This window comes from Ruminococcoides sp., assembly GCF_057037865.1.
On sequence record NZ_DBLZMS010000009.1, the window covers coordinates 1 to 57,671 of the forward strand.

A 57,671-nucleotide genomic window follows, 5' to 3' on the forward strand; every position below is an offset into this window, starting at 1 on the left:
AGCCACATAGCTTAAATGCTGTGTGGCTTTTTTTATATATAATAAACCCAACCTTTTATAAGGTTAAAAGACGGCAGTAATGTCGCCGAGAAAAGAGTATGTTACCGGTGGGAAAACCCTTAATCTTCACGACCGGTGGAAAAGGAGAAAATTATGTCAGTATTTAGTGAAATCGACACAATGAAGAACATTGATGTTGAAGAAGAGGAAAATGTTATGGTATTACCGAGAAGTGATAATAGTGTTTCTACAAATGAACCATTAACACCTGAAGTATTATCAGAACCTTCAAAAGAGGAAAAGGTGAAAACAACTGAAGTTTCCTCGGAAGAAAAAGATGAAGAAAAAGTGCAAATGCCTGAAATCAAGGTAGAGGATGTGCCAAACATCAATTACGATGATTTTAAGCCGATTATCAGTTTCGATAATGTTTCAGAAGATGAAATTATTGATACTGCATTAAATCGCCTTGCTCAGGACACTTATTTCGGAATTAACGGCTTGCCTTTAATTGCTTGCTTTTTGCACATTTATAACCGTGCAAAAACAGATATCAATTTCAGCAAACAGGTATTGATTAAGAGTAAAAACTTTTCCAAAGCTTTCGATTATTTGACAAAGCAGGTAAAGTCAATGTCTGTTGGTAACGGAATCGGTTTGGATCATCGCCAGATTTTTGCAATTCTTGATGATTATTATGACCTTGATGATGCCGTTATCGCTGAAAAAGAGGCTGAAGCTAAAGCAAAAGTCAAGGCTAAATCTAAAGCCAAAAAGACAAATGAAGGAACAACAAAGAAAGTTACTAAGAATGGCAGTACAAAAAAGAGTGCTGCTAAGCCTGATAAGAAAGTTGAGAAAGAGGAAGAAAAACCTCTTGATTTGTTTTCATTGTTGGGAGGTAGTAACTAATGTTGCCTTCTAAAAAGTCAATACGAAAAATGAGAACCCAGCCGTTTCCCGGTTGGGTTTTGTCATTCGTCAAAAATGCTGATGATTATTGCGGAAGCTTGATTATGTTTTCTATTAAGATAATCGAACATAAGAAATATCTCGTTGGCAAAGGAATCAATGCGGATGGAAAGTTTTTGTCTGTTATCAGCAAAGAGGGCGATATTCTAACTTTGCTCGAAAATGGCAGATGGTCTGTTGCGTGCATAAATCAGTACATTTCTTCTAATGCTACGGTATTTAACGGAGCTTGTGTTTATAAGTTTTTTAACGACGATGATAAAGACGGTAGAAGTGCCTATAACACACTTTGTTCCCATATATTATCTCGGAAAGAAAAACTGAAAATTATGCATATGGCAGAAAATCAGAAAGCCAAAAACGAAATGTGGGAATGTGTACCTAAAGCATCTCGTGAGTTTATATCATTTTGTTATGACGATTACGGCTATAAAGTTGTATTCTCCACAAATGACAGAAAAACAGGGTTTTGCGGAAAGTGTTTTAAAAAAATCGCTTTTCAAAAAAATCTTGTATCAAGGCATAACTACAAATGCCCGTACTGTCATAAGAATCTGACAGCTGTATCATATAAGCAATTATCAAGCAGATACAAATTTAAGTGCTATTCGATGCTTGATATATACGATGACGATAGACTTATGGTAAGACATTTCGATGTATCTGAAGTGATTAGAGCAAAAGTTGAGTCAGGCTATATTCAAGAAATAAAAGCTGACCGCAGTATAGATGAATATGAAAGAGATTTGTTTGACCTAAACAGAACTTCATTCAGTTATCATATACGCAAATATGATTACACAACCGGTGTCTTGTTCTGGCAAAATTCTAAACCGAGTGAGGGTTATCACTTGGTTGGAATGTTACCCAACAGATACTATGAATCTGAAAAGATATATAAAGGAAATCTTAATAGTATTACTCAGAAGATTTCCGGTATATCTGATGTGATAGACTCAATCTCGCATTGTATTTCCAATGGTGTAGTTGATTCTCAAAGACTTGAAGAACTTATTCTTGGCAGTAAAAATACAATACTTGCTGAAAAGCTCGAAAAAATTGGTTTGATAAATTTGTCATCTCATGTAATTTTTCAATCCATAAGAAGCTTTTGTTATGACGCAAAATTCAATGAATATCTTCCGTATACAGTAAAAGAATTCATTAAGTGCAATAAGCGTTTTCTTAAATTTGCTGTTGAGAATAATATTGACTATCTAACATTGCGTTGTATGCAACACTTCAACGAAAAGTTTACCGATAAATTTGAGGATTTTATGCTTGCCTATAACTACTGTAAAAGTAAGAAGGGTGAAAATGTTCCAAATTCAGTCAATCGTATTGTTGATTTTTGCGTAACATACAAAGTGACGGTTAGACAGGTTGTGTCTTATCTTGAGAAGCAGTCAGGAAGCATAATCGAATTACAAGATTATGTGAGTATGTATCTTGAGGCATATAGCTTGAGTCACAATACAACATATTCGGTTCTTGAGTACAGCAAACATTTTCTGTTTCCGCAGGACCTTATGCAATCTCACGATGATGCACTTAATTGGCTTAACAGAGAGAAAGATAAGCGAGAAAAAAAGAAAATTATTAAAAAGAACAAGATGCTGTTATCTATTATTGAACCGTTACATGAATTGGACGGCAAAGATATTGGTAATTTCAAGTTTTCTTTTCCTCACAGCAAGTCAGATTTTGTACATCAAGGAGATTTGATGCACATTTGTGTAGGTAAATTCAATTATTTTGACAAGATGTGTGAGGGAAAAAATTATATTTGTTTTGTTGCAAAGGCAAACAAGCCTTATGCAACGGTAGAATTTAAGAAAGAAGAAAACAATCAGCTTTCTCTCGTACAAGCGAGAGCGTATGGGAATGGGAATGTTACCTCGGACTGTACAGAGCAAATTAACAAATTTAAAAATTTGCTTGAAGCTACTGTTTTATCAAATTTATTAAAGAAATAAAAGGAGTATTATTATGAAAAAAATGAGTTTTACAATTACAACAACACTTAAAGATAAACTTGCTCTTATGAGTAAAATTTATATGAGCAACAGAAAATCAGGAATATATCCTATGGCTGTTATGGCAGACCGCAAAGGTTTCTTTCATTGTTGCAGTATAGCAGACACGCTTTCATACAAATTAGGTTCAGATGAACTCGGTATGATTCCTGAGCTTCCTGATGAGGCAATCATATTTCCAGACGGCGTAGTACGACTCATATTGTCAATGCCTGCCGGAACAACTCTTGATATTGAAAGCGAAGGTAATTGCGTATCTGTAAAAACACGCGGTAAAAAATCATCTTGCAAATTCAATGTCGAAAGTAAGGATTTTCCTACAATTGAGGAAATCAATCCTACCGAATTGAATTTTGCTATGATTGAAAGCAGTTTCATTCGTACTGCACTTGAAAATTGTGCGTTTGCGATGAGTACCAACAATTCAAAGCCCATATTTACAGGGCTGAATTTCGTGTGCAAAAACGGAATGCTTGAAGCTTATGCAATTGATGGTTTCAAGATTGCAAGAAGCAGAATCAAGTCGGAAGGTGAGTTTACATTTACGATTACAAAAGACGCGGTATCCATATTGATGTGTTGCCTGAAAAGTGCTAACAGTAAAATCAATATCGGCATTAACAAATCAGGAAACAAGGCAGTCTTTATCGTTGATAACCAAACCGTGTTGAGAACATCATTGCTGACCGGCACTTTAATGGAAGTTGATACTTTTTTTGTTGAACATGAAAAATCTGTAAAAGTAGATACAGCCTTACTTTTGGGCGTGCTTAAACAGATAACTACTGTTGCCACAAAAGACGAGGTATTGGTCGTTATGACGATAAGTGATGACAATATGAGCTTATCTTATAATGGCAAAACAGCTACATATGTTGACACGGTTCCGATCGAGACTCAGGGTATTACTTCTGAATCTCCTGAAAGAATCGGAATCAATGTAGGTTACTTAACTGATTGTGTTAAAGCAGTTAATGATGATAATGTTTCATTATCAATCAAAAATGCTTTAAATCCAATTATTATCAAAGGCAAAACAGAAACTGAAACTGTTTTGGTTCCAATGCGTATAGCAGAAAAGTAATTAATGAAATGTGAGGTGCTTAATTTAAGCACCTCACAATTTTATAAAAGGAGAAACAAATATGTTATTATACACAACCATTGACAGATGGTATCTCAATCATAATTCCGCTGAAATTGTTGATTTATATTATAATCCCGATTCAAACGCCGGAGGACAGTATGTCGAAAATCATATTTCATATGACTTGATTAAAGAGTCATATATAAACTCAGAAGGTGACACAGATGTATTTTTTGATCTGCTTGATTCACAATGTCTTCAGTATTGTATCGACAAAGGTACCGATATATATGATTGGTTTGACGATATTATGAGGCATCTCGATAACGGAACATCAGAAGATATTGTATATGTTGAATCAAATTCAGACGATGACGCATATTATCTGACAAAGCCTGTACTGTTTGACCGTGACGAAGAAGTCATGAATAGACTTGTAGTTATTGCAACTGTTCCAACTATGGACAATCCCTGCGGTATTCCTTCAAATGCAATGACCGAAGATGAATACTTAGGTTTTAAAGGTTGTAGTTCACCTGTCAGCGGCTATGTTTTTGACAAGCTCAGATGCAATAGACAGTTGAAATCTGAACAAGGAAAACGCAAATTTGAGAAGGAATGTAAAATTGCTGCTGATAAGTATCGTATTATCAGAGAAAATGAAAAGCAAAATTATGACTTCCTTTTAAGTTGTGATATTCTTCGTGACAAAACACCCACTGAAAAGTTGTTGACAAAAGCTCATGGTCATTCCGATAATTCCTCTGTGCAAGCTGCAAGACGTATGCTTGCAAAACGAGGCTATGATTGGAAATCAGGCAAAATTTTGGAGGCTTAATTATGTATAAAACAATAACAGAAACTTTTCCTGAAGAGCTTATTGAAATGCTTGAAGAGGAAGATTTTGAATTTATAAGTGAAGAAATAAATAACGGAATTGCTACATTGCATTTTTACAGTCCGGCAGATCAAGAATGTCTTTATGATATTGATATTTCCTATTTCATTGAACAGGAAATCCCAATTAACTGGTCTGAATTGGCTTGCGATGCATTGTCAAATCATTTGAATTTTGATGTGTCAGAACACGCTGTAATTTGGCTTGACGAGTCCGGTCACGGAGTAAATGGTGCTCCGTATGACATGAAGGATGTATATGAAGATTTCGAGTGGGTTAAGAATCGTATTCTTACACTTGTTGAAATTTTTAATCGTTATAACAAAATCGCAATTAATGATGTATGGCAGTTAAGTTGTACTTAACTGGTGTACAAAAAATAATAAGAGGTTTCATTATGAGTAAAATATATTCACTTGAAGATGCAAAAAAACTTATTTCAGACTTTGTTGAGGAAGAATATGGTAATGAAAAAGTTGATTTCTCAGATTTATCATCCATTGATGTTGCTTACACAACTACAGATGATGAATTGTACGATGTACAAACAAAAATAAATCTTGAAAACTTCTCTATCAACTACTTTCTTGACGGCAATATCATCAAGACAGAAGGTTATGGTTCTTTACAAGAATTGTGTGTCTTGGCATTATCCTGCCTTTCTTTTGACTGGCTGATTGAGCCTGCAATTGATTATTGGTATGATGAATGTGTTAAAGGAGATATGTAATTATGATTGAATCTCATTCTGAACAAAAAATTGTTGAGTGTTGCATTGATTTGATGCAAGAATTAGTCAATGAGTTTGAAAAATACATAGACTATATCGACATTGATTTAAAAGAACTCCCTGATGATGAACATTTTAAGGTTTGTTACACAAATGCTGAAATTGTGAACAGATTGTTGCTTTCGACAACCACACATTCAGGTGGTACAAGCACACGCCAAAAATGTAAAGAATTAGGGCTAGATTCTTCAAAATCTATCGAATTTAGCTTTTCTACGGAGGAATAAAAATGACAGATAACGAAGTATTCAGAGCGTTATGCAAACGGTCGGTTTGTGCTTGTCCTCATTGCGATGTGACGAGTATTCCGACTTTAGTTAATATTCTTAATGCAAGTTATTATTCTGTGAGAAAATGCATTAAAAGCCTTGAAACAAAAGGTTTGGTTGTTCTTGCTTTTGACGGTGGAATAGACGACGAAGGATATGTTCGTTGTTATAAGGGCTACCAAGTAACAGAAAAAGGCACCGACACCGATATTTTTCAAGAAGAATATCGTAAAGAAATCAATTATATTAACAAACTGTTGAGTAATTAAGGAGTGTTAATAATGGCAGAAATAAAAAAAGACAAAATCAATGAAACAGTTGAGGAACAAGGTGCAATGTATGTTGTTATTTGTTCGTTCAATCGTGACATTTATGTGTTGGAAAATCCGAAAACAAAGAACAATTTGTTTTACAACAAAGAAGATGCTCATGATGCAATGCTTGATGACATGATATCTACAAGCAGGAATGTATTAGAAGAAGATATAACAATTGAAGTGCTGGAAAAGTTACTTAAAAAAGAATACAGTGATATCGACTACAATGATGATTATGTTGTAGGTGATATGTATCCTGACTCAGCATGGATAAATTTTCAAAGCTATGATACATATGATGTTAGCATTGTAAAAGTTAAGGGTTAAAATTTACTGCCACATATCACTCAGTAAGGATATGTGGCAGATTAGACTTGTTTCTAAGGAGATTTATATAATGAAACTAAAAGTTGAATCAGTTAGGTCAGAGTTCTATTCTGTATCATATGAGAACAATAATGATAATGCAATGTTTTATTTTGATTTGACAAATTACACTCTCATTGTTGTATCAAACAGAGGAAATTTCATTGGCAAGTGGCACAATAACGATGATAAGTCGTTTCTTGAGCTTATTTGTGATACAGACAAATCGCAGTTTTTATCTCACATTGCTGTCAAAGACTCCTATAACAAAGTGATAACTTGGGAAAACATAAAGAAGTATTTGTTCGATACTCTTGATGGAAAAACTCCTGATTTTTCTTTGGCAGATATTGAGGATGCCTGTTATGATTGTCTTACCGAATCTACCTTGTGTAGTGAAATATACGGTATTTTGAGATGTTCTCACTTCTATTTTTTAGATTCAGCTGCAGAAGAAAACATAGCAATGGCTATAGAGCCTGATTACAGCGTTGAAGCTTATATGATAGCTAATGTTTTTGATGAGCAAATCAAACCGTATATTAAGTTGTGTATTGAAAAAACCTCAGACAGTGCGAACGAAACAAGCTGGCTTGATAAAGAAATTGAAGTTGATGGAATCACATGCTATGCAATTGTATGTCCTCATTGTATGACATTTTACAATGAGGCAATGATGACCTACGGAAATTATTGTCCACAATGTGGAGCAAGAATGATTCATACAACCAAGTAATACCAAATCTTACCAAAAGATATTGACCACACAAGAGCGAATCAGTTCTTGTGTGGTCTTTTTTATTGCACGACTGTTAAAAAAATCATAGAGCAACAAAATCAATAATTTTTAATAAATCAGTATGCTATACTGATTATGAACTCTGAAAGAGGTGAATAATGAACAAAACTGAAAAAAGCACAAATAAAAAAGGTAAGGTGGTTGTAGAGAATTATTACAAAACAACAGATAAAGAAGCTCAGAAGATGCTTTTTAACGAGCAGTATGCTCGAATGATCAATGCAAAAAATGCTAAGTTATAATGCTAAATTTGATAATTATTAATGCGTGCGATATTTACAAAGTGCAGAAGATATGATATAATGTGCACGATTTACAAGAAAGGTATCGTATCATTGTATGCACCTGTGATTCACGCTAGGAGCATTTTATGATCGAACAAATTAAAGCAGCACTATATGTGCGACTGTCGCAAGAGGACAGAAATAAACTTCATCCCGAAGATAATAGTGAAAGCATAAATAACCAAATTATGTTATTAAAATCTCGCTGTGAAAAAGAGGGATGGATAATATACGACATATATAATGACGATGATTTTTCAGGATCCGACCGACAACGACCGGAATTCAACAGAATGATTGAGGATGCACGGTTACATAAGTTTGATGTTTTGCTATGTAAAACACAATCACGATTTTGCCGTGATCTGGAACTTGTAGAGCATTACCTAAACTATATGTTTCCGGTGTGGAACATTCGCTTTTTGAGTATTATTGACAATGCGGATACTTCTAATCGACAGAACCGAAAAGCACGACAAATCAATGGACTCATAGACCAATGGTACCTTGAGGATATATCTGAAAATGTTAAAGCAGTTTTGTCTGCAAAGCGTAAAAAGGGAGAATGGGTAGGTAGTCAAGCTCCTTACGGCTATGCCAAATCACCTGAAGATAAGCATAAACTTATTATAGATGAACCTGCAGCAAAGATTGTACGATACATTTACAGATTATACATCAATGGCTTAGGTTATGCGTCAATAGTACGCAGACTTAATGACGAACAAATACCGCCTCCTGCAAAGTATAAGAATCTTAAAGAAGTATCCTCGCATAAAAAAACAGCTACGAGAGGATTATGGTGCTATTATACTATTCAGAAGATATTAAGCAGTCAGGTGTATATCGGTAATACTGTTCAAGGCAAGAGTGAAAAATTATCTTATAAAGGTGAAGAACGGCGATATAAACCTCAAAGCGAGTGGGATATTGTCGAAAATACTCACGATGCAATTGTTAGTTATGATACTTGGCATAAGGCACAGATAATACGCTCAACAAGAAGTACTCCCTATAAACAGGATATGAAAAATACGGTGTTCTCGCGAATGTGTAAATGTGTGTATTGTGGTGCTACACTCAATAAACATACTTATCATAATTCACCAATGCTTGAATGTCCTACTAAACACATTAAAACGGGAATATGTCCCGGATGTGTCATAACCGTAAAAAGACTTGAAGAAATTGTGATTGATGAAATCAAGGACCATTGTCAAAGGTTAATGGATGTTTCTGCTGTCAAAAGTAAGATTGATTCTAATGTTGAAATAAATAATCGTCGTCAGGAAATTTTAAAATCAATTGAATCCGCAATAAAAAAGCAAAAATTATTAAAAAATAGACTAACTTCCTTATATATGGATAAAGCTGATGGAATAATATCTATTAATGACTATTATCAATTTAAAAATGCAATAGATGCGGATTCCGTAGAAATTGATACCACTATTAAATTGCTTGAATCAAAGTTATTGAGTATAGATGATGAGATTAAGGCACTTGAAAGCAATCATACAATAGTGACTCAATACAGTAATATTGAAAAATTGACACATAATGAACTTATGTTTTTGGTTGACTATATCGAAGTCGGCGGAACAAGAGATAACAGAATAGTCCGAATTCATTGGAAATTCTGAGGAATGTTTTGATGTATCCTTTTATACAACACACGGCAACCCGTGATCACAAGAGATAACGTTACAATGCAGATTGACACGGTTGTGTATTTTGAAATTACCGATCCAAAGCTTTATACTTACGGTGTAGAAAGACCGCTCAGCGCTATTGAAAATCTTACTGCAACAACATTGCGTAATATCATCGGTGATCTTGAGCTTGATAACACTCTCACATCCCGTGATACAATCAACGGTAAAATCAGAGTGATTCTTGACGAGGCAACCGACGCATGGGGCATTAAGGTAATCCGTGTCGAGCTTAAAAACATTCTTCCGCCCCGTGAAATTCAGGATGCGATGGAAAAGCAGATGAAGGCAGAGCGTGAGCGCCGTGCAAGAATTCTTGATGCAGAGGGTGAAAAACGCAGTCAGATTCTCGTTGCAGAGGGTATGAAGGAATCTGCAATTCTTAAAGCCGACGCTGTTAAGGAGCAGAAAATCCGTGAGGCACAGGGTGAAGCTGAGGCTATTCTCACAGTCCAGAAAGCTAATGCCGACGCACTTAAAATGCTCAATGAGGCTTCTCCTACCGATAGAATTATTCAGCTTAAATCACTTGAGGCATTCGGTAAAGCCGCTGACGGCAAGGCTACAAAGATTATCATTCCTTCAGATATTCAGGGACTTGCGGGTAGTGTTACCGCAATTAAAGAACTCTGGAAAGATGATGTGCCAAAGGCATAAAGAATGTGAAATTTACGGCAATTTTTCGGGCACAGAATTCTGTGTCCGATTTGTTGCATAAAATTGTGGGGGATAGGAAATGCAATTTTTACTCGACCTGTTGTGGTACTTCGTAATTTTCTCGTTTTTTGGCTGGGTGGCGAGTAGTTTTCGTTCGCTTCTTCTTGAGAAAAAATTCAGTAATAACGGTTTTTTGACATCGCCGTTTTGCCCTATGTATGGATTTTCGGCGGTTATTTGTTATACGGCACTAAAACCGTTTGAAAACAGCAAGCTGATTTTATTCATCGGTTCAACTCTGATATTATCTGCACTTATGGTTGTGGTCGGTGTGCTTGTAGAAAAAACTCTCAAATTCAAGCCATGGGATTTTTCTTCCTCGAAATTCAGCATAGGCAATTATATAACTTTTCCTTATGCACTTTTTCTCGGATTGCTCGGTATGCTACTTGTCGGATTGATAATCCCGGTGCTTCGCACAGCCGTTGAAGCAATTCCTTTCTGGGTAAGTCTTATTCTTGTTCTTTGCTTCTGCGGAATTATTGTAATTGATTACGTTTTTTCAATGATAACAACAATCCGTCTGCTCAGAAGAATTGCAAAGCTTAAAAATTCTTCCGAGCTTATGGATAAAGGTGCAACAGAGGTTGAAATTCAGGAACTTGAAGAAAATTACAACCGACTTTTTACAGAGAATATTTTAAGAAAAAGACTTGCACACGCTTATCCCGATCTCACTCATATGGCTTATGTAAAGCAAATTAATGCTAAAATTGAGGAGATTAAGCAGGATAATATGAAAGAATATACGCAAACCTTTGAAAGTAAAGAGGACAAGCCGTTTGCTTACGGATTCTGTTTTACGAAGCTTTTTTATCTGTTTGTGATTGGTTCTTTCATCGGCACGATTCTTGAAACAATATGGGCGTTCTGCGTTGACGGACATTTTGAAATGCGTGTCGGTATGGTTTACGGTCCGTTTATTCCTGTTTACGGCGGCGGTGCGTGTTTTCTGACAGCCGCTTTGTATAAGCTTTACAAGCTTAATGATACGCTTGTTTTTGTGATAAGTGCTTTTGTCGGAGCAGGTTTTGAGTATTTCTGTTCGTGGTTGCAGGAGCAGATGTTCGGCACGGTTTCATGGGACTACAGTGACACTCCGTTTAACCTTGACGGCAGAACTAATCTTATGTATGCCCTTATCTGGGGATTCCTCGGTCTTGTCTGGGTGCGTTATCTGTATCCGTGGACAGCAAAGCTTATTGAAAAAATCCCTAAAAGAGCAGGTGCAATTATTACAACATTTCTGATTGTATTCATGGCATTCAACGGCTTTATGTCCGTAACAGCTACGGCAAGATGGACTCAGAGAACAGAGGGAGTACCTGCGTCAAACAGCTTTGAAGAATATCTCGATGAAAAATTCGATAATGAAAAGATGGAATTTCTTTTTCCGGGTATGAAAAAGGCTGCAGAGGCGGGAGTTACAACCGAGGGCATAATTTCCAACGAAAGACCGTATCTTGATGCTACAGATCCCGATAACGGCATGAAAATCGAACAGGGAAAAGATGTTTCCAAGATTGATTAATATCTTGAAGTGGCTATGCTTTGCACAGTCACTTTTTGCTTTTTGGCGGTATTTTAAAAATAATTTCGCCTGACTATTGAATTTTAACCGATTTTTTTATATAATTAATTAGTAATGCTTTATTTATGTCGATTCAAAGCATAAATAGGCATATTTGTCCTGACTTTGTCTGCCCACGGCACGGTTTTTGCGGCAATTTATCAAGTGGGCGGAAAGGCTATGAGTAATTATGAAAAAGGTTGCAATTATTATGGGCTCCGACAGTGATTTTCCCGTAGTATCAAAGGCTGTCAGTAAACTCAAAGAATTTGGCGTAGAGTATGAGGTTCATGTAATGAGTGCACACCGTACTCCCGATGCGGCAATTAAGTTTTCGGCAGAGGCTAAAAAGAACGGTTTTGGCGTAATCATTGCCGCAGCAGGTATGGCGGCACATCTCGCAGGTGTTCTTGCGGCAAAAACAACCCTCCCTGTGATAGGAATCCCATGTAAGTCGGCTCAGCTTGACGGTATGGATGCTCTTCTTGCAACAGTTATGATGCCTACAGGAATTCCGGTTGCAACAGTAGCAGTTGACGGTGCGGCTAACGCTGCAATTCTTGCCGTTGAAATGCTCGCACTTTCCGACGATTCTCTTGCAGAGAAGCTTGAAAATATGAAAGCTGATATGGAAAAAGGCGTTGCCGAAAAAGACAAGGCAATGCAGGCTAAGGTGGCAGAGCTTTGATTAAGAACTATGTAGATATTGACACAAAACTTGACAAAGTAAATGACGAGTGCGGTGTGTTCGGTATTTACCGTAATGATGACGATATCGATGTTGTTGCCGCCGCAAATGACGCACTCTTCAGCCTTCAGCATAGGGGACAGCAGAGCGCAGGTATCACCGTGAATAAAGACGGTGAATTTACAACTGTCAAGGAACTCGGTATGGTGTCCGAGATTTTTACCCCCAAAGCACTTGAAAAACTTCCGAACGGTAAGATTGCAGTTGGTCATGTCCGTTATACTTCATCGGAATCACTCGACCGTGCATCTAACCAGCCGCTTGTTATGCGATATATTCAGGGTTCAATCGGTATTGCAAGCAACGGCTCAATTACAAACTTCAATGAAATAAGGCAGGAGCTTGAAACAGGCGGCGCTGTTTTTCAGTCCAATTCCAATGCTGAAATTATGGCTTATGTCATCGCAACCGAAAGATGTGTAACAGACACGCTTGAAGATGCTGTTCTTTCGTCAATGAGAAAGCTCAAGGGCGCTTACTCAACTGTAATTTGCGCACCGAGCCGTCTTATCGGCTTTCGTGATATGCACGGATTTCGTCCGCTCTGTATCGGCAAACTCAAAAACAGCTGGATTTTCACTTCCGAAAGCTGTGTTATCGACAGTCTCGGCGGTGAATTTGTCCGTGATGTTGAGCCGGGTGAAATGGTAGTAGTTGACGAAGAAGGCTTTCACAGCTACAAATTAAAGCTTTTGCCCGATAAAACATCTTTCTGCCTTTTTGAATATGTTTATATTGCAAGACCGGACAGCGTAATCAACGGTGTCTGCGTACATAATGCAAGATTCAAAGCCGGTGAACTTCTTTATGACGAGTTCCCGATTGAGGCAGATATGGTGTGCGGTGTTCCCGATTCGGGACTTATTGCCGCACAGGGTTACGCAAAGGCTTCGGGTATCCCGTTCAGCACAGGTTTTGTCAAGAACAAATATATCGGCAGAACAGTAGGCTCGGGTAAAGATAAAAAGAAAAGACTTCTCAGAACAAGACTTACCGCTTTGAAGGCTAATGTTAAAGGCAAGAGAGTTGTTATTATTGACGACTCAATCGTCAGAGGCGAAACATCAAAGCATATTGTTCGTCTTATGCGTGAGGCAGGAGCTGCCGAGGTGCATATGCTCATCAGCTCACCTCCGTTTGTATGTCCGTGCTACTTTGGCGTGGACATTCATGATAAAGAAAGTCTTATTGCAAACAAGTTGACAACAAGTGAAATCTGTGAATATATCGGTGCAGATTCACTTGGTTATCTCAGTATAAACAGTCTCAGAAAAATTGCTGAGGGTGCAAATATAGAATTCTGTGACGGTTGTTTCACGGGCAGCTATGACGCTGAAATTCCGAGAACAATCTTTGTAGATAAATACGCTAAAAAAATTAACAGAAAGTGACGGAGTGATTACAATGAACAACAGCTTTTCCGAAAGCTACAAAGCGGCAGGTGTTGATGTAACAGCAGGCTATAAGTCTGTAGAGCTTATGAAAAAGCATGTGGCACGCACAAAAATTGACGGTGTTATTTCAGGCATCGGCGGTTTCGGCGGACTTTTTGCCCCTGATTTCAAAGATATGGAAGAGCCTGTACTTGTCAGCGGTACTGACGGTGTAGGTACAAAAATCAAGCTTGCTTTTCTTCTTGACAAGCATGACACAATCGGTATTGACGCAGTTGCAATGTGCGTAAACGATGTAATTTGCTGTGGAGCAAAACCTCTTTTCTTCCTCGATTATATCGCAATCGGCAAGAACTATCCCGAAAAGGTAGCTGAAATTGTATCAGGTATTGCAGAAGGCTGTGTTCAGTCCGGGTGTGCTCTTATCGGCGGTGAAACTGCAGAGCATCCGGGTCTTATGCCTGTTGATGAATATGATGTTGCAGGTTTCAGCGTTGGTATTGCAGACAAGCCGAAGATGATTGACGGTTCAAAGCTTTGTGAGGGTGATGTACTTTTAGGACTCCGTTCTTCTGGTGTTCACTCAAATGGTTTTTCGCTTGTCAGAAAAATCTTTGATATCAACGAGGAAACAATCAATGCCGAGTATCCTGAGCTTGACAAAACTCTCGGTGAAACATTGCTCACTCCAACAAAAATTTATGTAAAACCTCTTCTCGCTCTTATGGATAAGGTTGATGTAAAGGCTGTATCACACATCACGGGCGGCGGTTTCTATGAAAACATTCCCCGTATGCTTACAGACGGTCTTTCAGCCAAAATCAAAAAGGACAATATTCCTGTTCTTCCTATTTTCAAGCTTATGCAGAGAGTAGGTAATATCCCCGAGCACGATATGTTCAACACATTCAATATGGGTGTAGGTATGATAATCGCCGTTGCCAAGGAAGATGCAGACAAGGCTCTTGAGGTTCTTGCGGCTAACGGTGAAGACGCTGTTGTACTCGGTGAAGTAATCAGCGGTAATGACGGAGTAGTGTTTGAATAATGAAAAATATTGCAGTTCTTGTGTCGGGTGGCGGCACAAATCTTCAGGCACTTATTGACGCTCAGAACAGGGGAGAGATTAAAAACGGAAAAATCTCTCTTGTTGTGTCCTCAAATCCAAACGCTTATGCACTTGAAAGAGCAAAAAACAATTCGATTGCAACTGAGGTTATCAGGAGAAAAGACTATGCCGAATTTGATGAGTATGATTCTGCTGTGACCGAGCTTTTGAAATCCAAGGATGTTGACCTTGTTGTTCTTGCGGGATTTATGACTATTCTCGGAAAGCAGTTTATTTCTGCTTTTGAAAACAGAATAATCAATATCCATCCGTCGCTTATTCCGTCATTCTGCGGCGAGGGCTATTACGGACTCAGAGTTCATGAGGAGGCTCTTAACAGAGGCGTCAAGGTAACGGGTGCTACCGCACATTTTGTAAACGAAGTGTGCGACGGCGGTCCCATTATCATTCAGAAAGCCGTTGAAATTCAGAACGGTGACACACCCGAAATTCTTCAGAAAAGAGTTATGGAACAGGCTGAATGGAAGATTCTTCCAAGGGCGGTTTCGCTTTTCTGCGAAGATAAAATTATAGTAAAAGACAATAAAACCGAAATTCTTGACTAACGGAGGAAAAATATGAAACCTGTATCACTTTACAATGACATTGCTTCAACTTCATATCCGGGCAGAGGCATTGTAATCGGCAAAAGTGCAGACGGCTCAAAGGCTGTTATTGCATACTTCATTATGGGCAGAAGCGAAAACAGCAGAAACAGAGTGTTTGCAGAAACCGAGGACGGCATCAAAACTCAGGCTTTTGATCCATCAAAGCTTGTTGATCCGTCACTTATCATCTATTCTCCCGTAAGAGTTCTCGGCAACAAAACTATCGTTACTAACGGTGACCAGACAGATACTGTTTATGACCTTATGAATGAAGGTCAGACATTTGAACAGTCACTCACAACAAGAGAGTTTGAGCCCGACGATCCTAACTACACTCCACGAATTTCTGGTATCGTTGAGTGTGAAAACGGCAAGATGAACTATGCAATGTCAATTCTCAAAAGTGCAGACGGCAATCCCGATTGTTGCGAAAGATACACATTTACATATGACAAGCCGATAAACGGTCTTGGCAGATTCATTCACACATATATGAGTGACGGCAATCCGCTTCCGAGCTTTGAGGGTGAACCTACACTCGTAGAAATCGGTAACGATGATATTGACACATTTGCCGAGAAAATCTGGAATTCTCTCAATGAGGATAACAAGGTTTCACTTTTTGTACGCTATATTGACATTGCTTCAAATAAGGCAGAGTCAAGAATTATCAATAAAAACAAGTAATTTATTTTTCGGAAAGGATGAATCCAATGAACGAACTTGCTTTAAAATACGGCTGTAACCCGAATCAGAAGCCTTCGAGAATTTTCATGCAGGACGGCAAAGATCTTCCTGTTGAGGTTCTCAATGGCAAACCCGGTTACATCAACTTTCTTGATGCATTTAACTCATGGCAGCTCGTAAAGGAACTCAAAGCGGCAACAGGTCTTCCTGCAGCTGCATCATTCAAGCATGTAAGTCCTGCCGGTGCGGCAGTTGCAACAGAGCTTTCTGACACACTCAAGAAAATCTACTTTGTAGATGACCTTGAACTTTCTCCGATTGCAAGCGCATATGCAATGGCAAGAGGTGCAGACAGAATGTCGTCATACGGTGACTGGGTGGCTCTTTCCGATACTTGCGATGTTCAGACTGCAATCCTCCTCAAGAGAGAGGTTTCTGACGGTATTATTGCTCCTGACTATACTCCCGAGGCTCTTGAAGTCCTCAAGTCAAAAAAGAAAGGCAACTATAATGTCGTAAAAATCGACCCGAACTATGTTCCTGCTCCTATTGAGCATAAGGATGTTTTCGGCGTTACATTTGAACAGGGCAGAAATGAACTCAAAATTGACGAAGAAATGCTCCTTCAGAACATTGTAACAGATAATAAGAATTTTACAGAGGAAGCTAAGCGTGACCTTCTTGTTGCTCTTATTACTCTTAAATATACTCAGTCTAATTCTGTTTGCTACGCAAAGGGCGGTCAGGCAATCGGTGTAGGTGCAGGTCAGCAGTCAAGAATTCACTGCACAAGACTTGCAGGCAATAAGGCTGATATCTGGTATCTCAGACAGCATCCGAAGGTTATGAACCTTCCGTTTGTTGACAACATCCGCCGTCCTGACAGAGATAACACTATTGATGTTTACATCTCTGATGATTATGAGGATGTGCTTGCTGACGGTATATGGCAGCAGTTCTTCAAAACTAAGCCCGAACCTCTTACAAAGGAAGAGAAAAAGGCTTGGCTTGCAACATTTGACGGTGTTTCACTCGGTTCTGACGCATTCTTCCCATTCGGTGACAACATTGAAAGAGCAAAGCGTTCAGGTGTTAAATTTGTTGCACAGCCTGGCGGTTCAATTCGTGATGATAATGTTATTGAAACTTGCAATAAGTACAATATGACAATGTCATTTACTGGTATTCGTCTTTTCCATCACTGATAGAGGTGCGGTTATGAAAATTTTAATGATTGGTTCGGGCGGCAGAGAGCACGCTTTAATTAAAAAGCTTCTTGAAAGTCCTAAATGCACAAAGCTTTATTGCGCTCCCGGCAACGGCGGTATTTCAAGAGATGCCGAGCTTGTTAATATCGGAGTTATGGATAAAGAAAATATGGTTAAGTTTGCAAAGGACAATGCGATTGACCTCGTTTTTGTAGCTCCTGATGATCCGCTTGCTGACGGTATGGTTGACGCTATGCAGGAGGCTGGAATCAGAGCATTCGGTCCTAATGCAAATGCCGCTATTATTGAGGCGTCAAAGGTTTTCTCAAAAAATCTCATGAAGAAATACGGCATACCTACTGCAAAGTATGAAGTATTCAATGACGCTCAGAAAGCAATTGACTATATAAAGAACGAAAATACCGCTCCCGTTGTTGTAAAGGCTGACGGTCTTGCACTCGGCAAGGGCGTAATTATTGCTCAATCTGTTGATGAGGCAATTGAAGCAGTCAAAGAAATTATGGAGGACAAGAAGTTTGGCGACTCAGGTAACAACATCGTTATCGAAGAGTTTCTTACAGGTCCCGAGGTTTCTGTTCTTGCATTTACAGACGGCAAGTGCGTAAAACCTATGGTCAGCTCAAAAGACCACAAGCGTGCTTTTGATAATGACGAAGGTCTTAACACAGGTGGCATGGGCACAATCAGCCCGAACCCATATTATACAGATGAGATTGCCAAGGAATGTATGGATACAATCTTTATCCCTACAATTGAGGCGATGAATAAAGAGGGCAGACCTTTTAAGGGTTGTCTGTACTTTGGACTTATGATTACACCGAACGGTCCAAAGGTTATTGAATACAATGCCCGTTTCGGCGATCCTGAGGCTCAGGTTGTTCTTCCAAGACTTAAAACTGACCTTGTAGATATCTGCGAGGCTGTTATTGATGAAAAGCTTTCCGATCTTGACATTGAATGGGACAACGGTGCTGCGGCTTGTGTTGTTATGGCAAGCGGCGGATATCCTGTTTCATATAAAAAGGGTATAGAGATGTTCGGTCTTAATGATAACGGCGGTGTCGATGGTGCAATCGTTTATCATGCCGGCACTAAGTACGAAAACGGAAAGTTCTATACAAACGGCGGTCGAGTTCTCGGTGTTACTGCGACAGCAGATACACTTGATGAGGCACTTGAAAAGGCATATGCAGCAGTAGAAAAAATTTCCTTTGAAGGCGCTCATTACAGACACGATATCGGCAAAACTAAATAATATATTAAGAGCCACTCATTACGAGCGGCTCTTTTTTTAGCCTGCATTTTTAATCTGCAGTCTTAATTTGTCAGAAATCATGGCAATGAATTCGCTGTTTGTGGGCTTACCTCTGTCGTTGTGAATTGTATATCCGAAATATGAGTTCAAAACATCAATGTCCCCTCGATCCCATGCAACCTCAATTGCGTGTCTTATAGCTCTTTCAACCCGTGAAGAGGTTGTTTCGTACTTTTTGGCAACCGACGGATAGAGCTGTTTAGTCACGGCATTGATAATTTCAGGATGCTCAACAGACATAATGATTGAATCACGCAGATAGTGATAGCCTTTGATGTGAGCCGGAACTCCTATTTCATGGAGAATATCGGTCACTTTCATTTCAATTCCGAAAGCGTCAATAACTCTGCCTCTGCCAAAATTGTTTTTTTTGCTCAAATCCGACAAATCGCTGATAATGGTGCTTAATTCGGAAATGTTATACGGCTTCAACACAAAATACGATGCGCCCGAATTCATAATTTCACGCTCAAGAACAGCGCTGTGGAATGACGAATACACCATAAACACAGGCACTTTCGTGCTTTCTCGTGTAATGCTTCTCATAACACCGATTGCGTCAAGCCTTGTCATAAATGAATCCATCAGTACAACATCAGGACTTTCTCTTTTAATTTTATCGCACAATTCTTCTCCGTCTTTTGCACAGAAAATAACGGAAATATTCTTACTTTGTAAGATATTAAGATTTTCCTGCGTAAATTCAGAAGCGTCATCGGTTACGATTAGTTTTATTTTGTTGTTCATTGTGATTTCCCCCAGTAATTTTTGTTGTACTAATATTACCACAAAATGGTAAAGTTGGCAATACCTTCCATAAAACTTTTTTGAAAAATTGAGAAAAAAGTTTTATATTTTGCTTTACTAAATCAAAAATGAACAAACCATCATATATTTAGTGTTGATTATTGTAGCGATTTGCCATATATTGTGCAAACACACCGTAACCCTCTTTTGGATTATTCAGAAAAACATGGGTAACAGCGCCAATAATTTTGCCGTTTTGAACTATCGGACTGCCGCTCATACCCTGTACAATACCGCCGCAATTTTCGAGCAATCTACTGTCGGTTATTTTTATGACAAAATTTTCATTTGATGTCATATCACGATTGCATATTCTTTTGATTTCAATATCATATTCCTGCGGCGTATCTCCGACAGGCGTTGTTACCATAACAGCCTTTCCTGTTTTCACCTCATCGTCATTTGCAATCAGATATTTCTTGTTTCTTTTATAATTTTCACTCGTTAAATCTCCGAAAATTCCTAAAGGGGAGTTTACGCTCAAATTACCAAACTTTACATCGGTAAAATATCCGCAGAAACTGCCGGCTTTTCCGCAGACGCTTTTTTCAATGCCGCTGATTTCAGCCCGAACAGCTTCTCCTGATTTTAACGGTAACAAAGCAGCCGTGTCACAGTCGCATATTCCATGACCGAGTGCGGCAAAATAATTATTGCTGTCATCATAATAGGTCATAGTTCCGATGCCTGCACAGCTGTCACGAACCCACGCACCGAGGAGATATACTCCCACGGTATTTTTAATCGGCAAAACGGTTTTGCTTTCGGTTTTGCCGTTTCTATCAATTTCAACAGTAATTTCATTGCCGTTTGATTTTTCAATTTCAGACTTTAATTCTTCATTTGTGCTGATTTTTGTATTATTTACTTTCTTTATAATATCGTTTACTTTAAGTCCGCCGTCTTTTGCTGGGCAAACATATTTTTCACCGTCATAGTAGCTTTCAAGCTTGATTATCATTGCTCCGTTAGCATAAAATTTAACTCCGAAAGCCTCACCGCCAATGTAAACCTCATTTTCATCATCAGCGGCATAAGGCGAAAAAGTCGAAACAGTAAATAATAATGTGAAAATCAGGGCAACTGATATAATTTCTTTAAATTTTCGCAAAAAATTCACCTTCTTTCCGTTGCCTTTATTATGATTTGCATTTATAATATAGATTAGTGCGTTGATGAAAATATTAAAAATGTTACTGGCAGAGGATTTTCCGAAAATGCGATAAACAGCCGTGCATTGTAAATTATTTTCTGAAATTATATCATTTTCTTATTATGAGGTATATATGGAAAACACAAATTCTAACCTTGTCGGTCTTACCGATTCCGAAGTTCAAAAGCGTATAGATGAAGGAAAGGTAAATATTTCAACTAATATTAAAACCAAATCAATCAAAAGAATATTTTGTGACAACATTTTTACGCTTTTCAATCTTATAAATGTAATTTTGCTTGCGGCATTGATTTTTGTGGGTTCACACAAGAATATGCTTTTTATCGGCGTTGTTATCGCAAATATAATTATAGGTATAGTTCAGGAAATTCGTTCCAAAATAAGCGTTGACAAGCTGACTATTTTGTCTGAGAAAAAAATCAATGTTCTCAGAAACGGTAAAATTGCAGAAATAAGTAAAGATGAGATTGTTCTTGACGATATTCTTGTGCTTTCAAGAGGAAGCCAGATTCCTGCCGACTGCATTGTATGCGACGGCAACTGCAGAGTCAACGAAAGTTTGCTTACAGGAGAATCAAATCTCATTGAAAAAAATGTCGGAGATGAACTGCTCTCGGGCAGTTTTATTGCGGCAGGAAAATGCTATGCTCAGGCTGTAAAGGTCGGAGCCGATTGCTATGCCGCTAAGATAAATAACGAAGCAAAATATATTAAAAAAGTAAATTCTCAGATTATGGAGTCATTCAATTTCATTATCAAAATCTGTACATTTGTACTTTTCCCGATTGGCATTGCATTTTTTATTCGACAATTCACCCTGCCCGATGCAACATTGCAGTCTGCTGTAATCAGCACTGTTGCGTCGCTTGTCGGTATGATTCCAAAGGGAATGATTCTTCTTACAAGCTCTGTTCTTGCAGTATCAATTATCAGGCTTTCATCTAAAAAGGTTCTTGTACAAGAGATGTATTGCATTGAAACACTTGCAAGAGTTGATGTGCTTTGTCTTGATAAAACGGGAACGCTTACAACAGACGAAATGACGGTAACAGGTGTCATTCCGTTTGGGGCTGATGAAAATAAAATCAAGAAAGCTCTTTCTTCAATTGTAAAAGCGTCCGATGAACTGAATGCAACTTTGTATGCACTGCGTGACTATTCGGATTCCGTTTCACCGTATGAGTGCAGTAAATTCTGCGATTTTTCGTCCGAAACAAAATGGTCGGGCGGTACATTTGAAAACGGCAAGACCTACATAGTCGGTGCGACTGAATGTATTTTAAAAAGCAGGGAAAAGTATTCCGAGGTGTATTCTGAGATTGAAAAGATAAATCAAACCGTCAGAATCCTTGTTCTTGCCGAAAGCGATAGTGAACCGGACAAAGACTCATTGCCTGATGATTTAAAACCGCTTGCACTCATTCTTATCAAGGATAAACTTCGTGATAATGTAAATGAAACGGTAAAATATTTTAAGGAACAGGGTGTCACCTTAAAGGTAATTTCAGGCGACAGCGTTAAAACTGTTAAAAATATTGCGCTTGACACAGGAATTGAGGGTGCAGAAAATGCAATCGATATGTCAACCGTAACAACAGATAAAGAGCTTGAAGATGCGGCAGAGCGTTGTAATGTGTTTGGCAGAGTAACTCCGGCTCAAAAGAAAAAGCTTGTGGTTGCCCTTAAAAAGCACGGACATTCGGTTGCTATGACAGGTGACGGCGTAAATGATGTTCTCGCACTCAAAGAGGCGGATTGCTCCGTAGCTATGGCATCGGGCAGTGATGCTGCACGAAATGTGTCACAGCTTGTACTTGTCAATAATGACTTTGGCGCAATGCCAAGCGTTGTGGCAGAGGGCAGACGAACAATCAATAACCTTGAACGAAGCTCTGCACTCTATCTTGTTAAGACGATTTATTCGGTTATACTCTCAATTTTCTTCATATTCTTCCGCACAGGATATCCCTTTGAACCGATACAGCTTACGCTTGTCGGTGCATTAACAGTTGGACTGCCATCATTTGTTCTCGCACTTCAACCGAATAAAGATATAGTAAAAGGTAATTTCACCGTAAATATAATAGCAAGATCACTCCCAACAGCTTTTTGTATTTCGGCAGATACAATATTACTCGCAATTTTAAAGTATATGACAGATATGCCGCAGGCACAGTTTTCAACTCTCTGCGTATATCTTACTGCATTTTCATGTATGCTGCTTGTAATCAGATTATCAATCCCGTTCAATCCGCTCAGAGCCGTTATGGTCATCGGATGTTCCGCAGGAATAATAATCGGTTCAATTTTCTTCGGCGGATTGTTCTCACTTGCACCGCTTACATTTGAAAACATCGTATTGCTAGTAATCTTTGCTGTAGGCACATTTGTTGTATTTAATATATTCTACAATATAGCACAGCACTATATAGAAAAATTCAAAAAGGAAAGTCATCTTAAACTGACTGCAAAAAGAAATGCAAATAAACAAAAACGCTGAAAAATTAATCAGACAACTGAATAATCAAGGCTATGAGGCTTTTATAGTGGGCGGTTGTGTTCGTGATTATCTTCTCGGATTGACTCCGCATGATACAGATATTTGTACAAACGCTTTGCCTGAGCAGACAAAAAAATGCTTTGAGGCTTATCATACTTTTGATACAGGTATCAAACACGGCACAATTTCCGTTGTATGCGGCGGTGAAGTCTATGAAATCACAACCTACCGTATTGACGGTGATTATTCCGATAACCGTCATCCGGACAGCGTAAGCTTTACACGAAACATAAACGAAGATTTGCAACGCCGTGACTTTACGGTAAATGCAATGGCATATAACGCTGAATACGGTCTTGTCGATCCATACGGCGGTAAAAATGACCTTAAAGATAAAATTATCCGTTGTGTCGGAAATCCCGATACACGCTTTAACGAGGATGCTCTGCGAATCTTGCGGGCATTACGCTTTGCCTCTGTTTACGGATTTTCAATTGAAGAGAACACATCAAAGTCTATATTTAAAAATGCAGACTTGCTGAAAAACATTGCAACAGAGCGTGTGATTTCGGAATTTCTAAAGCTCATCTGCGGTAAGGATGCCGTAAAAATTCTTGACGCTTACCGAGAAACTATTGCTGTTATTATCCCTGAAATTACGGTTATGTTCAATTTCAATCAGAACAACATTCATCATTCGTATGATTTGTGGCAACATACACTGACTGCACTCGGTACAATTGAGCCGAATCCCATACTTCGTATGACAATGCTCCTGCATGACATCGGCAAGCCTTCTGTTAAAACCACAGACAACAGCGGTCAATCACATTTTCAGGGACATCAGCTTGAAGGTAAAAAAATTGCAGACAGAATTCTGCACAGACTAAGATTACCGTCTGATTTTATTAACAAAACTCTTCTGCTTATTGAATATCATGATGTCCGTTTTAACGGCAGTAAAAAGCTTATGAAAAAGGTTATGAATGTACTCGGTACAGACCTTACAAAGCAGTTGTTAGAGGTCGAATACGCCGATATATCTGCCCAGTCTGAATATCAGCGAGAAGAAAAGCTCGGATATCTTAAAAATGCTAAAACACATCTTAATGAAATAATCAAAGATAACGAATGTTTTAAGCTGAGTCAGCTTGATATCAACGGCAAAGATGTTTTAAACCTTGGCGTAAAAGAGGGAAGAGATGTCGGAAATATTCTCGATTATCTGCTAATGCTTGTAGTAGATGCAAATGTTCCAAACAAAAAATCAATACTCATATTAAAAGCCAAAGAATATATTTACGGTAATCAAATAAATAAGTAATTGGCACCCCATAAAATTCTGTGTAAATAATAATCCTTCAAGCAATAAATCAATTGTGGATTGCATTGCAATCAGACTGTTTTGTTAGCTCCGTGTTTGCGTTTATTCCTGTCCGCCCAATGTTATTGCACGCCTAAGCGTGAATAACATGAGTGGACAGGAAATTCTATTCTAAGAGGCAAATTAAACAGAAATTTACCTCTCAAACATTATTGAAAGCCGGTTTAATACCACGTCCCAATTTCAACACCTTACCGTCCAACGCTCGACAATCTTCTGTGACGCCAAATTCACTAAGTTTTCCATAAATCATAAACTTTTACACAAAAAGTAATCCGAGACTCACTTTTTCTGTGAATCTCGGATTTTTTAGGCTGTTTTTTATACAGTGCCTTGTAACATATTATCCAAGCGTATCTATTAATTGTACAATATATTTCTGAATCTGTGTTGAGTCCATAACGCTTATAGTCCCATCACCGTTTACATCAGCAACTTCTTTTTGCTTATCGGTAAAATCTTCAAGCTGAGCAATATACTTTTGAATGCAGGTTGCATCCAAAATAGTTATTTCACCATCACCGTTTACATCGCCTACACTCAATGCATTGGGTTCCGCTACATAGTCAATACTATCAATCGAAAAGCCATAGTATGAATTTGAAGAATCTGATGTCAATCTTATTATAACAGTATCGCCGGTAACGGTAATGCACTGTGATGCAAGTGCGGTGCCGGTATATGAACCTATCAGGTTGTCTTTTCCGTCATAGATTTTGATATAATCATATCCATTTTCAACCTCTGTCTGTGATGAAAATGTAATGGAAACACTTTTGGCTCCCGGTTTATTTATTGTCCAAGATTCATCGCAATTATCCTCATACGGATGAGCCGATTCAATACACTCTAATTCGTCTTTACCGCAACGGGAACATATACCGTTAATAAAATTATGTCCATAAGCAGGAATTTTTTCTGTTTTGGTGTAACCGTGGGGGCATTTGTATTCAATCACACCGTCAGTTGTACAATCAGCTTCTGTTCTTGAGGTTTCAAAATAATCATCGCTTGATGTATTGTAATGAATATTAGCTGATGCTAAATAGTCGTTATCTGAACCAATCGATATATTGCTCCACTCAGTGTCGCTGTTTGAATAGAATACATCTGAAAGATTATAGCAATAGGAAAACGCATCGTTGCCAATACTCGTTACACCGTCAGGAATATTTATGCTTGTAAGACTTTCACAAGCGGTAAATGCATCATCCCCAATGCTCGTTACACCGTCGGGGATATTTATGCTTGTTAGGCTATTACAATAAGAAAATGCATCGTTGCCAATGCTCGTTACACCATCAGGAATATTTATGCTTGTAAGGCTTGAGCAAAATCTAAATGCATCATCCCCAATGCTCGTTATACCATCAGGAATATTTATACTTGTTAGGCTTGAACAACATCTAAATGCACCATCCCCAATGCTCTTAACAATGTCGGGGATATTTATGCTTGTAAGGCTTGAGCAATGGTCAAATGTCCCATTACCAATACTCGTTACACCGTCGGGGATATTTATGCTTGTTAGGCTTGAGCAACCTTCAAATGCGCTACTTCCAATGCTCGTAACACCGTCGGGGATATTTATGCTTGTTAGGCTTGAGCAACCTTCAAATGCGCTACTTCCAATGCTCGTAACACCGTCAGGAATATTTATGCTTGTTAGGCTTGAGCAACATCTAAATGCACCATCCCCAATGCTCGTTACGCTGTTTGGAATTGTAATGCTTGTAAGGCTTGTACAACCTCTAAATGCATCGTTATCTATACTTGTTACACTATCTGGAATTGTTATACTTGTAAGGCTTGAGCAACCTTCAAATGCACGGAAACCAATGCTCGTTACACTATCTGGAATTGTTATACTTGTAAGGCTTGAGCAATCTTCAAATGTCCAATTACCGATACTCGTTACACCGTCGGGGATATTTATACTTGTAAGGCTTGAACAACCGTAAAATGCACTGTCTCCAATGCTCGTAACACTGTTAGGGATATTTATGTTTTTTAGGCTTGAGCAACATCTAAATGCATCATACCCAATGCTCGTTACACTATCTGGAATTGTTATACTTGTAAGGCTTGAGCAATGGTCAAATACGCTACCATAAAGCTCTGTAACACCGTCGGGGATATTTATACTTGTAAGGCTTGAGCAATCTTCAAATGCATCATACCCAATGCTCGTTACACTATCTGGAATTGTTATACTTGTAAGGCTTGAGCAACCTTTAAATGCATCACTATCAATCTCTGTAACACCGTCTGAAATATTTATGCTTGTAAGGCTTGAGCAACCTTCAAATGCATCAGACCAAATTCTCGTAACACCGCCTGGAATATTTATGCTTGTAAGGCTTGAGCAACCGTAAAATGCGCTACTTCCAATAGATGTTACGCTATTAGGCATTGTCATGTATTCAAGGTTAGTGCAATTCTCAAATGTACTAATACCAATTTCAGTTACACTGTTAGGGATAGTTATGCTTGTAAGGTTCATGCAATCACGAAACACATATCCATTAATGATTTTTGTGCCTTCATTTAAAATAATTGCAGTATTTTCAGGCATTTCTCCCTTATACTTATATACGACCTGCCCAGCATAAATTACACCATTTGGTTGATTATTATACCATGAAGTATCATCAAAGGCATCATAACCAATATCTGTTACGCTATCAGGAATCACTATCTTTGAAAGATTTGAGCAACCGAAAAATGCAGAGAAGCCTATGCTCGTCACGCTGTTTGGAATTGTAATGCTTGTAAGGCTTGTGCAACCTCTAAATGCATCGTTATCTATACTTGTTACGCTATATCCTTTAATTTCTCTGGGAATAATCAAGTTACTCCTTGTGCCGTTATAGCCGGTAATAGTTACCCTTTTATTAATATCTACACTGTACTCAAAATCACTTAAATAATCATATGGTTCTTCTTCAGATGATTCACCGATAGTAATTGTGATTGAGGTTTCCAGTGCACCGCCTTCATCATAAGTAAGTGTAACCTGACCCGGTGCTTCGGCAACAAAAGAACCTAGCTTATCTATTGTAAAAATATCCTTATTATCTGCGGTGAAAAAGCATTTTTTATATTCTGTTGAATTTTCAGGCTGGCAGGTTTTCTTAATATAATCATAGATATATCCATTGTCACCTGAATGTATTTCTTTTATTTGAGAGAGAGAAACAGAAGATGCATGTAATGTTTGTTGATTATTAAAAGCGTTTATAGTTTTGTTATAATCACTTTGATAAAGTTTGTTATAATCATCAAGAACCCATTCTTCAAACTGGTCATATAGGTGTTTCTTTGTTTCTTTACTGTTTCCAATATCATCAATCAGCTTAATACATTCGGAATAATCGTGATTAAACCAATCAAACCATTGAGTTGCCGGCGCAGAAGCTTTTACTTCTAACATATTTATTACATAGTCATAGCCCTGTAAAACAACTCTTTTATACATATTTACCGCTTGCATGTATGACGTAGCATTGTCTCTGCTTTTATTTTGTGTAAAATCATATTTTGAATTATCCATAACACGTCTTACGGCATTCTCCAAATTAACATCTGTTTCCAATTCATAATATGTGCGACATGTATCATCCATTTTGAAAACAGCATTTGACAGAACCCGCATACCGGATGCAGCCGCCAACACAACTGTTCCGCCGGGTATTACTGATTTGATTTTATCCCAAAGATAATCAACTGAAAGTTTAAGTACTGATTCTATTGTAGGATTAATAAATAATTCTGGATTATTGATAAGTCTTGAAAGTGTAGTATCAAAACTTTCATTTGTATAAACTACACAATCATTTGCAGCTTCTCTAAGATCCCAAGGATTTTTATCATCTTTCGCTATTGCTTCGAGTATTTCAGCATAACCGTTTTTCATATTACTGATAGTTTGGTAAGTCGCTATAGTATTAACAGCTTCATACAAATTATCACATACATCGACGATTTTCTGGACATTACCTGCAACATCTAACGCTTTAGCAGTTTTTGCGCCCTCTTCAAGAAAATTTATGTACTCTCCTGTTACTTCAAAATTTTTAAGTTCACTGACTTTTATATCTTGTGGATCACACACAGTCTTAGTTACCGATACAATATATGACAATCGTTCATCTTGCAAAACATTAGCTAAATTTGATGCAAATGTATTTGATTCCGTAATATCAAGCATATCAAAAATTGCTAATTTGTACATATCTTTTTTTGATATTAAACCACTATCAAGAACATATGAGGGTGAGGTAACAATATGTGCCGCTTCCCATATGGCTACTCCGGAAATTACTGATTCGTTATTTTTCATAGTTTTATAATATGTGTTTGCAAAAGAATCCGAACCGTCTCCGAAAATCATATTAAACTGTTTAGAATATCTTCCAGCCTGATAATCCACATACTCAGGAATATCAGTCGATGTTTCTGCTGCACTTACTGTTATTGGTAAGGCTGAGAACACCAGGATAGTAATGAGTAATAGAGAGATTATTTTTTTCACTGCCTTTTTCATCATGTTTCCTCCTCAATTAAAATATGCAACCAAAATTATGTACCACAAAACATAATTGGCTTACAATTAAATTCTATCACACTTAATATATAATTGCAATAACTCGCTTGAAGCCCATTAATCCGTCCACGCAGAACAGAAATACATCTTTAATTCCACGAGTTTTGAGCTCGTTCAACATATTCAGCCAGAATTTACTGCTCTCATTTTCGCCAATCCATATGCCGAGAATATCTTTCTGCCCATCAAGATTGATGCCCAGAACTACATATGTAGCCTTCGTGATATACTGATGATTTTCCTTGACCTTGTAATAAATTGCATCCATAAAAACGAACGGATATACTGCTTCAAGAGGTCGATTTTGCCAAGCAGTCACATCGGGCATAATCTTCTCACTTATCTTGCTGACAAGCTCGGGAGAGATTTCTACATCATACAGATTTTTGATTTGTTCTGCAATGTCTCGCTGGCTCATTCCGCAGGCATAGAGCGAGAGAATTTTCTCTTCCATACCGTCTGCATTGCGATTATATTTACCGATTATTTTGGGTTCATATTCGCCGTTTCTATCCCTCGGAACTTTGATTTCAAGCTCGCCCATCTGCGTTTTTACCGTCTTTTTCGAGTAGCCGTTTCTGTAATTTTTCGACTTTTTGCCACATTCATCATTCGACGTTCTTTCACTTTTCTGACGGTGCTTTTGCCATAAAAAAACTTCCTTTCAAGCTTTAATTTTTCTATTTACATTATTGCTTGAAAGGAAGCTTACTATTCACTTTTACACAAAATTCTCGGCGGTCTCAAGTAATCAAAAAGAGGCTTTCAGCGAAAACTGAAATCCTCTGATTTTTGTTTAAAATTAAAGAACCTTTGATAAAAATTCCTTTAAACGGTCGTCCTGCGGATTATTGAAGAACTCCTGCGGATTGTTCTTTTCTTTGATAACACCGTCGTCAATAAATACAACATCGGTTGCAACTTCCTTTGCAAAGCCGATTTCGTGAGTAACAACAACCATTGTCATACCTGCCTTGGCAAGCTCTTTCATAACATCAAGAACTTCGCCGACCATTTCGGGGTCAAGTGCAGATGTCGGCTCGTCAAAAAGGAGAACATCGGGATTCATCGCAAGCGCTCTTACAATTGCAATACGCTGTTTCTGACCGCCTGAAAGCTGGTTCGGATATGCGTTTGCCTTTTCGGCAAGTCCTACACGCTCCAAAAGATCCATAGCGTCTTTTTTAGCCTCATCTTTGCTCTTGCCAAGAAGCTTGACAGGAGCCATTGTAAGGTTGTCAATAACAGTCTTGTGGGGGAAAAGGTTAAACTGCTGGAACACCATTCCCATTTTTTGACGGTGAACATTTATATTAACCTTAGGATCCGTAATATCGGTACCCTCAAAGAAAATGTGACCGCCTGTCGGTTCTTCAAGTCTGTTAAGGCAACGGAGAAAAGTTGATTTACCCGATCCTGAAGGACCGAGAACAACAACTACATCGCCTTTAAAAATGTCAATATCAATACCTTTAAGAACCTGAATATCCTTACCGAATGATTTTTCAAGTCCTCTTACGGAGATTAATGCGTTATCTTTCACTCTTTTTCAATCTCCTTTCAAATCTTCTGAGGATGTACGAAAGCACAAGTACAATTACAAGGTAAATCAATGCAACCGTAATAAGCGGGAAGAATGCCTCGTAAGTTCTTGAACGAATCATATTACCAATATATGTGATATCTGCAAGTGCAACATAACCTGCAACCGAGGTTTCTTTGAGAAGTGTAATAATTTCATTGCCGAGTGCAGGAAGAACATTTTTAATTGCCTGTGGAAGAACGACCATTGTCATTGTCTGTCTGTTGTTAAAACCGAGTGAACGGCTTGCCTCAGTCTGACCGATGTCAACAGCCATAATACCCGAACGAACAATTTCTGCAACATAAGCGGCAGAGTTCATACCAAATGCAATGATTGCGGCAAAGATACCGTTTCTTACAGATGCAAGAATAATGTAATACATAATCATCAACTGAACTACAACAGGTGTGCCTCTGATAACAGTAATGTAGATATTGCAAATCGCATTAAAGAATTTCAGAACACAATCACCGAAGCTCCTGCATTTTCTCTTGTCAAGCTGAATATCGTGAGTCGCTCTTACAAGAGCAATGACAAAACCGATAATAACACCGATAATACCTGCAAACAATGTGATTTCAAGGGTTACAAGCAAACCGCTTAAAAGCTGCTGCCATCTGTTATCTGTGATGAATGTGTTTTTAAAGCTTTCACCGAGATTGCCGAACAAACTGCCAGATGCACTGTCGTTTACGATAATAACCTGAGTTGTGTTTGCATATGAAGTCGAAAAGTCGATATTTTTTCTTCTTTCCGGTGTGTCGGTCATACCAGCCATACCGAAATCGTCTTTGCCGGTCTGAACAGCAGTGATAACAGAATCAAATTCCATATCATCAATAACAAGTTTTTTACCGAGCTTGTCACAGATTGCTGTAGCCATCATCGGATCAAGACCGACAATTTTACCGCCTTCAACATATTCATACGGTGGAAAAGCAGCGTTCGTAGCCATATGAAGTTCACCGTCATACTTGATATCCTTAGGTGATTCGTAGGGTACAGTATCGGTATTACCCTCTATGTAATAGCTTTTGATTTTGTCCAGAACGCCCTCGTCTTTAAGCTCTGCAAGAGCTTTGTCGATTTTTTCGGTGAGTTCATGATTCTCCTTTGAAATGCAGATTGCATACTGCTCTTCCGCAAAAGGTTCATCAAGAATTTTTAGTCCTGCATTTGCTTTTACAAATTCCTTTGCCGGTTCACTGTCAATTACAACACAGTCGATTTTATTCTGTGTAAGAGCTACGATAGCGTCGGCACCCTTGCTGTAACGCATAACCTTGGTGCCGTCAGCCTCATAGTCAGATACAAAAGTATCGCCTGTTGTACCTGTCTGAACACCTACGGATGCTCCTTTGATATCATCGGCAGTCTTAATTTCCTTAACCGATGAATCACCGCATCCGGTGAACAGAAAAACAGTGGAGAACAGCATTGAAATCAGTACCAATAAAGTAACTGTCTTTTTCATTGTTTTCCTCTTTTTCTTTCTCTTAAAATATTTATTTGCAAATCTTATCAGATTCTTGCAACGCCTGTCTCAACAGCGGCCTTCTTAACAGCCTCAGCAACAGTTTTGCCGATTCTCTTGTCAAATGCCTCGGGAAGAATATAATCTGCATTAAGCTCTTCATCGCTCACGAGTGAAGCAATTGCAAAAGATGCGGCAACTTTCATTTCTTCGTTAATATCGCTTGCACGGCAGTCGAGAGCACCTCTGAAAATACCCGGAAAAGCGAGTACATTGTTAATCTGGTTAGGAAAGTCACTTCTGCCTGTACCGACTACAGCCGCACCTGCCTTTTTAGCAATGTCAGGCATAATCTCGGGAGTCGGATTAGCCATAGCAAAAAGGATAGGATCCTTAGCCATTGACTTAACCATTTCTTCGCTTACGCAACCTGCGGCAGAAATTCCGAGGAATACATCAGCACCCTTCATTGCATCTGCAAGCGAGCCCTCAAGGTGAGAAAGGTTAGTAATTTCAGCCATTTCCTGTTTAACAGCGTTAAGTCTCGGATCACCCTTGCAGATAATGCCCTTACTGTCGCAAAGCGTAATGTCCTTTACACCCATATTAAGAAGGTGCTTTGCAATTGCAATACCTGCCGCACCTGCACCGTTCATAACAACCTTGATTTCGTCAAGCTTCTTGTGAACAAGCTTGAGTGAGTTGATAAGACCTGCGGCAACAATAACGGCAGTACCGTGCTGGTCATCGTGGAAAATCGGAATATCACACTTCTCTTTGAGCTTCTTTTCAATTTCAAAGCATCTCGGAGCGGCAATATCCTCAAGATTGATTCCGCCGAATGAACCGCTGATAAGGTAAATTGCGTTTACAATTTCGTCAACATCCTTACTTCTTACGCAAATGGGAAATGCGTCAACATCGCCGAATTCCTTAAAAAGCGCACATTTGCCCTCCATAACAGGCATACCTGCCTCAGGACCTATGTCACCAAGACCGAGAACAGCTGTACCGTCGGTTACAACGGCAACAAGGTTGTTTCTTCTTGTGAGTTCAAAAGACTTGTCATAGTCCTTCTGAATTTCAAGACACGGTTCTGCAACACCCGGAGTATAGGCAAGAGAGAGGTCTTCAGCCGAGTTAATCGGAACTCTTGAAACAACTTCAATCTTACCGTTCCACTCATAGTGTTTTTTGAGTGATTCTTTTCTGATATCCATATCGGTAACTCCTTATAATTAATTCCCTCTCATTATACCCCTAAAAAGCCGTTATATCAAGTAAAAATCACAAAATTCATTTGACTTTTGTACAAAAAAGGTATAAAATAAATATGCGAGTGTGTTGAACAGCTGCGAGCAGCTGCCGAAAGGTACTGTGCGAGGAAAGTCCGGGCTTCACAGAGCAATAATAACGGCTAACGGCCGCCGGAGGCGACTCCAGGGATAGTGCAACAGAAAATTACCGCCATTATATGGTAAGGATGGAAAGGTGAGGTAAGAGCTCACCGGAGGGCAGGAGACTGCTCTGCCGTGTAAACCCTATTTGAAGCAACACCGTGGTAGGACATTATACGCTTGCTCGGCGTGTCCTTAGGAGGTGGCATCGAGCAGATTCGGTAACGGTCTGCCAAGATAGATGGCTGTTCACGACAAAACCCGGCTTACAGACACAGTCGCATATTAGGGCACCTTTTATGGGTGCTTTAATATTATTGTCGAATTCGACACATAGTAGAGTTTTGAAATTAATTTGAAAGGTGTGTAAAAATTTGAAAACAAAATCAAAAATACTCAGCGCAATATTGAGCGTGAGCATCCTGTCGGCAAGCCTATCTGCCTTTGTATCCGGTTCATTCGGTGTTCAGGCGGCAGAAAGCTCACCAACCGTATCGGCTAATAAGTACAAACTCAAAGATAATATTCAGGACGGTGTAATTTTACATTGTTTTGACTGGACTTATAACGATATTAAGGCTGAATTGCCTAAAATTGCAAAAGCCGGATTTACAAGTATACAGACTTCTCCGGCACAGCCAAACGGAACAGGTACTTGGTATTGGTTATATCAGCCAATTTCATTCAGTATCGGAACAAATGGTGTCGGCACAAAGGCTGAACTTCAGTCGCTTTGTGATGAGGCAGAAAAGTACGGGATTAAGATTATTGTCGATGTTGTCGCTAACCATTTGAGAGGCGATCACAACAACATAGACAACGATTTAAAGCCATCCGAGTATTGGCATACCTTCGGCGGAGGTATTGACTGGAAAAACCGTTGGCAGGTAACACACGGCTCGATTGGTATGCCGGACATTGCAACCGAAAATCCATATGTTCAGCAAAAAGTCTGCAACTATGTTCAGGAACTCAAGTCGGTAGGTGTTGACGGACTTCGTTGGGACGCTGCAAAACACATTGGCGTTCCGAGCGAGGGCGACGATTTCTGGAAATCGGTAACACAGTACGGTCTTTATAACTACGGCGAAATTCTCGGTGGTCCTGATGACCGTTCGACAGGCAATGAAGACATTATGAAAGAGTATACCGATTATATTTCTGTCACAGACAGTAACTACGGTAAAGAACTCCGTGATTCGTTTAATTCGGGCAAAGCTCCTACTTCAAGCGGAAACTGGAGTGAAAAAGGCATTTCAAACGATAAGCTTCTTTATTGGGGTGAAAGCCATGATACATGGTCAAACAACAAAGACTGGGGCTTTTCAAATGAAATGAGTCAGAATGTTATTGACCGTGCCTATGCGGTTGCGGCAAGCCGTAATAAAGTTACTGCTCTTTATTTTTCCCGTCCTTCTTCAACCAACAAAGAAAGTATCAAAATGGGAGAAAAAGGTTCAACTCATTACACCAGCAGTGAGGTTGCCCAAATCAATAAGTTCCATAATGCAATGGACGGCAAAGCCGATTACTACACCGTGTCAGACGGTTGTTCTGTAATTACCCGTAAAGACGGCGGTGCTGTTATCGTAAAAGGCAGCGGAAGCGGCGAGGTATCGGTAGAAAACGGCGGCGGTTACGCAAAACCGGGTACATACACAGACGCTGTTTCAGGCAATACATTTACAATTACATCAAGCACCATTTCAGGTACAATAGGTTCATCAGGTATTGCAGTAGTCTATGATGCCGAACCCGAAGGACCTTCAGCGTCAGTAACTCCGGGTTCAACAAACTACAATACAGATGAGCTCACACTTACGCTCAATTGCAAGAATGCAAAAAATGCTCAGTATTCAATTGATGACGGTGCATTTGTAAACTACACAAACGGTCAGCAAATTACAATCGGTACTAACCTTGCTTACGATACTGTAACCACAGTAACAGTAAAAGCAAGCGACGGCAAGACAACATCCGATCCGGAAACATATACATATACAAAAGTAGACCCGAATGCCGTAAAGGTTGTTGCTTATGATAACTCATCAACCAAGTGGTCTAAGGTCAATGCATATTTCTGGAGTGATGATAATAAAGAAATGACATCGTGGCCGGGCAAGAAAATGACCGACAAGGGTAATAATATTTTTGATATTGAAGTGCCTGACGGTGCAAAATATGTAATCTTCAACAACGGTGACAGTCAGACAGATGACCTCAGGATTGCAGACGGTAATAAAATTTACAGCAACGGTTCTTGGCAGAACTATTCGACTGTAAAACCCACTCAGCCGACAACAGCTCCTTCCACGACAGTCCGTCCTACTACAATCGCAACTCAGCCTACCACAACTCAGCCTGCTACAACACAGCCGTCTACAACTCAGCCGGTAACAGAGCCTTCAAACAGAATTCTTATCGGTGATGTTGATTTAAACGGAACATTTACAGTCTGTGATTCAACAGAGGTTCAAAGATACATTGTTAACATATCGACTTTAAGCGATGAGGCTCTCATTGCGGCAGATGTAGACAAGGATTCTGTTATTTCTGTAAAAGACGCAACTATGATTCAGGCTTATATCGTTAAGCTTATTGTTGAAGACTCATACTGCGGTACTTACACAGAAAATGTTGCACCCGCCCAGCCTACAACAAATGTCACAGAGCCAACAACTGAACCGACTTCAATTCAGACGAAGAATTATGTTTATTTCAATAATACGGAAAACTGGTCAACAGTAAATGTCTATGCATGGAGTTCAACAGATTCGACTTATATGAGCTGGCCCGGCAAGGCTATGGAAAGTATAGGTAATAACACATACAGATTTGAACTTCCGAATGGTGCAGAATATGCTATATTCAATAACGGTTCAGCACAGACAGGTGACTTAAAAATCCCCGATGTAAATATGATTTACTCAAACGGACAGTGGAGTAAATACTCCAAGTAAAATTTAACAAGTTTATCTAAGAGCCGCCCCGCACAATCAAGCACATTTTGCTGTTTTGATTTTTACTGTCGGGGCGGTACTGTTATTTGTTTAAATCACAATACTAAATAAACCGCCTGTAAAAAATGATTGCCCCCTAAAAGTCAGATTTTTGCTCTGACCTTTAGGGGGCGTTTCACAATCCGATTGATTTCGGAGGTTTATTTATTCGATTTTTCTATAATTTTTTCGGCACATTTAATGCCGTCAACTGCGGCGGAGATAATTCCGCCTGCATAGCCTGCACCTTCACCGCACGGATACAGTCCTTCAATAAGTACACTTTCGAGCGTATCTGTCTTTCTCATGATTCTGACTGGGGAAGAGCTTCTGCTCTCAACGCCGGTCAAAACAGCGTCACCGTCATCAAATCCGTGTAACATTCTGCCCATTTTCACAATGCCCTGAGCCATTGAAGTGCTGACATATTCAGGCAAAATCTCGTTCAGATTTGAAAACTCATAATTCGGACCGATACTTGGCTTTACATCACCGAGATGTGTGGATTTCCTGTTATTAAGAAAATCGTCAACTCTTTGTATAGGTGCATTATAATTTTCACCGCCGGCAACGAATGCTTTTGATTCAAGCTTTCTCTGCAAATACATTCCGGCAAGCGGATGGTCGGATTCATAATCATCCGGGTTTATTCCTACAAGCAACGCTGAATTTGAATTTTCGGCATTTCGAGCAAATTCACTCATACCATTGGTGCAAAGTCTGTTTTCTTCGCTTGATGCATTGACAACCTTGCCGCCGGGACACATACAAAATGTATACACACCCCGTCCGTTATCAAGGTGTGTACTTAGCTTATAATTTGCCGAGCCGAGTTTTTTACTGCCCGCAAACCTGCCGTATTGTGCCCTGTCTATGTTCTCACGAATATGTTCAATTCTTGCTCCTACCGAGAAAGGCTTTGCCTCAATCGGCAACTTTAAATCATAAAGCATCTCAAAAGTATCCCTTGCACTGTGACCGATTGCAAGAATAACATTGTCTGTTTCTATAATTTCATTGCCGTTTTTGGTTTCAACGGTTATAGCTTTCAGCTTGTTATCACTAAAAGCCATTGAAACAAGCTTCGTTTCAAACATAACCCTTCCGCCGAGTTCAATAATTTCGTTGCGGATATTTTTTATTGTTCCTTTTAGCATATCTGTTCCGATATGCGGCTTTGCGTTATAGAGAATTTCATCAGGTGCGCCGTGGCTCACAAATTCTTCAAGCACCTTGCGTTGTCTTATATCTTTTGTACCTGAATTCAGTTTGCCGTCAGAGAATGTTCCCGCACCGCCTTCGCCAAACTGAACATTTGAAGTTGTATCAAGCTTACCGCTTGTCCAGAACCTGTTCACATCGGCAGTTCGCCTGTCAACATCACGACCTCTTTCAATAAGAATTGGCTTTGCACCGCTTCTTGCCAGAATAAGTGCCGCAAACAATCCAGCCGGACCTGCTCCGACAACAATGGGGGAGGGCGCATTGCCAAATTTCATCTGATTATATTCATACTTTCTCGCAATTTGAGCGTTACCGCACTTTTTGCAGACTTTATCCTCGTTGATATTAAGTTCAGCGTCAACGGTTGTAAGAAAGTAGATATTATCCTTTTTTCTTGCGTCAACCGATCTGCGAAAAATCTTACAGCTTTTTATGGATTTTTCTTCAATCCTCAGCTGTTTGGCAACTGCCTTGCGAACCGATTTATCATCGTAGTCAAGGCTTAAATGTATATTGTTCACTCTGATCATAAATTTTCTCCTGCAATAATTCCGCCGGCAAATGCAAAATGAAGATTAAATCCTCCGCATTCACCGCAAAGGTCAATCGCCTCACCGCATATAAAAAGATTTTTCACAATTTTACTCATCATAGTGTTTTCGTCAATTTCTTTGCCTAAAACACCGCCCAAAGCACATTGTGCGTGTGAGAAATCTTCTTTTCCGCTTACTGTAAATGACATCGATTTTATTGTTTTGCAAATTCCTGATACTTCGTCCTTTGAAAGATTGGAACAAATCTTTGACAAATCAACTCGGCTGATTTTCAGAATTGCCTGTCCGATTCTCTTCTGAAAAATTCCTGTCAAAAGCTGTTCACACGGCAAATCAGAAAACAATGATATATGTTGTCTGATTATTTTAATCAGCTCATTTTCCGAATAATCGGGCAATAAATCAAGCACTATTTTGTCGTTCGGTTTAGCAAACAATGAAAGATTGAATACGCAAATTCCCGACAGCGAATTCTCGGTAAATTGAATTTCGCCTGTTTCTTCCTTGATTAATCGACCGTGTTCACCGTATAACTGTGCCTTGCCCGTAACTCTCAGACCTTTTAATATTTTCAGAACATCGCTTTTAACCTTAACAGGGCATAAAGCAGGGGAGAACGAAACAACCTTATGACCGAAATTTTTAAGATAATCAATTGCACTTGCGTTTCCGCCAAGCTTAGGTGCGGCTTTTGAACCGTTTGCAATCACAAGCTTGTTACATATGAAATCGTACTTTTTTTCGCTGTCATCAGACGAAATTTTAAAACCGTTTGAAACTTTTTTTATAGAATTGACATTCTGTTTTGTGAAAACATCTATTCCGAGTGTTTCAACCTGTAAGCGCAGAACATCCAGAACAGATGCGGCGTGTTTGCTTATCGGGTAATATCTGCCCTCGTTATCGTAAAAACTTAAAAGACCTAAGTTTTTAAAAATATTCGCCATCTCATCACCGCTGAATCTTTCAAAAATTTTTTTACTCTGCTTTTTGAAAGAACCGACATATTTATCGGGAGATATACAGTGATTTGTCAGGTTACATCTGCCGTTGCCTGTTGACATCAGCTTTTTGCCTAATCTGTCGTTTTTTTCGATTATTGCAATTTTCTTTGAACGGTCATGTTTCTTTGCTGTGATTGCACACATAAGTCCCGATGCACCGCCGCCGATTATAATTGCATCATATATATTTTTCTTTTCCATTTTATAAATTCACCAAAAAATAAGGGCAGCGATGTGCTGCCCAAAATTATTTACGGAGCAAAAATAAAGTTGATTCCGTTTGCTACAAGTACCGAACCGATACCCATTATAATGCCTGCGATAACAACACCGCACATAACGGCTATAACGCTTTTCTTAAATCCGAGGTCAAGAATACTTGCCGCAAGTGTTCCTGTCCATGCGCCTGTGCCGGGAAGAGGGATGCCTACGAAAAGCATAAGTGCAACAAACATTCCGTTGCCTGCTTTTGCCTCAAGTTTTCTGCCGCCTTTTTCGCCTTTTTCAAGACAGAAAGAAAAGAATCTGCCGATAAACTTCTTGTCAGAACCCCAAACAAGAACCTTTCTTGCAAAGAGGTAGATAATCGGAACCGGGAGCATATTGCCTAAAATGCAGATTACATATGTCCAAAAAAGATTTAAGTCATTTGCAACCGCAACAGGCACAGCACCTCTGATTTCTACTATCGGAACCATTGAAATAAAAAATACTATTAAATACCACATATTTGCTCCTTAGAAATTATATTTTGCCAATACCTGATAAGTATAACAGATTTAAAAGTTTTTTTCAATATTTGAGCAAGATAAAATCTTCCATAATAAAGCCTTAAAATTTGATTTATTTGTACATTATGATAAATAATTATTCAAAAGTTGACATTGACTGAATAATATGTAAAATATATTATGGAGTGATTTGATGAAAACGAATTCCTGTTCAATGCGATTCAGAATAATTATGTTTGTTTTGACCGCGTCAGTGATTGCATTTGCGTTTATTCATTCTTCAATGCCGTCAGTTGAGTCGGCACAAGAGAGTGAAAGCGTCCTTGATTTTGTCACAGTAATTTTGAAATTTTTCGGAATCGATCCGAATCTTTCGGACCACATAATCAGAAAGATTGCTCATTTTACGGAATATACCGTTCTGGGAGCATTGCTCTGTTCATGTGCCTATTCATTTGACCGAATCAAGCCGATAAAATTTGTACCCTACACCGTTTCTATCGGACTGTTTACCTGTTTTGTTGATGAAACAATTCAGCTTGGAATTGAGGGAAGATCGGGACAGGTGAGCGATATGTGGATTGACTTTTTCGGTGTGTTGCTTGGTACGGCTGTAATGCTTGTTGCATTTTGGATTTACAGGAAGATACGAAAGATCAACTAACTATATGTATGCGAATAAGAAAGGAATCAGTATGGGAAATATGGAAAATTCAGTAAAGCCCCATGAAAACAAAATGGGAACTATGCCAATGACAAGGCTAATTCTAACAATGAGTCTGCCTGCAATTTTTTCAATGACAATTCAGGCAATGTATAATGTTGTTGACAGTATTTTTATCGGCAACTATGACGCAGACGGACTGACCGCAACTTCGCTTGCGTATCCTCTGCAAATGCTTTTGATTGCGTTTGCAGCCGGTACGGCAGTCGGTGTAAACTCGTTTGTTTCAAGAAAATTAGGTGAGAAAAATTTTGTTCAGGCAAACGACGGAGCAACTCACGGTTTTGTAACCTGTATTTTTAATTATGTAATATTTTTATTGCTCGGACTTTTTGCGGTTCGCCCGTTTATGGCAATGTACACGCAGAATGAGGCTATTGTAAATTACGGAATCCAGTATCTGACGGTTGTACTTTGCTTCTCGTTCTTTTCAATTGTACAGATTATGGTTGAAAAAACGCTTCAGGCAACAGGCAATATGATATTCCCGATGTTATCCCAGCTTTTCGGTGCAATTGTAAATATTATTTTTGACCCGCTCCTGATTTTCGGTATAGGAATTTTCCCTGAAATGGGCGTTCTCGGTGCGGCAATTGCTACTGTATTCGGTCAATTCTGCGGTATGGTTTTCTGCCTTTGCATTCTTTTCTTTAAGAATAACGAAGTTAAAGTTTCGTTCAAACATTTCAAATTGAATGGTTCCACATTGAAATCTATTTATGTTGTAGGCTTTCCGTCTGTAATTATGCAGTCAATAGGTTCCGTTATGATTATCGGACTCAATGCAATTCTTGCTGTTTCGGAGGCTGCCGTTACTGTTCTCGGTATATATTATAAATTACAGAGCTTTGTATTTATGCCTTGTTTCGGACTCAATCAGGGCGTAATGCCGATTATCGGTTATAACTACGGTGCAAGAAAGAAAAAGAGAATGTATTCCGCTTTAAAGCGCGGCATCATCATTGGCGTAATTATTATGGCGGTCGGCACAATTCTTATGTGGACAATCCCCGAACAGCTTATTGCTATGTTTGGTGGCACACAGGATATTATGGATATCGGTGTCCCTGCATTCAGAATCATAAGCCTTTGCTTTATTCCTGCTGCTGCCGGCATTATCTTTACAACACTTTTTCAGGCGGTCGGAAAGGGACTGCGCAGTCTTATTATGTCATTCTGCCGTCAGCTTGTACTCATTCTTCCGATTGCGTGGGTGCTTTCTATGGTGTTTGATTATACAGCCGTATGGTATGCTTTCCCGATTGCGGAATTTTTCTCGTTAATGCTTGCAATTGCATTTTTTGTCAACCTTACAAAAGGCGATTTCAAAAGCCTTGACCAAAAGATTGAATGACGCAGTTAAATTTGTTCACCTCATTGCATATATTGCATTGAGGTGATTTTTTTGACAGAAAATAATGATAACAGAAATACCATTACATATGACGATGACTGGAAATCTGTTTCATATTCGGAATACCCGAAGGTATCGGAGGAGCTTGATTCAGATGAGGAGGATGTGAACTCTTTATCGGCTGAAAATAGTGATGAAAAGAAAAATTCTCCGAAACAGCTTGTGATAACGATTCAGCTTGTGTGTTGTATCCTTATAGCTCTTGCGGCTTTTTTGCTTAATTTATTCGGCGGTGAGGTCTATGCTGCAACACGGGAATGGTACTATTCAAACCTTGAAAAATCCGTTGTTTTTGATACGGGCGATAATAAAATAGATTTATCAAACATGTTTACTGCAACAAGCGATGAAGTTTCGTCTGCTGAGCATTGATTTTACGGTTTCGTATTCACTCGTTTGTCTTGGAGCAATATGTGTGATACTGAATATATTTTTAGGATTTCTATGTTGCGTTATGGCTGTGATTATTCATGAGTGCGGTCATCTTTTTGCAATGCTCATTTGCAAATCTCCGCCTGATAAAATCAAAATTTCGCTGTTTGAAATCAAGATTACCAACTCTTCAAGGCAGTTAAACACAACCCGTCAGAACATTTTTATAATTTTTTTCGGACCTTTAGTCAATTTCATTTGTTTTATTCTGTTTTATCTGTTATACTTATATAATAGTGAATTTTTATTGCCGATTGCCTTGGCGAACCTTTGCACGGGACTTTTTAATATGCTGCCGGTTATGTCGCTTGACGGCGGACAGCTTATGTATGTTATTCTGCGCAGAAAATTCTCGGAAAAATCAGCCGAAAAAATCATAAATATAACTGCTGTTATAATCCTTTTTCCGCTGACGGTACTCGGCTTTATGGTTTTGCTAAATTCAAAATATAATTTTTCGCTGTTGTTTGTGTGTGCGTATCTCATTGCGTCACTTTTATGTAAAAACAACAGGTACTACTGACGGAGGATTTCTATGGTCAGCAAAGAAGTTGAAAAATTACTTCTGAAAGTTCAAAAGCCGGGAAGATATGTCGGCGGTGAACTCAACGAAGTAATCAAGGATAAAAAGAAAATAGATTGCAGATTTGCCTTCTGCTTTCCCGATACCTATGAAGTAGGTATGTCCCATCTCGGAATGAAAATTCTTTACAGCCTTATGAACGCTGTGCCGCACATTTGGTGCGAAAGAGTTTTTGCCCCATGGGTTGATATGGAAGAAGAGATGATAAAACACAATATTCCGCTTTATGCGCTTGAAAGCGGAGATCCCGTGTTCGATTTTGACTTTATCGGTTTCACTCTCCAGTATGAACTCAGCTTTACAAATATGCTCAATATGCTCAGACTTTCGGGTGTGCCGATTAAAAGCTGTGACAGAAAAGAACTTAAAAACATAGTAGTTGCAGGCGGACCGTGTGCCTGCAACCCCGAGCCGATTGCAGATTTTGTCGATATTTTCTTCATCGGTGAGGGTGAAGAGGTTGACCTTGAGGTTATTGAGCTTTTCAGGAAGTGCAGAGCCGAGGGTAAATCAAAACAGGAGTTTCTTGAACTCTCATCTAAAATTGAGGGTGTATATGTTCCTGCACTCTATGATGTAACATATAACGAGGACGGCACAATCAAGTCATTCACTCCAAAAGGAGATGCTCCCGCTAAAATCCACAAGCGTATTATGCTTGATATGGACAAGTCGTTCTATCCTGATAATTTTGTAGTTCCGCTCGTTGAGATAGTTCATGACAGAGCGGTTCAGGAAATTTTCCGTGGCTGTATAAGAGGCTGTCGTTTCTGTCAGGCGGGCATGATTTACCGTCCCGTCCGTGAAAAATCTCCCGAAACTATAAATAAACAATGCAGAGCATTATGTGATAACACGGGTTACGATGAAGTTTCGCTATCTTCACTCAGTTCAAGTGACTACAGTCAGATTGTGCCGTTGCTTGACAAGCTAAATGAGTGGAGCAAAGACGAAAAAGTCAGCATTTCACTTCCGTCACTGCGTGTTGACGGCTTTACAGATGACATTATGAATAAGATTAAAACCGTACGCAAGAGCGGACTTACCTTTGCTCCGGAGGCAGGCAGTCAGCGTATGCGTGATGTTATCAATAAAAATGTTCGTGAAGATGAACTTTTGCAGACTTGCACAACTGCATTTGCAGGCGGCTGGACTACGGTAAAACTCTATTTTATGATTGGTCTGCCTACCGAAACAATGGACGATGTCGCCGCAATTGCCGGCCTTGGTCAGTCTGTAGTTGATGCATATTACAAATGTCCCGACAAGCCAAAGGGTAAGTCGGTGCGTGTAACCGTGTCTGCATCCTCTTTTGTGCCAAAACCGTTCACACCGTTCCAATGGGAACCGCAGGACACAATTCCAGTCCTTCATGAAAAGCAACAGCACATCAAGGACAGTATTACAACAAGAAAAATTCAGTTTAACTATCACGATGCCGATACAAGCTATCTTGAAGCAGTATTTGCAAGGGGTGACAGAAAACTTTGTAAGGTTATGGAGCTTGCATGTGAAAGAGGTTTTCATTTTGACGGCTGGAATGATTGTTTCAGCCTTGAAAAGTGGCTTGAACTCTTTGATGAATGCGGTGTTGACCCGTCATTTTATGCAAACAGACGCAGAAGTTTTGACGAAATTCTTCCGTGGGATCATATTGACTACGGTGTAACTAAGGATTTCCTTATCAGAGAATGTAAAAAAGCGTACGCAGATACAACAACACCGCATTGCAGACTGAAATGCAACAACTGCGGTGCGGCTAAATACGGAAAGGGTGTGTGTTTTGAAAAGCGTAAGAATATGGTTTAAAAAAGATTTTGAATGTCGCTATATTTCGCACCTTGACCTCAATCGATGTATGCTCCGTGCATTGCACAAGAGCAAAATCCCTATCTGGCATACAGAAGGATTTAACCCGCATCCGTTTGCAACATTCCCGTTGCCTCTTTCGCTTGGTTTCAGAGGTGTAAACGAATGTATGGATGTCAAGCTTGAGGATGAAAGCTTTCCGTTTGAAGAAATCATCTCAAGGCTTAACGATTGTCTGCCCAGAGGACTTCGTGTGTTTGATGTGACGGAACCCGTTATGAAAGCCGGAAAGATTGCTTTTGCATCATTTACAATCAAGATTTCCTGTGACAGCGAAAATTCCCATACAATATGCGAACAGTTTAAAGAACTGCTTGCAAGCGAAAGTATTGAAATTGAAAAGAAATCTAAAAAAGGCATAAAAACCGTTGACATAAAACAGGGTATAAAGAGCTTTGCAGTAACCGATAAGTTCGACTTTGCAGAACTTGATGTTGTTTTGTCGGCAGGCAGCTCCGACAATGTAAACCCGAATCTGCTTATATCGGCTTTTGAAAACCGTTTTTTGGTTTCCTGTGATACCGACATCACAAGAAATGACCTCTACAACGCAGATATGGAATTATTTAGATAGGTGAATATATGTTTGAATTTACAATAAGAGAAAACGATTTTTTAAACGGATTTTTGGATTTATTGAGTGAATATGTAAATAAGTCGTATAAGTTCACCATGTCGTACCTGACAAGCCCTCTTTTGTCAGATGTGCGTGAGAGCGAAAGACTTGTTTTGCTTGTAGTCAACAAGTCTGTTTTTCAGAATATGTACAGTTTCATCAAGCTGAATGACAGCAATATGCAGTTTGCATCATTTTCCTGTCTTGAAACAGCCGTGAACTCAATGCGACTTTACAATGTCCTTGCTACAAATCCGGATTATATGCACGAATATATTACCGGCGGAAACTTTTCGCTTGAAGTCTGTGAAAATGAAATTTCAGAAAAACAAAAAAAATACAAGAAAGGTGAAGAGGAGTTCTCGCTCCGTGAGTTTGCAACCGGACTTGGCAAATTCAATTCTTTTGAACTGAAAAATGCAGCTGTTGCGTCACAGCTTGTTGACGGCAACATCTATCTCGGACTTTCCTGCGGCAATGAACTCGGAGAGGATTTGCAGGATGAAGTCAGAAAGAGTATGATTGGTGCATACCTTTCACTTTCAAAGCACAATAAAATGTTTTTTAACGGCGGTATAGATGATAATCTTGAAGAGCTTGAGGACAAGCTCTATGCAAAGTTTCTTGAATATATCAGAAAGTTCTCATAATCTTTTTAAACTTTCACATTACTTTACACAAGCGTTCAATTTTCTGTCACATAAGACAGTTATTATATGATTGTAAGTTAAAGATAAACAAAAAAACACTTTAACTTCACATAGATAATGCTTACAAGAACTTTTCATAGATTTCCTCTCTAATATGTCGAAAGACACAAAGGTCGGCTTTTCTGCCGACCTTTTTAATTTATCAGGTGTTTTATTATGAATTACTACTCCCTTAATAAGTATCTCAAAAATACATTCGGTGAAAAGGTGTACAAAATTTCGCTGAACGGTAATATGACCTGTCCGAATCGTGATGGAACCCTCGGAACAAGGGGCTGTATTTTTTGCAGCAGGGGAGGCTCCGGAGAATTTGCCTCCGATGCACTTCTTCCTGTTCACGGACAAATCGATCAGGCTAAACTGCGAATAAAAAAGAAATCCGACTGTAAAAAGTTTATTGCATACTTTCAGCCGTTCACAAATACCTATGCGCCTGTTGAATATCTTGAAAAAATATTTGCAGATGCAATTTCAGAACCCGACATTGTTGCCCTTTCAATTGCAACCCGTCCCGATTGCCTGGGAAATAATGTGTTAGGTCTTCTTGAAAAACTGAACAAGATAAAACCTGTCTGGGTAGAACTCGGATTGCAGACCATTCATGAAAAATCGGCAGATTATATAAGAAGAATGTATCCGCTATCCGTTTATGACTCAGCTACAGAAAATCTTCATAAAATCGGAATCAATGTAATTACACACATTATTTTGGGACTTCCGAGCGAATCTAAAGAAATGATGCTTGAATCTGTAAAATATGCAGGCAGTAAAACCGACGGAATCAAACTGCAATTATTGCATGTTTTAAAAAACACAGACTTATGTGATGACTATGAAAGCGGAAAATTTGATGTGCTTTCAATGGAAGATTATATTGATATTCTTTGCGATTGCGTTGAAGTGTTGCCTGAAAATGTTGTAATTCACCGTTTAACAGGTGACGGGGATAAAAAACTGCTCGTTGCACCCATGTGGAGTGCCGACAAAAAGCGTGTTTTAAACTCAATCAACCGTGAATTTGCAAAGCGTGATATCACGCAGGGAAGAAAGGCAAAGTAAAAGACTCCCGAATCAATCATCGGAAGTCTTGTTTTCAAGAGTATTGTCATTGTGATTTTTCTCTTTTTCAGCTTTCTTCTGAGCTGATTTTTTACCGATTGCATATGCAACAGCCAATATAGCCAAGCATCCCGCAGTTATGCCCATGCCGGCAAGAAAAAATTTTATTTGCCTATCTTTAATGGGATTGTAATCAATATATTCGTCATCTGAGGCATTAACAGTTGTAGGCTCGGTCGGGTGTTTACTTTTACCGCCCTTTCCTGTAGCTTGCGTGCTGTTTTTATTGCTTGACGAGGAACTTCCGCCGCTAACCGTTCCCGATGCATTTTTATATATTCTGATACACGATGCAGTGCAACTTCCAACATCCATAAAGTTCACATCGGAATCAACACATTGATTCACCGTGTAGTCAATATACGCAGTACCTTCTTTTATTGTTTTGAAATCAAGCGTTAAGACATCGTTTCCGCCCGAAATATTTTGTCCTTCAGAATTAAGAAAAACAACTTTAACCTTGCCGCTTTTCTTGTTGACCTGAATTTTTGAGCCGTTATTCACTGCCTTAACCTTTCTGAATTCGATATAATCGGGATCATATGTAAATTCAAATGTTGCGGCAGAAAGTCGATTGCCGGAATTTGCGGAAAGAGCAACACTGAACAGTCTGTTCGGCTTCATATCTGCATTCTGCATTTCAAAACTTATGCTTGCAGTTGCAAATGCACTTGTTAAAGATATTTGCAATAAAGCTACCAAAATTAAAATAATGGAAAATAGTTTTTTCATAGTTCGCCACATAAAATTAAAATATTTCAAAATCTCACTTGATTTTTCTGATTTCATTTGATATAATAAACAGGTCGTTTGGAGAGATGTCCGAGCTGGCCGAAGGAGCATGATTGGAAATCATGTATACGGTGAACACCGTATCAGGGGTTCGAATCCCCTTCTCTCCGCCATAAACGCTGAACTTTATTTTAGGTTCAGCGTTATTTTTTTGACCTGTTTTTCTTAATAAAAGGTGTTGTTTTTCATATATATAATTGTATCGTATGGCAAGATTTGTTGTCAACGGATTTACAGTGAAGAGTTAGCACATACAGTGCATTTACGGTTATTTTTAATAATTTTTTAGCATTTCATATGACATAACCATTCAGCTTTCGGTTATTTATTCAAAAAACTGCCACTAAACCTTTACAAACCCTACAAGATATTGTATTATATTAGTAATTATAAATTACCATGGGGTGTTATGTATGAAACCAAAATATAAAAGAGTATTATTAAAACTTTCAGGCGAATCACTTGCAGGCGAAATGAAACACGGAATTGATTTTGAAACTGTTCTCAAAATCTGCAAGCCTATTAAAGAATGTGTTGACGCAGGCGTAGAAGTCGGCATCGTAGTAGGCGGCGGCAACTTCTGGCGTGGCAGAAGCTCAGGCGAAATGGACAGAACAAGAGCCGACCATATGGGTATGCTTGCAACAACAATCAATGCACTCGGTGTTTGTGATGCACTCGAACAGCTTGGAGTTAATGTTCGTGTACAGACAGCTATCGCTATGCATCAGATTGCAGAGCCGTACATCAGAAACAAAGCAGTTCTTCACCTTCAGAAGGGCAGAGTAGTAGTATTCGGTTGCGGAACAGGCAACCCGTTCTTCAGCACAGACACAGCAGCGGCTCTTCGTGCGGCAGAAATTGAGGCTGATATCGTAATGAAGGCTACTATGGTTGACGGTGTATATGACAGCGATCCCAAGAAAAACCCAAATGCAAAGAAATACGATACAATTTCTTTCCATGATGTTCTTAACAAGGATCTCGCTGTTATGGACAGCACAGCGGCATCGCTTTGCAAGGACAATAATCTTCCGATTCTTGTATTCAGTATTGAAGATCCCGAAAATATCTACAAAGCTGTATGCGGTGAAAACATCGGTACAATCGTAACAGCCAACAATTAATTTGAATTATTTACTGACTTTTTAACAATAATTATTACACAGGAGGCATAAATATGCAGACACAGTTAAAAAAAGCCGGCGAAAGTATGGACAGACGACTTGAGCATATGCGCACGGAATTTTCAGAAATCAGAGCAGGCAGAGCAAATCCCGCAGTTCTTGATAAGGTAAAGGTTGACTATTACGGCGCACCCACACCCGTAAATCAGCTTGCCGCAGTATCTGTTACAGAGGCAAGAACTCTTACCATTCAGCCATGGGATGCGTCTGTATTAAGACAGATTGAAAAGGCTATCCAGACTTCCGATATCGGCATCAACCCACAGAATGACGGTAAGATTATTCGTCTTATTTTCCCGCCTCTCACAGAGGACAGAAGAAAAGAAATCGTAAAAGATGTTCAGAAGATTGCTGAGGAAACAAAGATTCAGATTCGTAATGTCCGCCGCGAACTTATCGACAAGCTTAAAGCTATGAAGAAGGACGGCGAGCTTACAGAGGACGATCTCAAGCAGGGCGAAAAGAAAGCTCAGGATCTTACAGATAAGTATGTCAAAGAAGTTGAGAGCATTTCTGCAGTAAAGCAGAAAGAAATTTTGGAGATGTAATATGGCTTTTTTCTCAAAGAAAAAAGATGAGCAGGTTGGGGTTACAGACCTCAATCTGCCTTCACATATCGGAATTATTATGGACGGCAACGGCCGTTGGGCAAAGAAAAGAGGACTTCCGAGAAAAGCAGGTCACCGTCAGGGTGCTAAAACTTTCAGAACCATAACAAGATACTGTTCCGATGTCGGAATAAAGTACCTTACCGTATATGCTTTTTCAACCGAAAACTGGAAAAGACCGCAGGAGGAAGTTGATGCACTAATGTCGCTTTTTAAATCATATCTTAATGAAGCACTTGAAGATTTTAAGGATGACAGTATTGTGGTAAAATTCATCGGTGACAAGTCGGGTTTTAATGACGAGCTTCGTGAGCTTATGATTGAAAACGAGGAGAGCTCAAAAGACCGTGACGGTATGGTCCTCAATATAGCTATGAATTACGGCAGTCGTGACGAAATTGTCAGAGCCGTTAGAAACATTTCCGAGGATGTCAGAAACGGAAAAATTTCTTCCGATGACATAACAGAAAATCTTTTTTCAAATTATCTTTATACCGCAGGTCAGCCCGATCCCGACCTTATTATCAGACCGAGCGGTGAATACAGAATTTCAAATTTCCTTTTGTGGCAGTCAGCCTACACGGAATTTGTTATAATGAACAAGCTTTGGCCTGATTTTCAGAAATCAGACCTTGACGAAGCGTTAAAAATATACTCCTCCAGAAACAGAAGATACGGTGGAGTCTGATGAGAGTTGATATAAAATGAAATCCCTCAAGCCACGGCTGCTGACAGCCGTAATAGGAATACCAATACTGCTGATTGTTCTGTTTGTTTCGGAACTTTGGCACCCATTTGTAGGCATAGTCATAGGAGCATTCTCGGCATTTATGATAGGCGAGTATCTTCATGCAAGAAAGATGCTTTATAAATTTCACCTTTCAATACCTTGTATGCTGTTTGCTTTTCTGCTTTCGGTTTTAGTTACGACAAAGTATCTGTATGTTTTGATTTTTGCTTTTATACTGACAGTCTTTGCCGTAATGATTTTTAAACACGAAAAGACAAACTATGCCGATGTTGCATATTCAGTGTTCGGAACTTTTTTAATTTCTTTTGGAATGAGTGCCGTACCGATTGCCTGCGCATCATCTGTATCAATTACTTTCTGCTATATATGTATTTTCGCATTACCGTGGATGGCAGATGCAGGCGGCTTTTTTATCGGAGCATCGTTCGGCAAGCACAAACTTTGTCCGAAAATCAGCCCTAAAAAGACTGTTGAGGGCGCAATCGGCGGAATACTTTTCTGTGACCTCACATCAGTAATTATAGGTCTTATATTTCATTTTTGTGTTATGCCTGATGCTAACATTAACTTTTGGGCATTGATTCTTCTCGGTGTAATTGACGCTCCTGTTTCCATTCTTGGTGATTTAAGCTTTTCACTCATCAAAAGAAATTACGGAATCAAGGACTACGGTTCAATTTTCCCCGGTCACGGCGGAATGCTTGACAGGTTTGACAGCATAATATTTACTGCCCCTGTTCTTGTGGCAATCAATCAATTCATACCTTTCATAACAGTGGGGTAAACTAAAATGGTAAATTCACTTTCAATTCTCGGATCGACGGGTTCAATCGGAACTCAGACGCTTGATGTTGCAGATAAACTTAATTTAAAAGTTTCCGCACTCACGGCGTCAACAAATATAAAGCTGCTTGAAGAACAGGTAAGAAAATACAAACCTGAACTTGCAGTAGTTTTTAACGAAGAAAAAGCCAAAGAATTCAAAGATAATATAAAAGATACAAACACCCGAGTTTTAAGCGGTATGGAAGGACTTATTGAGGCGGCAACGCTTGAGAATGCCGACCTTGTTGTAAATTCGGTTGTCGGAATGGTAGGCTTAAAGCCTACACTTGCAGCGGCAAACGCTAAAAAAGATATTGCTTTCGCAAACAAGGAAACGCTTGTAACAGGCGGTAAGCTTGTATGTGATGCGGTAAAGAAGAACGGTGTGAAGCTTCTTCCCGTTGACAGTGAACATTCCGCTATCTTCCAATGTCTGCAGGGAATGCCTGAAAAGAAAATGCTTAAAAAGCTCATTCTTACAGCATCCGGCGGCCCGTTCTTTGGCAAAACAGTCGAAGACTTAAAGAGTGTAACAGTTAATGAGGCTCTCAATCATCCAAATTGGAGTATGGGTGCAAAAATAACCATCGACTCTGCTACAATGATGAACAAAGGTCTTGAAATCATTGAGGCGAGATGGCTTTTTGATGTTCAGCCCGAAAACATTGATGTTGTTGTTCATCGTGAAAGTATCATACATTCTCTCATAGAATATGTAGATAATTCCGTAATTGCACAGCTTGGACTTCCCGATATGAGGATTCCGATACAGTACGCAATTACATATCCGGAAAGATATGAGTCACCTGTCGGTGAATTAAGTCTTGCTCAAATCGGCAAAATGACTTTCTTTGAACCTGACTATGATACTTTCAAATGTCTGAGAGCCTGTAAAAAAGCTCTTTCACTCGGAGGCGTTGCAACAGCAATTGCCAACGGTGCTAATGAGGAGGCTAACCGTCTTTTCAGAGAAGGTAAAATCACTTTTCTTGAAATCGGTGACCTTGTTATGGGTGCAATTGATAACATAGACAATTTTGAGCCTTTATGCGTTGATGATGTGTTAAAGGCAGATAAACTCGCAAGAGAGTATGTACTCTCTAAGCTATAATTTGCGGTAATATTTTTCAATGCTGTCTTTGCAACGGCAATGAATATTTTGGAGTTGATTTATTTTAATGCAAATTTTAACAGTTGCGGCTCTTATAGTAATAGGAATATTACTTTTTGAGCTTATAATTTTTTCTCACGAATTCGGTCATTTTATTACCGCAAAGCTTTCGGGTGTAAAGGTAAATGAATTTGCACTTGGAATGGGACCGAAAATAATCAGTTTTGTTAAAGGCGAAACAAGGTACTCGCTTCGTCTTTTTCCTATAGGCGGTTACTGTGCCATGGAAGGAGAGGATGAAGACAGTGAAGAAAAAGGTGCTTTTAATAACGCAAAAGTTTGGAAGAGAATGATTATCATAATCGCAGGTGCGGTTATGAATATTCTTCTCGGTTTTGTTATGATGTTTGCCTTTACCGTTCAGGCTGACAGCTACAGTTCAACTACAATATCTCAGTTTCAACCCAATGCATTTACTGCAAACACAGGTTTACAAACAGGGGATAAGATTGTTGAAGTGAACGGTTATTCGATTTGGAATTCACGAGATTTGCAGTTTGCAATCTCAACTCTTCCATATGAAACAGTAGAAGGCAATACACTTGAGGTATACAAAGAAAGAGCAACATCTGCCGCTTGCGGTGTATATAATAAGTATGCAAAAGACGAATCTCTTTCAAAGGATGAACTTCAAAAATACTACAATGCTCTTTCGGAGGGTTGTTCAAAAATAAATAAGGCTGCAAGCAAAGACGAGGCTAAAAAACTTCTTGACGAAACTTGCAAGTCAATTTATGCACTTGACAAATCATATGATATGTCAAAGTATAAAACACCCGAAATAGACACAACTACATCAAGACCGAGATTTATAGGTGATGTAAAAGTTGTTCGTGACGGCAAAGAAATAACACTTGAAAATGTACAGTTTTTCACCTATTACGCTGATGAAGATGCCGAAAAGGAAAACAAACCTACTGTTGCGTTTGACTTTGCCGTTGAACCGATTGAGAAAAATGTCGGTACTGTCCTCGGTGAAACATTCACACAGACCTGTTCAATGGCAAAAACCGTGTGGACATCTCTGGTGTGGCTTGTTCAGGGCAGATTTACATTCAACGATATGTCAGGCCCTGTTGGTATTGCTACAGCTGTCACTCAGGTTGCATCAATGGGACTTCAAACAGGCTTCGGAGATGCAGTCAATAACATTCTTTTTGTAATGATACTCATTACGGTAAACCTCGGAATTGTAAATATGCTGCCGTTCCCGGCGCTTGACGGCGGAAGATTCTTATTCCTGCTGATTGAATGGATATTCAAAAAGCCGATTCCGAGAAAGGCAGAACAGATTGTGAATACAGTCGGTCTTGTTCTGTTGCTTGCATTTATGCTTATTATTTCGGTGAAAGATGTGTTCCAGCTTGTAACGGGAACATTCCCCGGAATGTAGACAAACGGAGGAAAACCTTATGGGAAGTAAAATTCAGGTAACTGCCGGCAATGTAAAAATCGGCGGCGGTGCTAAAGTAAGCGTTCAGTCAATGCTCAACATTCCCTCAACCGATATTGAGGGTTCTGTAAGACAGGCAAAAGAGCTTGAAGAGGCCGGTTGCGAAATTATTCGTGCCGCTATTCCTAATAAAGATGCAGTAAAGCTTATTCCTGCCCTCAAAGAGGCTGTAAGCGTCCCGATTGTAGCCGATATCCATTTTGACTATAAGCTTGCGCTTGAGGCGTGTGCGGCAGGCATCGACAAAATCCGTATCAATCCGGGTAACATCGGATCAGATGATAGGGTAAAGGCGGTGGCAGACGCTTGCCGACAGCGTGGCATTCCGATTAGAATCGGTGTTAACTCAGGTTCGCTTGAAAAGGAAATTCTTGCAAAATACGGTCATCCCACACCCGAGGCACTTTGCGACAGCGCCTTGTACCATGCGTCACTTCTTGAAAAATTTGATTTCAACGATATTGTTCTTTCAATGAAAAGTTCAACCGTTTCTACTATGATTAAAGCCTATGAGCTTGCCGCAGAAAGGTGTGACTATCCGCTTCACCTCGGTGTTACAGAGGCAGGAACAGAAAGAATTGGTATTATCAAATCTTCTGCCGGAATCGGTGCATTGCTCCTCCATGGTATCGGTGATACAATCAGAGTTTCCCTCACAGCCGATCCTGTAAAGGAAGTTTATGCTGCTCATGATATCCTCAGGGCTCTTGACATTGAGAAAGACGGAGTTCAATTTGTTTCATGTCCGACTTGCGGAAGAACAAGAATTGACCTTGTGAAGATTGCAAACGAGGTTGAAGATAAACTCAGAAACTGTAAAAAGAATATCAAAGTAGCGGTAATGGGTTGCGTTGTAAACGGTCCCGGAGAGGCAAGAGAAGCTGATATTGGCATCGCAGGCGGTGACGGTTGCGGGCTTGTATTCAAAAAAGGCGAAATTCTTCGCAAAGTTCCGGAAGATAAACTCGTTGACGCACTTTTGGAAGAAGTAGAAAAATTATAACTCTATCAGCAGTCAAAATACATTTGCTGTAATATGACAGAAGGACATATATGAAAACATTAGGAGAAGTCTTTGACTCCAAATTTGGCATTAAACTGCCGCAAAAGATTTCACAGGGAGAACTGACACAACTTAATATTAACAAACAAGCCCGTTTGATTACTTTAACAGTAAAATTCAACGGGCTCGTTGAGCGTAATACGCTTTTTGACACGGAAAAGCTGATTACCAAGGCACTTGCGTATCATACTGTAATAAAACCGCATTTTCCGACAGAGTTGTTTTCCGCTGATTATTTTCCTCAGCTATATGCAGCCGTAAGGCGAGATATTCCGAGTATTAACGGAACTCTCAACAATGCTGAGGTTAGGTTTGAAAACAATACGCTTACGATAAATCTTCTTAACGGCGGAAAAACTCTCCTTGACAGTAAAGGCTTTGACAAAGCACTTATAAAGCTCATTTCGGAAGAATTTAATCTTTACATTTCCGTGAATTATACCGGAACCTTTGAGGTTGAAGAAAACAGCGAAGAATACAAAGCCGCTATTCAGGATGCTCAGGAGAAAATCAACCGAGAAAATCTTCAGAAAGCCGCTGAATTCTATCAGGAAGAGGTTGAAACAGCGGAGAAAAGAGAAGAAAAACACGCTGAAAACACTACTGTGGAAATTGAAGTTCGTGAGGGCAAGTTTGCAACACCGCAGATTATTCAGTCCTCAATCCGTCCGTTATACGGTCGTTCAATCAGGGGAAAAATGATTCCCATTTCTTCAATTTCAGGTGATTCGGGAAGAATTGTGGTATGGGGCGATGTGTTTGATATTGAAAAGAAAGTCACTAAAAGCGGTGACAAAAATATTTTCACTATCGACATAACCGATTATACAGGCTCAACAACAGCTAAAGTATTCAATTCAATCAAGGAATCAGCTGTAATTGATAATATCAAAAAAGGCGATACAATCGTTGTTCAGGGTGATGTTGAGTACGATAAATATGCAGGCGAACTTGTTGTAAATGCCCGTTCAATCGGTACGGCTCAAAAAGTAAAAGTAGTTGATAATGCCGAGAAAAAGCGTGTTGAACTTCATATGCATACAAATATGTCGCAGATGGATGCCGTAACATCGGCAGGTGACCTTGTAAACCGTGCTTATCAGTGGGGACACAAAGCCGTTGCAATTACTGACCACGGTGTCGCACAGGCTTTTCCCGACGCAATGAAAGCCGCAGATAAAATCAACAAAGACGAAGAAAAAATTAAAATCATCTACGGTGTTGAGGCATACTTTATGGATGACCTTGTAGAGTCTGTAAAAGGTGATGCCGACACAGGTTTTGACGGCACATTCATCTGCTTTGATATAGAAACAACAGGCCTTTCAGCCGCCCGTGACAAGATTACCGAAATCGGCGCAGTCAAGGTTGAAAACGGTGTCATCACCGATACTTTTTCAACCTTTGCAAATCCCGAAATGCCGATTCCGCAGAAAATCACTCAGCTTACAGGCATTACCGATGATATGGTAAAGGATGCTCCGTCACAGAGCGAGGCGGTCGGTGCATTTCTTGAATTTGCCGGTGACAATGTGCTTGTTGCTCACAATGCTCCCTTTGATACATCCTTCATAGCAAAAGCCTGTGAAGATATGGGCAGGGAATATAACTACACTTCAATCGACACGGTTGCAATTTCAAGAGCGATTCTTACAGATATCAAGAACTGCAAGCTTGATACGGTTGCAAAATTTTTAAGGCTCGGCGACTTCAATCACCACAGAGCAACCGATGATGCCGAAATGCTTGCGAGAATTTTTATAAATCTCTGTCAGCGACTTACAGATGATTACGGTATAACAAAAACAAACGACATTAATACAAAGATAGCAGGCGGAGATTTTAAAAAGCTTCCGACCTATCATCAGATTATTCTTGTAAAGAATAAAACAGGTCTTAAAAATCTTTACAGACTTATTTCTTACAGTCATCTTAATTATTTCTATAAAAAGCCGAGAATTCCGAAAAGCGAGCTTGTGAAGTACAGAGAGGGACTCATAATCGGCTCA

Annotated in this window: 49 protein-coding genes, 1 tRNA gene, 1 other RNA gene and 2 pseudogenes (1 of these 53 running past the window's edge); 42 read left to right on the plus strand and 11 right to left on the minus strand. The window is 39.3% G+C overall.

Annotated elements, in window-relative coordinates; all coding sequences use genetic code 11:
• Window positions 1-153 precede the first annotated feature (153 nt).
• The 21 genes and pseudogenes from AC2HW8_RS08490 to purD all read left to right on the plus strand — a co-directional run bounded on the left by AC2HW8_RS08490 (window position 154) and on the right by purD (window position 18,846).
• A complete protein-coding gene (locus tag AC2HW8_RS08490; RefSeq protein ID WP_293642416.1) occupies window positions 154-912 on the plus strand; it encodes a Cas9 inhibitor AcrIIA9 family protein in 759 nt (252 codons plus the stop codon).
• On the plus strand, window positions 912-2,948 hold the full coding sequence (locus AC2HW8_RS08495; protein ID WP_484327416.1) for a PcfJ domain-containing protein: 2,037 nt from the start codon (window positions 912-914) through the stop codon (window positions 2,946-2,948). The genes AC2HW8_RS08490 and AC2HW8_RS08495 overlap by 1 nt, the downstream gene beginning before the upstream one ends.
• A 13-nt stretch (window positions 2,949-2,961) precedes the next feature.
• Entirely contained in the window at window positions 2,962-4,092 is a 1,131-nt protein-coding gene (locus tag AC2HW8_RS08500) for a DNA polymerase III subunit beta (protein WP_021883013.1), read from the plus strand.
• Window positions 4,093-4,153: 61 nt separating this feature from the next.
• Entirely contained in the window at window positions 4,154-4,933 is a 780-nt protein-coding gene (locus AC2HW8_RS08505; RefSeq protein ID WP_484327417.1) for a hypothetical protein, read from the plus strand.
• Between the two features lie 2 nt (window positions 4,934-4,935).
• On the plus strand, window positions 4,936-5,358 hold the full coding sequence (locus AC2HW8_RS08510; protein ID WP_293642410.1) for a hypothetical protein: 423 nt from the start codon (window positions 4,936-4,938) through the stop codon (window positions 5,356-5,358).
• Window positions 5,359-5,390: 32 nt separating this feature from the next.
• On the plus strand, window positions 5,391-5,723 hold the full coding sequence (locus AC2HW8_RS08515) for a hypothetical protein (RefSeq protein ID WP_021883016.1): 333 nt from the start codon (window positions 5,391-5,393) through the stop codon (window positions 5,721-5,723).
• Between the two features lie 2 nt (window positions 5,724-5,725).
• Window positions 5,726-6,010, plus strand: a complete 285-nt coding sequence (locus AC2HW8_RS08520; RefSeq protein ID WP_484327418.1) for a hypothetical protein — start codon at window positions 5,726-5,728, stop codon at window positions 6,008-6,010.
• A 2-nt stretch (window positions 6,011-6,012) separates the two neighbouring features.
• On the plus strand, window positions 6,013-6,321 hold the full coding sequence (locus AC2HW8_RS08525; RefSeq protein ID WP_117930791.1) for a hypothetical protein: 309 nt from the start codon (window positions 6,013-6,015) through the stop codon (window positions 6,319-6,321).
• Between the two features lie 12 nt (window positions 6,322-6,333).
• Window positions 6,334-6,696 (plus strand): hypothetical protein, encoded by a 363-nt coding sequence (locus AC2HW8_RS08530; protein ID WP_155131072.1) that lies wholly within the window; start codon window positions 6,334-6,336, stop codon window positions 6,694-6,696.
• A 70-nt stretch (window positions 6,697-6,766) separates the two neighbouring features.
• Entirely contained in the window at window positions 6,767-7,471 is a 705-nt protein-coding gene (locus AC2HW8_RS08535) for a hypothetical protein (protein WP_484327419.1), read from the plus strand.
• 161 nt (window positions 7,472-7,632) lie between these two features.
• Entirely contained in the window at window positions 7,633-7,776 is a 144-nt protein-coding gene (locus AC2HW8_RS08540) for a hypothetical protein (RefSeq protein ID WP_021883018.1), read from the plus strand.
• 128 nt (window positions 7,777-7,904) lie between these two features.
• Window positions 7,905-9,461 (plus strand): recombinase family protein, encoded by a 1,557-nt coding sequence (locus AC2HW8_RS08545; RefSeq protein ID WP_118144197.1) that lies wholly within the window; start codon window positions 7,905-7,907, stop codon window positions 9,459-9,461.
• A 36-nt stretch (window positions 9,462-9,497) separates the two neighbouring features.
• Window positions 9,498-10,187 (plus strand): annotated as a pseudogene (locus AC2HW8_RS08550) (SPFH domain-containing protein); the annotation flags it as partial.
• 79 nt (window positions 10,188-10,266) lie between these two features.
• Complete coding sequence (locus AC2HW8_RS08555) at window positions 10,267-11,778, plus strand: putative ABC transporter permease (RefSeq protein ID WP_293615820.1); 1,512 nt, start codon at window positions 10,267-10,269, stop codon at window positions 11,776-11,778.
• 229 nt (window positions 11,779-12,007) lie between these two features.
• Entirely contained in the window at window positions 12,008-12,505 is a 498-nt protein-coding gene (gene purE, locus AC2HW8_RS08560) for a 5-(carboxyamino)imidazole ribonucleotide mutase (RefSeq protein WP_046432059.1), read from the plus strand.
• A complete protein-coding gene (gene purF / locus AC2HW8_RS08565) occupies window positions 12,502-13,956 on the plus strand; it encodes an amidophosphoribosyltransferase (protein ID WP_101070621.1) in 1,455 nt (484 codons plus the stop codon). Before purE ends, purF begins: the two co-directional genes overlap by 4 nt.
• 13 nt (window positions 13,957-13,969) lie before the next feature.
• Window positions 13,970-15,007, plus strand: coding sequence for a phosphoribosylformylglycinamidine cyclo-ligase (gene purM / locus AC2HW8_RS08570; protein ID WP_101070620.1), 1,038 nt, complete (start codon window positions 13,970-13,972; stop codon window positions 15,005-15,007).
• Entirely contained in the window at window positions 15,007-15,633 is a 627-nt protein-coding gene (purN, locus tag AC2HW8_RS08575) for a phosphoribosylglycinamide formyltransferase (RefSeq protein ID WP_021883024.1), read from the plus strand. The genes purM and purN overlap by 1 nt, the downstream gene beginning before the upstream one ends.
• Window positions 15,634-15,645: 12 nt before the next feature.
• Window positions 15,646-16,362, plus strand: a complete 717-nt coding sequence (locus AC2HW8_RS08580) for an IMP cyclohydrolase (RefSeq protein ID WP_415946609.1) — start codon at window positions 15,646-15,648, stop codon at window positions 16,360-16,362.
• A gap of 26 nt (window positions 16,363-16,388) precedes the next feature.
• Window positions 16,389-17,567, plus strand: a complete 1,179-nt coding sequence (locus tag AC2HW8_RS08585; RefSeq protein WP_337806113.1) for a phosphoribosylaminoimidazolecarboxamide formyltransferase — start codon at window positions 16,389-16,391, stop codon at window positions 17,565-17,567.
• A 13-nt stretch (window positions 17,568-17,580) separates the two neighbouring features.
• Complete coding sequence (purD, locus tag AC2HW8_RS08590; RefSeq protein WP_046432064.1) at window positions 17,581-18,846, plus strand: phosphoribosylamine--glycine ligase; 1,266 nt, start codon at window positions 17,581-17,583, stop codon at window positions 18,844-18,846.
• 36 nt (window positions 18,847-18,882) lie between these two features.
• On the opposite strand, the gene spo0A is transcribed toward purD, so the two are convergent.
• Together spo0A and spoIVB are read right to left on the minus strand one after the other, a co-directional pair.
• The gene (spo0A, locus tag AC2HW8_RS08595; RefSeq protein WP_484327420.1) at window positions 18,883-19,653 is read right to left on the minus strand and encodes a sporulation transcription factor Spo0A; all 771 of its coding nucleotides are present in this window, start codon (window positions 19,651-19,653) and stop codon (window positions 18,883-18,885) included.
• A gap of 148 nt (window positions 19,654-19,801) precedes the next feature.
• Window positions 19,802-20,824: a SpoIVB peptidase gene (spoIVB, locus tag AC2HW8_RS08600; RefSeq protein ID WP_303994644.1), complete on the minus strand. Its 1,023-nt coding sequence runs from the start codon at window positions 20,822-20,824 to the stop codon at window positions 19,802-19,804.
• Window positions 20,825-20,999: 175 nt separating this feature from the next.
• On the opposite strand from spoIVB, the gene AC2HW8_RS08605 reads away from it, so the two are divergent.
• Window positions 21,000-23,387 (plus strand): HAD-IC family P-type ATPase, encoded by a 2,388-nt coding sequence (locus AC2HW8_RS08605; RefSeq protein ID WP_484327421.1) that lies wholly within the window; start codon window positions 21,000-21,002, stop codon window positions 23,385-23,387.
• Window positions 23,365-24,711, plus strand: coding sequence for a CCA tRNA nucleotidyltransferase (locus AC2HW8_RS08610; protein WP_484327422.1), 1,347 nt, complete (start codon window positions 23,365-23,367; stop codon window positions 24,709-24,711). Before AC2HW8_RS08605 ends, AC2HW8_RS08610 begins: the two co-directional genes overlap by 23 nt.
• Before the next feature lie 403 nt (window positions 24,712-25,114).
• On the opposite strand, the gene AC2HW8_RS08615 is transcribed toward AC2HW8_RS08610, so the two are convergent.
• The 5 genes and pseudogenes from AC2HW8_RS08615 to AC2HW8_RS08635 all read right to left on the minus strand — a co-directional run bounded on the left by AC2HW8_RS08615 (window position 25,115) and on the right by AC2HW8_RS08635 (window position 33,656).
• Complete coding sequence (locus AC2HW8_RS08615; protein ID WP_484327423.1) at window positions 25,115-29,320, minus strand: leucine-rich repeat protein; 4,206 nt, start codon at window positions 29,318-29,320, stop codon at window positions 25,115-25,117.
• An 82-nt stretch (window positions 29,321-29,402) separates the two neighbouring features.
• A pseudogene (locus AC2HW8_RS08620) lies at window positions 29,403-29,987 on the minus strand (IS256 family transposase); the annotation flags it as partial.
• Window positions 29,988-30,179: 192 nt separating this feature from the next.
• Complete coding sequence (locus tag AC2HW8_RS08625; protein ID WP_021883029.1) at window positions 30,180-30,920, minus strand: amino acid ABC transporter ATP-binding protein; 741 nt, start codon at window positions 30,918-30,920, stop codon at window positions 30,180-30,182.
• Complete coding sequence (locus tag AC2HW8_RS08630; RefSeq protein WP_046432073.1) at window positions 30,910-32,436, minus strand: ABC transporter substrate-binding protein/permease; 1,527 nt, start codon at window positions 32,434-32,436, stop codon at window positions 30,910-30,912. The genes AC2HW8_RS08625 and AC2HW8_RS08630 overlap by 11 nt, the downstream gene beginning before the upstream one ends.
• A gap of 47 nt (window positions 32,437-32,483) precedes the next feature.
• The gene (locus AC2HW8_RS08635) at window positions 32,484-33,656 is read right to left on the minus strand and encodes an NAD(P)-dependent malic enzyme (RefSeq protein ID WP_021883031.1); all 1,173 of its coding nucleotides are present in this window, start codon (window positions 33,654-33,656) and stop codon (window positions 32,484-32,486) included.
• A 116-nt stretch (window positions 33,657-33,772) separates the two neighbouring features.
• Here AC2HW8_RS08635 and rnpB point away from each other — a divergent pair.
• An RNA gene (gene rnpB, locus AC2HW8_RS08640) (RNase P RNA component class A) lies at window positions 33,773-34,118 on the plus strand.
• 89 nt (window positions 34,119-34,207) lie between these two features.
• On the plus strand, window positions 34,208-36,793 hold the full coding sequence (locus AC2HW8_RS08645; RefSeq protein WP_484327424.1) for a starch-binding protein: 2,586 nt from the start codon (window positions 34,208-34,210) through the stop codon (window positions 36,791-36,793).
• A 200-nt stretch (window positions 36,794-36,993) separates the two neighbouring features.
• On the opposite strand, the gene AC2HW8_RS08650 is transcribed toward AC2HW8_RS08645, so the two are convergent.
• Genes AC2HW8_RS08650 through AC2HW8_RS08660 form a run of 3 tightly spaced genes read right to left on the minus strand, consistent with a single transcriptional unit; the run spans window position 36,994 to window position 40,342 of the window.
• Complete coding sequence (locus tag AC2HW8_RS08650) at window positions 36,994-38,586, minus strand: NAD(P)/FAD-dependent oxidoreductase (protein ID WP_484327425.1); 1,593 nt, start codon at window positions 38,584-38,586, stop codon at window positions 36,994-36,996.
• Window positions 38,583-39,815, minus strand: a complete 1,233-nt coding sequence (locus AC2HW8_RS08655) for an aminoacetone oxidase family FAD-binding enzyme (protein WP_484327426.1) — start codon at window positions 39,813-39,815, stop codon at window positions 38,583-38,585. Before AC2HW8_RS08655 ends, AC2HW8_RS08650 begins: the two co-directional genes overlap by 4 nt.
• 50 nt (window positions 39,816-39,865) lie before the next feature.
• Entirely contained in the window at window positions 39,866-40,342 is a 477-nt protein-coding gene (locus AC2HW8_RS08660; protein ID WP_021883034.1) for a COG2426 family protein, read from the minus strand.
• A 196-nt stretch (window positions 40,343-40,538) separates the two neighbouring features.
• Here AC2HW8_RS08660 and AC2HW8_RS08665 point away from each other — a divergent pair, with 196 nt between their 5' ends.
• From AC2HW8_RS08665 to mnmL, 8 genes are all read left to right on the plus strand, one after another.
• Window positions 40,539-41,009 (plus strand): VanZ family protein, encoded by a 471-nt coding sequence (locus tag AC2HW8_RS08665; protein ID WP_101028541.1) that lies wholly within the window; start codon window positions 40,539-40,541, stop codon window positions 41,007-41,009.
• 31 nt (window positions 41,010-41,040) lie between these two features.
• On the plus strand, window positions 41,041-42,423 hold the full coding sequence (locus tag AC2HW8_RS08670) for an MATE family efflux transporter (protein ID WP_021883036.1): 1,383 nt from the start codon (window positions 41,041-41,043) through the stop codon (window positions 42,421-42,423).
• A gap of 51 nt (window positions 42,424-42,474) precedes the next feature.
• The gene (locus AC2HW8_RS08675) at window positions 42,475-42,855 is read left to right on the plus strand and encodes a hypothetical protein (RefSeq protein WP_117950860.1); all 381 of its coding nucleotides are present in this window, start codon (window positions 42,475-42,477) and stop codon (window positions 42,853-42,855) included.
• A gap of 43 nt (window positions 42,856-42,898) precedes the next feature.
• Entirely contained in the window at window positions 42,899-43,438 is a 540-nt protein-coding gene (locus AC2HW8_RS08680; RefSeq protein WP_181979477.1) for a site-2 protease family protein, read from the plus strand.
• Window positions 43,439-43,450: 12 nt separating this feature from the next.
• Window positions 43,451-45,307: a TIGR03960 family B12-binding radical SAM protein gene (locus AC2HW8_RS08685; protein WP_484327427.1), complete on the plus strand. Its 1,857-nt coding sequence runs from the start codon at window positions 43,451-43,453 to the stop codon at window positions 45,305-45,307.
• Complete coding sequence (locus AC2HW8_RS08690; RefSeq protein ID WP_484312754.1) at window positions 45,282-45,941, plus strand: TIGR03936 family radical SAM-associated protein; 660 nt, start codon at window positions 45,282-45,284, stop codon at window positions 45,939-45,941. Before AC2HW8_RS08685 ends, AC2HW8_RS08690 begins: the two co-directional genes overlap by 26 nt.
• Window positions 45,942-45,949: 8 nt before the next feature.
• Entirely contained in the window at window positions 45,950-46,633 is a 684-nt protein-coding gene (locus AC2HW8_RS08695; RefSeq protein WP_484327428.1) for a hypothetical protein, read from the plus strand.
• Window positions 46,634-46,849: 216 nt separating this feature from the next.
• Complete coding sequence (gene mnmL, locus AC2HW8_RS08700; protein ID WP_484327429.1) at window positions 46,850-47,752, plus strand: tRNA modification radical SAM protein MnmL/YtqA; 903 nt, start codon at window positions 46,850-46,852, stop codon at window positions 47,750-47,752.
• Between the two features lie 12 nt (window positions 47,753-47,764).
• Here mnmL and AC2HW8_RS08705 read toward each other — a convergent pair whose 3' ends face one another.
• A complete protein-coding gene (locus AC2HW8_RS08705; protein WP_484327430.1) occupies window positions 47,765-48,436 on the minus strand; it encodes a cohesin domain-containing protein in 672 nt (223 codons plus the stop codon).
• Between the two features lie 188 nt (window positions 48,437-48,624).
• Between AC2HW8_RS08705 and AC2HW8_RS08710 the strand changes: the two genes are divergently transcribed.
• The 9 genes from AC2HW8_RS08710 to AC2HW8_RS08750 all read left to right on the plus strand — a co-directional run.
• Window positions 48,625-48,717, plus strand: a tRNA-Ser gene (locus tag AC2HW8_RS08710).
• 300 nt (window positions 48,718-49,017) lie between these two features.
• A complete protein-coding gene (gene pyrH / locus AC2HW8_RS08715) occupies window positions 49,018-49,731 on the plus strand; it encodes a UMP kinase (RefSeq protein WP_015523892.1) in 714 nt (237 codons plus the stop codon).
• A gap of 53 nt (window positions 49,732-49,784) precedes the next feature.
• Window positions 49,785-50,339 (plus strand): ribosome recycling factor, encoded by a 555-nt coding sequence (frr, locus tag AC2HW8_RS08720; RefSeq protein WP_117886896.1) that lies wholly within the window; start codon window positions 49,785-49,787, stop codon window positions 50,337-50,339.
• Between the two features lies 1 nt (window position 50,340).
• On the plus strand, window positions 50,341-51,087 hold the full coding sequence (locus AC2HW8_RS08725) for an isoprenyl transferase (RefSeq protein ID WP_484327431.1): 747 nt from the start codon (window positions 50,341-50,343) through the stop codon (window positions 51,085-51,087).
• A 16-nt stretch (window positions 51,088-51,103) separates the two neighbouring features.
• The gene (locus AC2HW8_RS08730) at window positions 51,104-51,934 is read left to right on the plus strand and encodes a phosphatidate cytidylyltransferase (protein ID WP_484327432.1); all 831 of its coding nucleotides are present in this window, start codon (window positions 51,104-51,106) and stop codon (window positions 51,932-51,934) included.
• A gap of 6 nt (window positions 51,935-51,940) precedes the next feature.
• Window positions 51,941-53,086, plus strand: coding sequence for a 1-deoxy-D-xylulose-5-phosphate reductoisomerase (locus AC2HW8_RS08735; RefSeq protein ID WP_484327433.1), 1,146 nt, complete (start codon window positions 51,941-51,943; stop codon window positions 53,084-53,086).
• Window positions 53,087-53,153: 67 nt separating this feature from the next.
• On the plus strand, window positions 53,154-54,539 hold the full coding sequence (gene rseP / locus AC2HW8_RS08740) for an RIP metalloprotease RseP (protein WP_296665700.1): 1,386 nt from the start codon (window positions 53,154-53,156) through the stop codon (window positions 54,537-54,539).
• Between the two features lie 19 nt (window positions 54,540-54,558).
• Complete coding sequence (gene ispG / locus AC2HW8_RS08745; RefSeq protein ID WP_296665697.1) at window positions 54,559-55,602, plus strand: flavodoxin-dependent (E)-4-hydroxy-3-methylbut-2-enyl-diphosphate synthase; 1,044 nt, start codon at window positions 54,559-54,561, stop codon at window positions 55,600-55,602.
• Between the two features lie 50 nt (window positions 55,603-55,652).
• A protein-coding gene (locus tag AC2HW8_RS08750; protein ID WP_484327434.1) for a PolC-type DNA polymerase III crosses the window boundary here: on the plus strand, window positions 55,653-57,671 show its 5' portion. 2,340 nt of this gene lie beyond the right edge of the window; 2,019 of the gene's 4,359 nt are visible here — the first part of the coding sequence; the start codon lies at window positions 55,653-55,655; the stop codon falls past the right edge of the window.

Excerpts from the sequence above, each read along its gene's own strand:
- AC2HW8_RS08490 (WP_293642416.1), top strand. The coding sequence starts at position 154 with ATGTCAGTATTTAGTGAAATCGACACAATGAAGAACATTGATGTTGAA.
- AC2HW8_RS08495 (WP_484327416.1), top strand. The coding sequence starts at position 912 with ATGTTGCCTTCTAAAAAGTCAATACGAAAAATGAGAACCCAGCCGTTT.
- AC2HW8_RS08500 (WP_021883013.1), top strand. The coding sequence starts at position 2,962 with ATGAAAAAAATGAGTTTTACAATTACAACAACACTTAAAGATAAACTT.
- AC2HW8_RS08505 (WP_484327417.1), top strand. The coding sequence starts at position 4,154 with ATGTTATTATACACAACCATTGACAGATGGTATCTCAATCATAATTCC.
- AC2HW8_RS08510 (WP_293642410.1), top strand. The coding sequence starts at position 4,936 with ATGTATAAAACAATAACAGAAACTTTTCCTGAAGAGCTTATTGAAATG.
- AC2HW8_RS08515 (WP_021883016.1), top strand. The coding sequence starts at position 5,391 with ATGAGTAAAATATATTCACTTGAAGATGCAAAAAAACTTATTTCAGAC.
- AC2HW8_RS08520 (WP_484327418.1), top strand. The coding sequence starts at position 5,726 with ATGATTGAATCTCATTCTGAACAAAAAATTGTTGAGTGTTGCATTGAT.
- AC2HW8_RS08525 (WP_117930791.1), top strand. The coding sequence starts at position 6,013 with ATGACAGATAACGAAGTATTCAGAGCGTTATGCAAACGGTCGGTTTGT.
- AC2HW8_RS08530 (WP_155131072.1), top strand. The coding sequence starts at position 6,334 with ATGGCAGAAATAAAAAAAGACAAAATCAATGAAACAGTTGAGGAACAA.
- AC2HW8_RS08535 (WP_484327419.1), top strand. The coding sequence starts at position 6,767 with ATGAAACTAAAAGTTGAATCAGTTAGGTCAGAGTTCTATTCTGTATCA.
- AC2HW8_RS08540 (WP_021883018.1), top strand. The coding sequence starts at position 7,633 with ATGAACAAAACTGAAAAAAGCACAAATAAAAAAGGTAAGGTGGTTGTA.
- AC2HW8_RS08545 (WP_118144197.1), top strand. The coding sequence starts at position 7,905 with ATGATCGAACAAATTAAAGCAGCACTATATGTGCGACTGTCGCAAGAG.
- AC2HW8_RS08555 (WP_293615820.1), top strand. The coding sequence starts at position 10,267 with ATGCAATTTTTACTCGACCTGTTGTGGTACTTCGTAATTTTCTCGTTT.
- purE (WP_046432059.1), top strand. The coding sequence starts at position 12,008 with ATGAAAAAGGTTGCAATTATTATGGGCTCCGACAGTGATTTTCCCGTA.
- purM (WP_101070620.1), top strand. The coding sequence starts at position 13,970 with ATGAACAACAGCTTTTCCGAAAGCTACAAAGCGGCAGGTGTTGATGTA.
- purN (WP_021883024.1), top strand. The coding sequence starts at position 15,007 with ATGAAAAATATTGCAGTTCTTGTGTCGGGTGGCGGCACAAATCTTCAG.
- AC2HW8_RS08580 (WP_415946609.1), top strand. The coding sequence starts at position 15,646 with ATGAAACCTGTATCACTTTACAATGACATTGCTTCAACTTCATATCCG.
- AC2HW8_RS08585 (WP_337806113.1), top strand. The coding sequence starts at position 16,389 with ATGAACGAACTTGCTTTAAAATACGGCTGTAACCCGAATCAGAAGCCT.
- purD (WP_046432064.1), top strand. The coding sequence starts at position 17,581 with ATGAAAATTTTAATGATTGGTTCGGGCGGCAGAGAGCACGCTTTAATT.
- spo0A (WP_484327420.1), bottom strand. The coding sequence starts at position 19,653 with ATGAACAACAAAATAAAACTAATCGTAACCGATGACGCTTCTGAATTT.
- AC2HW8_RS08605 (WP_484327421.1), top strand. The coding sequence starts at position 21,000 with ATGGAAAACACAAATTCTAACCTTGTCGGTCTTACCGATTCCGAAGTT.
- AC2HW8_RS08610 (WP_484327422.1), top strand. The coding sequence starts at position 23,365 with ATGCAAATAAACAAAAACGCTGAAAAATTAATCAGACAACTGAATAAT.
- AC2HW8_RS08615 (WP_484327423.1), bottom strand. The coding sequence starts at position 29,320 with ATGATGAAAAAGGCAGTGAAAAAAATAATCTCTCTATTACTCATTACT.
- AC2HW8_RS08630 (WP_046432073.1), bottom strand. The coding sequence starts at position 32,436 with ATGAAAAAGACAGTTACTTTATTGGTACTGATTTCAATGCTGTTCTCC.
- AC2HW8_RS08635 (WP_021883031.1), bottom strand. The coding sequence starts at position 33,656 with ATGGATATCAGAAAAGAATCACTCAAAAAACACTATGAGTGGAACGGT.
- AC2HW8_RS08650 (WP_484327425.1), bottom strand. The coding sequence starts at position 38,586 with ATGATCAGAGTGAACAATATACATTTAAGCCTTGACTACGATGATAAA.
- AC2HW8_RS08655 (WP_484327426.1), bottom strand. The coding sequence starts at position 39,815 with ATGGAAAAGAAAAATATATATGATGCAATTATAATCGGCGGCGGTGCA.
- AC2HW8_RS08660 (WP_021883034.1), bottom strand. The coding sequence starts at position 40,342 with ATGTGGTATTTAATAGTATTTTTTATTTCAATGGTTCCGATAGTAGAA.
- AC2HW8_RS08665 (WP_101028541.1), top strand. The coding sequence starts at position 40,539 with ATGAAAACGAATTCCTGTTCAATGCGATTCAGAATAATTATGTTTGTT.
- AC2HW8_RS08670 (WP_021883036.1), top strand. The coding sequence starts at position 41,041 with ATGGGAAATATGGAAAATTCAGTAAAGCCCCATGAAAACAAAATGGGA.
- AC2HW8_RS08685 (WP_484327427.1), top strand. The coding sequence starts at position 43,451 with ATGGTCAGCAAAGAAGTTGAAAAATTACTTCTGAAAGTTCAAAAGCCG.
- AC2HW8_RS08695 (WP_484327428.1), top strand. The coding sequence starts at position 45,950 with ATGTTTGAATTTACAATAAGAGAAAACGATTTTTTAAACGGATTTTTG.
- mnmL (WP_484327429.1), top strand. The coding sequence starts at position 46,850 with ATGAATTACTACTCCCTTAATAAGTATCTCAAAAATACATTCGGTGAA.
- AC2HW8_RS08705 (WP_484327430.1), bottom strand. The coding sequence starts at position 48,436 with ATGAAGCCGAACAGACTGTTCAGTGTTGCTCTTTCCGCAAATTCCGGC.
- pyrH (WP_015523892.1), top strand. The coding sequence starts at position 49,018 with ATGAAACCAAAATATAAAAGAGTATTATTAAAACTTTCAGGCGAATCA.
- frr (WP_117886896.1), top strand. The coding sequence starts at position 49,785 with ATGCAGACACAGTTAAAAAAAGCCGGCGAAAGTATGGACAGACGACTT.
- AC2HW8_RS08725 (WP_484327431.1), top strand. The coding sequence starts at position 50,341 with ATGGCTTTTTTCTCAAAGAAAAAAGATGAGCAGGTTGGGGTTACAGAC.
- AC2HW8_RS08730 (WP_484327432.1), top strand. The coding sequence starts at position 51,104 with ATGAAATCCCTCAAGCCACGGCTGCTGACAGCCGTAATAGGAATACCA.
- AC2HW8_RS08735 (WP_484327433.1), top strand. The coding sequence starts at position 51,941 with ATGGTAAATTCACTTTCAATTCTCGGATCGACGGGTTCAATCGGAACT.
- rseP (WP_296665700.1), top strand. The coding sequence starts at position 53,154 with ATGCAAATTTTAACAGTTGCGGCTCTTATAGTAATAGGAATATTACTT.
- ispG (WP_296665697.1), top strand. The coding sequence starts at position 54,559 with ATGGGAAGTAAAATTCAGGTAACTGCCGGCAATGTAAAAATCGGCGGC.